The organism is Streptomyces sp. NPDC026092 (assembly GCF_040638605.1).
In the GTDB taxonomy this organism is placed as follows: Bacteria; Actinomycetota; Actinomycetes; order Streptomycetales; family Streptomycetaceae; genus Streptomyces.
This window is the reverse complement of the sequence record NZ_JBEZYN010000023.1, coordinates 1-57,671: the sequence shown is the minus strand read 5'-3', so window position 1 is coordinate 57,671 and position 57,671 is coordinate 1. Positions and strand designations below refer to the sequence as shown.

Below are 57,671 nucleotides of genomic sequence, written 5' to 3'. Positions count from 1 at the left end.
GTGGGGCGGTCCGTGGAGGAGACCCGGAGGGGGCCGTACTCGGCGTAGACCCGCCAGGGCCGCGGTTTGCCCTGCTTGGCCATCAGGAGGAGCGAATCGCGCAGCGCGTCCCGGTCGACGGGCAGCTCGGTGCTGTACTGCCCGACCATCTCGCGGAAGGCGGCGACGGCGTTGTCCTGGGCCTGTTCGAGGATCGCGGTGCGCGCGGCCTGGTAGGTGAGCGCGGCGGTGGTGCCGCAGCCGACGGCGGCGACCAGGAGGAAGGCGAGGACGAGCCGGGTACGGAGACCGAAGGGGCGCAGGCGGCGCTTCACAGCGGCCCGAAGCGGTAGCCGAAGCCGCGCAGGGTCTGGATGTAGCGGGGGGTGCCGGGGGCGTCCTCGATCTTGTTGCGGAGCCGCCGGACGCAGGCGTCCACGAGGCGGGCGTCGCTGTGGTAGCTGTGCTCCCAGACGTGTTCGAGGAGTTGCTGGCGGCTGAAGACCTGCTCGGGGTGGGCGGTCAGATGCAGCAGCAGTTTGAGCTCGGAGGGGGCGAGGGCGAGGCGTTCGCCGGACTTGGCGACGGTCAGCCCGGCGCGGTCGATGGCGAGTTCGCCGTGGAACTCGACGGCGGGACGGCCCGCCCCGGGTATCTCGATGCGGCGCAGGACCGCGCGTATGCGGGCCTCGATGACCTCGGTGCGGGCGGGTTTGACGATGTAGTCGTCGGCGCCCGCCTCCAGGCCGACGACGACGTCGAAGTCGTCGCCGCGCGCGGTGAGCATGATGATCGGCAGCTGACTGGTCTCCCGGACCCGGTGGCAGACCTGGACGCCGTTCATGCCCGGCAGCATCAGGTCGAGCAGGACGAGGTCGGGACGGAACTCGGTGAGCAGCGCGAGCCCCGCCTCACCGGTCGCGGCGGCCCGCACCTCGTGGCCGCGCCTGCGCAGCCCGAGTTCGACCCCTTCGCGGACGGAGGGGTCGTCTTCTATCAGGAGCACGCGAGGCATTCGTGGAGTATCCCAAGGTGAGGAGGGCGAGCGGCGGGGTGGCCCCTGGTCAGCCGCTGCGCGGCCGCGGGATCACGCGCAGGCGCCGCCCTGTGGTCGTCAGGAGGGCGCTCACCTCGGTGAGCCCGAGCGGCCGGGCGAGCAGCCCGAAGACCGCGAGGACGGCGAGGCCGCCCGCGAGGGCGGCGGGCAGCGCGCCGGCCGGGGCGGTGGAGTCGGTGGCGAGCAGGCCCCAGCCGGTGGCGGGGAGGGCGACCACGACAAGACGTACGAGCGAACCGGCCGCACCGGCTCCTCGTGCGGAGGCGGGCGCGGCGGCCCCGAGGCGGCGCCGCAACGCGTACGCGGTCAGGGCCCAGCCCGCCCACAGCGCCAGCGAGTAGCCCGCCGCGATGCCCGCGACCGCCCAGGTCGGGGGCAGGAGCCGGTACGCGGTCAGGGAGAGGCCCGCGTTCAGGGCGGCGATCACCAGGTTCAGGAAGAACGGGGTCTTCGTGTCGCGCAGCGCGTAGAAGGCGCGGGTGCAGACGTACTGGCCCGAGAAGGCGACCAGGCCCGGCGCGAAGGCCATCAGGATCCACGCCATCGCCCGGACGTCGGCCGCGTCGGTCCTGCCGTACTGGAAGACCAGGCTCATCAGCGGCACCGCCAGCGCGAACAGCGCGCAGGCCGCCGGAACGACCGCCGCCGCCGAGGCGCGCAGCCCGTACGAGACGTCCCGCCGCACCCCCGCGAGGTCGCCGTCGGCGGCGGCGCCGCTCATCCTCGGCAGCAGCGCGGTCACCAGCGAGACGGTGACGATGCCGTGCGGGACGGCCCACAGCAGGTAGGCGTTGTTGTACGCGGCGAACCCGAAGCCGCCCCCGCCGCCTTCCAGTCTCTCCGCCTGCGCGCCCGCCGCCGTGGCGAGCTTCGTCGTCACCCAGTACGCGGCCTGGTTGGTGAGGACGAGCAGCACCAGCCAGCCCGCCGAGCGCAGCGGCGCGGTGAGCCCGCTGCCGCGCCAGTCGAACCGCGGCCGCCAGCGGAACCCGGCCGCCCGCAGCGACGGCACGAGCGCGAGGGCCTGGAGCGCGATGCCGGCCGTCGTGCCCCAGCCGAGCAGCGCGGTCTCCCCCGCCGTCAGTCCGCCGGAGCCCGTCACCGCCGTCGCCACGTACAGCCCGAAGACGGCGATGACGACGACGTTGTTGAGGACCGGCGTCCACATCATCGCGCCGAACCGGCCCCGCGCGTTCAGGACCTGACCGAGGAGGGTGAACAGGCCGAGGAAGAAGATCTGCGGCAGGCAGTAGCGGGCGAACGCGACCGTCATCGACTCCCGCGCACCGCTGTAGTCGGTGTACGCGTCGATGATCGCGGGCGCCGCGAGCACCGCGCCCGCCGTCATCACGAGCAGGGCGCAGACGCAGATCGTGAGGAGCCGGTCGGTGTAGGCGACCCCGCCGTCCTCGTGCTCCTTGGCGGCCTTGACCAGCTCGGGCACGAAGACCGCGTTGAGCGCGCCGCCGAGAAGCAGTATGTAGACGATGGTGGGGATGGAGTTGGCGACCGCGTACCCGTCGGCGATCCCCCCGACGCCGAGCGCCGCCGCGACGATCGCCGAGCGGACGAAGCCGGTGGCGCGCGAGACCAGCGAGCCGGCGGCCATGAGCGCGCCGCTGCGCAGCACGGACGGGGTGGCGCGGTGCCTCGGCCCCGCTCCCCCGCCCTGCCCTGGTCCCGGTGCCGGCTCCTCCGGCTTCGCGACGGTGGTCGTCATCGGCGGGCCAGGTATGCCTGGAACGCCCGGTACATCGCGTGGTTGGTCGTGCCGGCCAACGGTGTCTCCCACTCCCCCAGCGTCTCGACGGCCTGCCCGCCCGTGCCGAGCTTCCAGCGCAGCAGACCGTGGGCGCGGTCGTCCGGATCAAGGGTGGAGGGTATCCCGCGCATGTCGTAGACGTCGGCGCCGAGCGCGTGGGCATCGAGCATCATCCGCCACTGCAGGGCGTTGGACGGGCGGACCTCGCGGCGGTGGTCGGCGGAGGCGCCGGTCTGGTACCAGACCCGCTTCCCCACGGTGATCATGGTGTGGGCGGCGAGGGTCTCGCCCTCGTGACGGGCGAGGTAGAGCTTCATCCGTCCGGGTTGCTCGGCGTTGAGGACCGCGTACTGGCGTTCGTAGTAGGAGAGGGAGCGTCCGAGGCGGAATCCGTCACGCTCCTCGGTGATGCGCAGGAGCCGGAAGAAGTCCGGCAGGTCGGCCGCCGAGCCGACGACGACCTCGACACCGGACTTGCGGGCCTTGCGGACGTTGCGCCGCCACTCCTGGTTGAGGCCGTCCCACAGGTCGTCGGAGCTGCGACCGGCGAGCGGGACCTGGTAGACGTGGCGGGGCTGGGCGTCGGCGCCGTCGGAGTCGCTCGTCGAGTCGCCGCCGCAGCGGCGCCAGCCGCGGGAGCGGAGCCGTTCGGCGACGGCGGTGCCGAGCGGGTCGACCTCGTCGGCGAGGACGTCGGAGAGCCGCCGCCCGGGGCCGGTGCGCGCCTTGAGGGTGGCGGCGTTCCAGCGGCGGAAGGCGGGCGTGGGCCCGATGCGTACGGCGAAGGCGCCGGCGGCGCGCAGGTGCTGGAGGAGCGGGGTGAGCCAGCCGTCGATGTCCGGGTCGGACCAGTCGGCGACGGGCCCCTCGGGGAGGTAGGCGAAGAACTTCCGGGTGCCGGGGAAGGGCCGCAGCAGGACGAGGGCGACACCGGTCGGCCCGGTCCCCGACTCCGGTCCCCAGCCGATGAGTTGGTGCCGCCAACCGTCCTTCACATCGGCCCAGGAGGGGCACTGGAGGAAGCTGGGGCGCGCCTCGCCTCGGGCGAGGAAGGCACGGTACGTCTCGACGGTGACGGGCTCGAGCCGAGTGGCCTGCGGCGGTGCGGCCGTCACGAGCAGAGCTGACACAACGTGAGCCTCCTTGTTCCGCCCCTCGGTCGGGGGTCGCACAGGATGCTCACAGCCGGTCTTGACCGGTCCGCGCGTCGTGTGTGACCGGACGATGACCGTTCCTCACCACCCCTTGTCACAGAGCTCTGGAGGCCGATTTCGCGGCTTACAGTCCGGGCATCCCACACTTTTTTCCGGAGGTTTCCGTGGTTTCCGTGCCGTCCTTGGTTCCCGCACGCACCCGAATACGCCGGTCGCTCGCGGCCGTCGCCCTCTGCGGCTCGCTCGCCGCCTGCTCGGCGGGGGCGGTGGGCGCGCCCCGTACGACACAGAGCCCCGGGGGCGCGGAGCAGGCGGAGACCCCGGCGAAGGTGACGGTGGTGAGCCCGGCGGCGGGGCGGACCGTGACGGTCACGGCGACCGGCGGGACGCTGCGGACGGTACGGGTCGTGGACGCGGAGGGCGCCGAGCTGAAGGGCCGTACCGGAGCCGGCGGGACGTCGTGGATCTCGGACCGGAAGGCGGTGCCGGGCACGTCGTACCGGGTCGAGGCGACGACCCGTACGGCGGGCGGGAAGGAGACGACGAGCAGCTCGACGTTCAGGACGGCGCCGGCCGCGCGGGTCAACAAGCTGACGCTGGCGCCGGGGAAGAACACGACGGTCGGGGTCGGTCAGCCGCTGTCGATCGTGTTCGACCGGCCGGTGACGAACCGGGCCGAGGTGGAGAAGCAGCTCAAGGTGACGACCTCGAACGGGACGGTCGGCTCGTGGGGCTGGCTGAAGGACTGGTCGGGCAAGGACCGGGTGGACTGGCGGCCGAAGGAGTACTGGAAGCCGGGGACCCGGGTGGACCTGGACGCGACGCTCGACGGGACGGACTCGGGCGGCGGCTGGTTCGTCCGGGACTACCGGACCGGGTTCACGGTCGCGGGGACGGCGCAGGTGGTGAAAGTGGACCTGGACCGCAAGCGGCTGGTCCTGGAGCGGGACGGGCGGGCCGTGCGCACGATCCCCGTATCGGGCGGGACGCCCGGGGGCGACAAGCGGTCGTGGCGGGGGACGGCGGTGCTGATGGCGAAGGAGGGCACGATCAACATGAACTCGGAGACGGTCGGGCTCGGCGACGCGTACGACAAGATGGTCGACTTCTCGATGCGGCTGACGTGGTCGGGGATGTACGCGCACGCGGCGCCGTGGAACGCGGCGTACTTCGGCCGCGCGAACCGCAGCTCGGGCTGCATCGGCATGAGCGACGCGGACGCGACGTGGTTCTACGGCCAGGTGCGGCCGGGCGACCCCTTCGAGATCAAGGGCGCGGACACGAAGGGCACGGTGGCGGAGGGCAACGGGTACGGGGCGTGGAACGTGAGCTGGGAGGGGTGGCGCGCGAAGAGCGCGGAGGCTCGCTGACGCGAGCGGGGGGGCGGGGGGGCGTCCGCACCGGGGCCGCCCCGCCAGGGCGCGGGTGACGTCAGGGCCACGGGAGCCCGGTCGGGGGCGCCGGAGCGGGTCGGCTCAGGGCGCCGCGCGCATCTCCCACAGCAGGATCTCCGCGTCCGAGGTCGCCAGGACGGCGAGGTCTCGGGCAGCGGTGACGCGGGCCGCGTCGCCGGGGGTGAGTTCCTCGCCGTCGAGGCGGACGGTGCCGCGCACCACGTGTGCGTAGACGAGGTCCGCGTCCGGGACGGCCGTGCGTTCGCCCTGTTCCAGGCGCCGGACGTGGAGCATCGCGGCGGCCTCCGGGAGGGCGTACGGGGTGGAGTCGGCGATGCCCCGGACGATCTCGTACGCGGGGTCGCCGCCCGGCTCCAGCGGGGCGAGCCACATCTGGACGAAGACCAGGGGCACGTCCCCGTCGTTGCGCTCCTCGTGCCGGACGCCCCCGGCGGAGCTGAGCCGCTGGACGTCCCCGGGGCGGACGACGGTGGTGTGTCCTGCGGCCGTGTCGTGGTGGGTCAGCTCGCCCTCGACGACCCAGGTGACGATCTCGGTGTGCCGGTGCGGGTGCTCGGCGAAGCCGGCGCCGGGCGCGAGCCGCTCCTCGTTGCAGGCGAGCACGGCGCCGAAGCGGAGGTTGTCGGGGTCGTAGTGCGGCCCGAACGAGAACGCGTGCCGCGTCTCGATCCCGGCCACCTCGTCGCCCCCGGGGTACCGCTCACCGGCCCGCTGAATCCGCATCACGCCCCCACGGTAGCCGCCACGCTCCCCGCCGGATCCGCGCCCACGGCGGGCGTACGGCAGGGCCGCCCGCAGAGGCCCGCCCGCTCAAGGCCGCCCCTCACAGACCGCCCCGCACCACGCCCCCGACGGGCCCGGCGCAAGGAAACGGCCCCGACCCCGCACCCGGGCGTCCCGATAAGGCAGTCTTGTCCCCGTGTCTGAACCCACGAACGCCGCTCATCCGCATTCCGCGACCCTGAAGCGCCTCGAACAGTCCTCCGGGCGGCTCGCCGCCAACGCCATTGCCCGTATGGACGAGACGCTGCCGTGGTACCGGGCCATGCCGCCCGAGAACCGGTCGTGGATCGGGCTGGTGGCCCAGGCGGGCATCGCCGCGTTCACCGAGTGGTTCCGGCACCCGGAGACCCCGCAGGCCATCTCCACCGACGTCTTCGGCACCGCGCCCCGCGAGCTGACCCGCGCGATCACGTTGCGGCAGACCGTCGAGATGGTCCGCACCACCATCGAGGTCATGGAGACCGCGATCGAGGAGGTCGCCGCCCCCGGCGACGAGTCCATCCTCCGCGAGGCCCTCCTCGTCTACGCCCGCGAGATCGCCTTCGCGACCGCCCAGGTCTACGCCCAGGCCGCCGAGGCCCGCGGTGCCTGGGACGCGCGGCTCGAGTCCCTCGTCGTCAACGCGGTCCTCTCCGGCGAGGCCGACGAGGGCGCCGTCTCCCGGGCCGCCGCCCTCGGCTGGAACTCGCCCGACCACGTGTGCGTCGTCCTCGGCACCGCCCCCGACGGCGACAGCGAGCTGACCGTCGAGGCGATCCGCCGCGCCGCCCGGCACGCCAAGCTCCAGGTCCTCACCGGCGTCCTCGGCGACCGGCTCGTCGTCATCGCCGGCGGCAACGACAATCCGCTCGCCGTGGCCAAGGCGCTGATCGGGCCGTATGCCGCCGGGCCCGTCGTCGCGGGGCCCGTCGTTCCCGACCTGCTCGCCGCCACCCGGTCCGCGCAGGCCGCCGCCGCCGGGCTCAAGGCCTGCTCGGCCTGGCAGGACGCCCCGCGGCCGGTCCTCGCGGACGATCTCCTGCCGGAGCGCGCCATCGCCTCCGACCCTTCTGCGCGGGAGCAGTTGGTGGAGGAGATCTACAGACCACTGGAGGAAGCGGGCTCGGCGCTGCTGGAAACTCTGAGTGTCTACTTGGAGCAGGCGAGCAGCCTGGAAGGCGCGGCGAGGATGCTCTTCGTGCACCCGAACACCGTGCGCTACCGGCTTCGACGTGTGACAGACGTCACCGGTTGGTCACCCTCCGATGTTCGGTCGGCCTTCACGCTGCGGATCGCCCTCATTCTGGGGCGCTTGGCCGACGGAGATTCGCAGTCCTAGACTTTTGTCGAACACCAACAATTCCCCCGACGGTTCTTCGTCCTAGTCCCCACGGGCGCTTGGAGCCGTCCCCAAGAGAGAGTGTGAGGGTGCTCGTACTCGTCGCTCCCGGCCAAGGCGCTCAGACGCCCGGCTTCCTGACTCCCTGGCTCGAACTCCCCGGTGCCGTCGACCGTGTGGCGGCCTGGTCCGAGGCCATCGGACTGGACCTCGTCCACTACGGCACGAACGCCGACGCGGACGAGATCCGTGACACCGCCGTGGCCCAGCCGCTGCTCGTCGCGGCCGGTCTGCTGTCCGCCGGCGCGCTCCGCGAGGCCGCTCCCGACCTCGCCCCCGGCGCCGTCGCGGGCCACAGCGTCGGCGAGATCACCGCCGCCGCGTTCGCCGGCGTCCTCGACGAGGTCTCCGCGCTGCGGCTCGTACGGGCCCGTGGTCTCGCGATGGCCGAGGCCGCCGCGATCACCGAGACCGGCATGGCCGCGCTGCTCGGCGGCGAGCCCGACATCGTCTTCCCGCACCTGGAGAAGCTCGGCCTGACCCCGGCCAACGTCAACGGCGCCGGCCAGGTCGTCGCCGCGGGCACGCTGGAGCAGCTGGCCGCGCTGGCCGAGGACAAGCCCGAGGGCGTCCGCCGCGTCGTCCCGCTGAAGGTCGCCGGCGCGTTCCACACCGAGCACATGGCCCCGGCCGTGACGAAGCTGGAGGCCGCCGCCAAGGAGCTGAACGTTTCCGCTCCGACCGTGCGCTACGTCTCCAACCGGGACGGCGCCGTCGTCACCGAGGGCAGCGACGTCATCCGCCGGCTCGTCGGCCAGATCGCCAACCCGGTCCGCTGGGACCTGTGCATGGACACCTTCAAGGCGCTGGGCGTGACCGGGCTGATCGAGGTGTGCCCCGGCGGCACCCTGACCGGTCTCGCCAAGCGCGCGCTCCCGGGTGTGCCGACCGTCGCCCTGAAGACCCCCGACGACCTCGACGCGGCCCGCACGCTCGTCGCCGAGCACACTGCAGCCTGAGAAGGAGCCGTAGAGCATGTCGAAGATCAAGCCCAGCAAGGGCGCCCCGTACGCACGGATCATGGGTGTCGGCGGCTACCGCCCCACCCGGGTCGTGCCGAACGAGGTGATCCTCGAGAAGATCGACTCGTCCGACGAGTGGATCCGCTCGCGCTCCGGCATCGCCACCCGGCACTGGGCCTCCCCCGAGGAGACCGTGACCGCGATGTCCGTGGAGGCCTCCGGCAAGGCCATCGCCGACGCCGGGATCGCCCCGGAGCAGATCGGCGCCGTCATCGTCTCGACGGTCTCGCACTTCAAGCAGACCCCGGCCGTCGCCACCGAGATCGCCGACAAGATCGGCGCGGGCAAGCCGGCCGCGTTCGACATCTCCGCCGGCTGCGCGGGCTTCGGCTACGGCCTGACCCTCGCCAAGGGCATGATCGTCGAGGGTTCGGCAGAGTACGTACTTGTCATCGGCGTCGAGCGGCTGAGCGACCTGACCGACCTGGAGGACCGCGCGACGGCCTTCCTCTTCGGCGACGGCGCCGGCGCGGTCGTGGTCGGCCCCTCCGACGAGCCGCACATCGGCCCCACGGTCTGGGGTTCGGAGGGCGACAAGTCCGAGACCATCAAGCAGACGGTCCCGTGGAACGAATTCCACGGTGGCGACGTTTCGACGCTCCCGCTCAACGAGCAGGGCGAGATCAAGTTCCCCGCCATCACGCAGGAGGGTCAGGCGGTCTTCCGCTGGGCCGTCTTCGAGATGGCGAAGGTCGCCCAGCAGGCGCTGGACGCCGCCGGAATCTCGGCGGACGACCTGGATGTCTTCATTCCGCACCAGGCGAACATGCGGATCATCGACTCGATGGTGAAGACCCTCAAGCTGCCGGAGCACGTCACGGTCGCGCGTGACGTCGAGACCACCGGCAACACCTCGGCCGCCTCGATTCCGCTCGCGATGGAGCGGCTGCTGGCGACCGGCAAGGCGAAGAGCGGCGACACGGCTCTCATCATCGGCTTCGGGGCGGGTCTCGTCTTCGCCGCGTCGGTCGTTACTCTCCCCTAGGCACCTCCGGATCTTCCGGAAGCCGTTTATCAAAGCAATCACAGAAGGAGCGCCACAATGGCCGCCACCCAGGAAGAGATCGTCAAGGGTCTCGCCGAGATCGTGAACGAGATCGCCGGCATCCCGACCGAGGACGTCCAGCTGGACAAGTCCTTCACGGACGACCTTGACGTCGACTCCCTGTCCATGGTCGAGGTCGTCGTCGCCGCCGAAGAGCGCTTCGACGTCAAGATCCCGGACGAGGACGTCAAGAACCTGAAGACGGTCGGCGACGCGACCGACTACATCCTGAAGAACCAGGGCTGATTCGGCCCTTGCTGACTCGGTCAGCCACCCGGCGGTGGCGCCGTATTTCGACCATCACACACGTGGAGAAAGAATTCCTGTGAGCTCGACCAATCGCACCGTGGTCGTCACCGGTATCGGCGCAACCACACCGCTGGGTGGCGACTCCGCATCGACCTGGGAAGGTCTGATCGCGGGGCGCTCCGGCGTCAAGCCCCTCGAGGGCGAACGATTCGCCGAACTGCCCGTACAGATCGCGGCGCTCGCCGCGGTCGACCCGGGTGACGTTCTGCCCCGCCCGCTCGCCCGCAAGCTGGACCGCTCGGCGCAGTTCGCGCTGATCGCGGCCCGTGAGGCGTGGGCCGACGCGGGCTACACCGCCCCCGCCGGCGAGGACGGCAGCATCGAGCCCGAGCGGCTCGGCTCCGTCATCGCGTCCGGCATCGGCGGTGTCACGACTCTGCTCGACCAGTACGACGTGCTGAAGGACAAGGGCGTTCGCCGCGTGTCCCCGCACACCGTGCCGATGCTGATGCCGAACAGCCCCTCCGCCAACGTCGGCCTGGAGGTGAACGCCCGGGCGGGCGTCCACACCCCGGTCTCGGCGTGCGCGTCGGGTGCCGAGGCGATCGGCTACGCCGTCGAGATGATCCGTACCGGCCGGGCCGACGTGGTCGTGGCCGGCGGTACCGAGGCGGCGATCCACCCGCTGCCGATCGCGGCCTTCGCCAACATGATGGCGATGTCCAAGAACAACGACGAGCCGACGAAGGCCTCGCGTCCGTACGACACGGCCCGTGACGGCTTCGTGCTCGGCGAGGGCGCGGGCGTGGTGATCCTCGAGTCCGAGGAGCACGCGAAGGCCCGTGGCGCGCGGATCTACTGCGAGGTGCTCGGCCAGGGCCTGTCGGCCGACAGCCACCACATCGCGCAGCCCGAGCCGACCGGCCGGGGCATCGCGGCCGCGATGCAGAACCTGCTGGACGCGACCGACCTCAAGCCCTCCGAGGTCGTCCACCTCAACGCGCACGCGACGTCGACGCCGCAGGGTGACGTCGCCGAGATCAAGGCGCTGCGCAAGGTGCTCGGCGACGACCTGGACCACGTCGCGATCTCCGCGACGAAGTCGATGACGGGTCACCTGCTGGGCGGCGCGGGCGGCATCGAGACCGTCGCGACGGTCCTGGCGCTCCACCACCGCCTGGCCCCGCCGACGATCAACGTCGACGAGCTGGACCCGGCGGTCGAGGCGGACATCGTCCGCGACGAACCCCGCGAACTCCCGCAGGGCACGATCGCCGCGATCAACAACTCGTTCGGCTTCGGCGGCCACAACGTGGTGCTCGCGTTCCGCACCGTGTGACCGAATGCCACGTGTGAGGCCCACTCCGTGTACGGGGTGGGCCTCTCGCACGGCGAAGGCCCACCCCCGCTCGGGGTGGGCCTTCGGCGTGTCGGGGGGGCTGGCGGCGGGTCAGACGACCTGGTGGAGCCAGCGGACCGGGGCGCCTTCGCCTGCGTAGCGGAAGGGCTCCAGTTCGTCGTCCCAGGGCTTGCCGAGGAGCTTGGCGATCTCCGCCTCCAGCTCCGTCTCGCCGCGCACGGAGCGGGCCAGGGCGGCCCGCAGGCGGTCCTCCGGGATCAGGATGTCGCCGTGCATGCCGGTGACCGCGTGGAAGATGCCCAGTTCGGGGGTGGCGCTGTAGCGCTCGCCCTCGGCGGTCGGGCAGGGTTCCGCGGTGACCTCGAAACGGAGCATCTGCCAGCCGCGCAGCGCGGAGGCCAGTTTGGAGGCCGTGCCGGTCTCGCCCTGCCAGGAGAACTCGGCTCTCCACGTGCCGGGCGACGCCGGCTGGCGGATCCAGTCGAGCTGGACCCTCGCACCGAGGACACCCGCGACCGCCCATTCGACGTGCGGGCACAGCGCGCGCGGTGCGGAGTGTACGTACAGGACTCCACGTGTCGTCACCGGGACCTCCAGTGTGGGACGAGGTTCGCCTTTCCCAGCGGCCTCAGTAAACAGCATCGGGAGTAAACTCCGTAAACCCCCGAAAAGGGGACAGCATGTGACGTGATGTAATTTACCGGAGCCGACTGGCAAAGGTGCCTCTGGTTCGACGGGGGAAAAGCTACCGTGCCGCACCACCCTTGGGGTGACGTACGGTCGGTCCGGGGGCCGGTGGACACGAAGCTTTCACTCGCCAGGACGCCGACCGGGTGGGAAATGGGGGCCAAGGGGATGCGCCGAAGGATGCGCGGCACACGACGATTCCGTACCGGCCTCGCCGCCGCGGGGGCCGTGGCGCTGCTGTGCGCGGGCACCCTGACGGGGTGTGAGGTCGCACGGCCCGACGCCGCCGCCTCCCCGAAGCCGACCCCGACACCGCGGCCGACCCCGGTCTGGGACCGCACCCCCGCTTCCGTCGCCGCCGTCGGCGACTCCATCACCCGCGCCTTCGACGCCTGTACGGTCCTGGCGGACTGCCCCGAGGCGTCCTGGGCGACCGGCACGGACACCGTGGTCAACAGCCTGGCCCTGCGCCTCCTCGGCCCCGAGCGCGTCGCCGAGCGCAGCTGGAACCTGGCGAAGACGGGTGCGCGAATGGCAGAGCTGCCCGAGCAGATGGCCCGGGCGGGGGCCCGCAAGCCGGAGCTGGTGACGGTGATGATGGGCTCCAACGACGCCTGCCGGGCCCGGGCCGAACTGATGACGCCGGTCGCGGAGTTCCGCGCGGACTTCGAGGCGTCCCTCGCGAGTCTGCGCAGGGCCGCGCCGAAGGCGCAGGTGTACGTGTCGAGCGTGCCGGACCTGAAGCGGCTCTGGGCGTCCGGCAAGGACAGCGCCCTGAGCCGGCAGATATGGAGGCTGGGGATCTGCGGCTCGATGCTGGCCGACGCGGAGGACCTGAGCGCTTCGGCCGAGAAGCGGCGCACGGCCGTGCGGGACCGGGTGGTGGCGTACAACACGGCCCTGAAGGAGGTCTGCGCGAAGGACCGCCGCTGCCGGTACGACGGCGGCGCGGTGTTCGGCTTCCCCTTCGACGGCGAACAGCTGAGCCGCTGGGACTGGTTCCACCCCAGCAAGAACGGGCAGGCGCGGCTCGCGGAGCTGGCGCATCGGCAGGTGACGGCGCCGGAGCCGCCCGCGTAGGGTTCCGGATCATGAGGATCACGGGTGAACCCTTCGGTTCGGTCGACGGTACGGACGTCACGCGCTGGACCCTCCAGCGGGACTCCGTGCGCGTGCGGGTGCTGACGTACGGCGGCATCGTCCAGTCGGTCGTGGTGCCGGACCGGGACGGCGTGCCGGACGAGGTGGTGCTCGGGCACCCGGATCTGACGGGCTATCTGAAACACCCCGAGCCGTACTACGGCGCCCTGGTGGGGCGGTACGCCAACCGGATCGCGGGCGGGTCCTTCACCCTGGACGGCACGACGTACCGGCTCGCCCGCAACGGGGGGCCGAACTCCCTGCACGGCGGGGAGCGCGGCTTCGACAAGCGGGTGTGGGACGCGCAGGAGGTCGAGGGCGGGGTACGGCTCTCCCGGGTCTCCCCCGACGGCGAGGAGGGTTTCCCCGGCCGGCTCGCGGTCGCGGTGACGTACACCCTCGACGCCGACGGCGCGCTGCGGATCGGCTACCGGGCGGAGACCGACGCGCCGACCGTGGTGGCGCTGACGAACCACACGTACTGGAGGCCGGGCGGCGGGGCGCACGAGCTGCGGGTCGCCGCCGGGCGGTACACGCCGATGGACCCGACGGGCATCCCGACCGGGGCGTTCGCCGAGGTCACGGGCACGGAGCTGGACTTCCGCGCCGGCGGGCCGCTGTCGGTCCCGCTGGACCACAACTTCGTCCTCGACGGGGACGGTTCGCCGGAGGCGGCCGAGCTGTACGCGCCCGACACCGGGCGGACGGTGACCGTGGAGACCACCGAGCCCGGGCTGCAGGTGTACGCGAACCCGGAGCTCGGCGGGGTGGCCCTGGAGACGCAGGCCTTCCCCGACTCGCCGAACCGGCCGGAGTTCCCGTCGACGGTGCTGCGGCCGGGCGAGGTGTACGCCTCGGAGACCGTCTTCCGCTTCGGTACGCGCTGACGAGGAAGCCCCGGGGCGGTTGTCAGGTTCCGCCCCGGGGCCGGTCATGGGAGGACGGGGCCTCAGATGTCCAGCGTCGCGGTGAGGCGCGTGTCGGCGAGCGAGTGCGCGGCCCGGACCTCGTACGTACCGGAGATGTGCGCCCAGCCGTTCCGCTCCTCGTCCCAGATCTCGAAGGCGCGGGCGGGCAGCGGGATCTCGGTCTCGACGCTCTCGCCGGCGCCGGCCTCGACGCTCGCGAAGGCGGCCAGCCAGCGGGCCGGGCGCTCCACCTCGTCGGCGGCGGGCGCCAGGTAGATCTGGACGACCTCGCGGCCGGTGCGGGTGCCGGTGTTGGTGATCCGGACCTTCGCCGCGGTCGGGGTGACTTCGAGGGAGTCGTACGACCAGGTGGCGTAGCCGAGGCCGTGGCCGAAGGCGTACGCCGGGGTGGCGCCGGCCTTGTCCCAGGCGCGGTAGCCGATGAACACGCCCTCGTCATAGGCGAGTTGACCGTCGGTGGGGGTGGTCTCGGTGACCGGCACGTCGGCGAGGGCGACGGGCCAGGTGGTGGGGAGCCGGCCGCCGGGCTCCTCGGCGCCGGTGAGGACGTCGGCGAGCGCGGCGCCGCCCTCCTGGCCGGGGAACCAGCTGAGCAGGATCGCGGCGACCTCGTCGCGCCAGGGCATCTCGACCGGGGAGCCGGCGTTGACGACGACGACGGTGTTCGGGTTGGCGGCGGCGACGGCCCGGACCAGCTCGTCCTGACGGCCCGGCAGGGCGAGGTCCTTGCGGTCGAAGCCCTCGGACTCGACGCGCTCGGTGGTGGCGACGACCACGACGGCGGTGTCGGCGGCGCGGGCGGCCTCGACGGCTTCGGCGATCAGTTCGTCGGGGTCGCGGCGCGGCCCGAGGTGGACGAAGGAGAACATCACGGCGGGCAGCGGGGCCGCGAACTCCTTGTCCAGCGGGTGGAGCAGGGAGACCTCGACGCTCTTCCCCGCCGTGAGGGCGACCTTGGCGCGCTCGACGGGAGAGCCGAAGAACGCCTCGAAGGGGTCGCTCTCGGGGCCCATCGCCTGGAGCCCGTCGAAGACGGTCTCCCCCGCGATGCTGAGGGTGAAGGCGCCGAGGCCGCGGGTGCCGAAGGAGTGCTCGCCGGACTCGCGCGGGGTGAACGTACCGGTGACCTCGATGGAGGCGAGGGCCTCGTGGGTGACGCCGGCCGGGAGGTCGTCGCCGATCCACTGGACCTGGCCGTTGGGCAGGGAGCCCTCACCGAGGACGGTGCCGTCGGCGTCGCGGCAGACGGCGCGGAGGGTGAACCCGGACGAGACCGAGCCGGCGGGGGTGAGTTCGTCGCTCGGGTCGGCGCCGATGGTGAAGGTGAGGGCGCCCTCGGGGAGCGCGGCGGTGAGGCCGTCGAGCGGGGAGACCGTGTGGTCGGGGAAGACCTGGGCGGAGCCGCCGCCGAGGATCCGGGCGTCGCGGGCGGCGGCGCCGGAGAGGGCGACGGTGCCGTTCTTGAGGGGCAGCGCGTCGTTCTCGTTGCGGACGAGGACGACGCCTCGGTGGGCGACCTCGCGGGCGAACGCGTCGCCGTCGATCGTGGCCGGGGGCTCGGTGACGACCGCCGGGGCGCCTTCGAGGGCGCCGACGCGGGCGGCGAGCCGCAGCACGTTCCGTACGGCCGCGTCGACCAGCGACTCCTCGACCTCACCGGCCCGGACGGCGGCGGCGAGCGCCTCGCCGTAGACGGTCTGCGGGCCGGGCATGGCGACGTCGAGGCCGCCTTCGATGTCACCCTTGGTGGAGCGGGCGGCCATCCAGTCGGAGACGTTGGCGCCGTCGAAGCCCCACTCGCCGCGCAGGACCTCGTTGACGAGCTCGTGGTGCTCGCTCATGGTCACGCCGTTGACCTGGTTGTAGGCGGTCATGATGCCCCAGGGGTGGGCGTTCTTGACGATGGCCTCGAAGGGCGCGAGGTAGAGCTCGCGCAGCGGGCGCGGGGCGATGACGCTGTCGACGGTGAAGCGGTCGGTCTCGGCGTCGTTGCCGACGTAGTGCTTGACCGTGGTGCCGACGCCGCCGTCCTGGACGCCCTGGACGTAGCCGGTGCCTATGGCGCCGGTGAGGTACGGGTCCTCGCTGTAGGCCTCGAAGTGGCGGCCGCCGAGCGGGGTGCGGTGCAGGTTGACGGTGGGCGCGAGGAGGACGTGGACGCCCTTGCGGCGGGCCTCTTGGGCGAGCAGGCGGCCGGCGCGGCGGGCGAGGGCCGGGTCCCAGGAGGCGGCGAGGGCGGTCGGGGAGGGCAGGGCGACGGACGGGTCGTCGGCGGTCCAGCGGACGCCCCGTACGCCGATCGGGCCGTCCGACATCACGATCGACCGCAGGCCGATCTCGGGAACGGCGGGCAGGGACCACATGTCCTGGCCGCCGAGCAGCCGGGTCTTGGTGTCCAGGTCGAGCTTGCCGAGCGCCGTCTCGACGGCCTGCTCACGAACGGTCTCCGCGCTGTGCTCCGCCATGGCCATGTCTCCTCGCTGAAGTCGTGTGCGGCCCATGGTGGACCCGATACCTGTAGATCGGTAGGTTACGTTACTGTTTCGTAATCATGTCATGCCGTACGGTCCTGGGGACGAGGGTCCTTCGACGGCGGACAGACCGTCGAAGGACGGACCTTCAGTGGACGGACGGCAGGGAAAGGGGGCCACGGCGATGGTGCGGGCCAGGAGCGAGGAGCGGCGCTCGGACATCGTGCGCGCGGCCCTCGAGGTGATCGCCGAGCGCGGTTACCGGGGCGCGTCGCTCGGCGCGGTCGCGGAGCGGGTCGGCCTGACGCAGCAGGGGCTGCTGCACTACTTCCCCACGAAGGAGGCCCTGCTCGTCGCGGTGCTCGCGGAGCGCGACAAGTGGGACACGAGCGGCGCGGGCTCGCGCGAGGGCTGGCGGCTCGACCTGATCGACTCGCTCGTCGAGTACAACGCGATGCGGCCGGGGATCGTGCAGACCTTCTCTGCGCTGCTCGGCGAGTCCGTGACCGAGGACCACCCGGCCCGCCGGTTCTTCACCGAGCGCTACACCCAGGTCCGTACGGAGATGGCGACCGTGCTGCGCCTGGAGTTCGGCGAGCGCCTGCCGAGCGGGCTTACGCCGGAGCGGGCGGCGCCGATCCTGACGGCCGTGATGGACGGCCTTCAGTACCAGTGGCTGCTCGACCCGACGGCCGTGGACATGCCGGCGGCGTTCCGGGACTTCCTGCGGCTGCTGCACGGCGGAGAGGCCGCGGAGGACGCGGAGGGCTCGGGCGGCAAGTGAGGGCACCGTAGCGGGAGTTGCGGGTGAGCCGGGATACTGCGCGGGCCGGTTTCCGACGCGACGGAGGTCCCGCCCGTGCTGTCCCGTTTACGTCCCGCAGCGCTCGGTCTCGCGCTGATCACCGCCACCTTGACGCTCGGCGCACCGCCCGCCACGGCTGTTTCCACGACGGGGGCCGCGCCCGCGGTGACCGTGGAGGAGGCGCGGCTGGACCGGGCCGTGCCCCAGGAGATCCTGCGGCGCGGCGGATTCGCCTCCGTGGCACCGGAGTTCGCCCGCGCCCTTGCCGGGGCGGAGTCGTACGGCGAGGCCGAGCGGGCGGTCGTACGGCACGGGGAACGGCTCTGGCGGGACGCCGTGGACCGGGCGCAGGGGCGCCGGGTGCGCGGGGATCTGAGCAAGGACGACGACCGCCCGCTGTACTGGGCGCGGCTTGCGCTGACCCGTGAACTGCGGGGCTGGCAGCCGGGGTTCGCGCTCGGGGAGGAGCGCAGGGCCCGTCTTCTCGACCGGCTGGAGCGCTCCTCGCGCGGCCAGGACTCGATCCGGTTTCCGGGCGACGGGCCTCGCGGCACGTGCGTGAAGCGGATCCTGCTGACCGGCTTCGACCCGTTCACACTCGACCGGGACGTCCGCATCAGCAACCCCTCGGGGGCCACCGCGCTGGCCCTGGACGGGGCGCTGATCCGGACCGCCGACGGTGACCTCGCCCGGATCGAGACGGCCGTCTTCCCCGTCCGCTGGCAGGACTTCGCCGACGGCAGCGTCGAGCGGTCGCTGCGCGGGCACCTGTCGGAGGTGGACCTCTTCACCACCGTCAGCCAGGGCCGGATCGGCCGCTTCGACATCGAGCGGTTCAACGGCGCCTGGCGGGGCGGCTTCCCCGACAACGAGAACCTCTCGCGCACGGAGACCGTCCCGGTGGCCGACCCGGCCACGCAGCCGCAGTGGACGGCGACGACCCTGCCGTACGCCTCGATCGTCGCGGCGGACACCGGGCGGTTCCCGGTACGGGACAACACGACGGTGACCGAGATCCCGGCGGGCGCGACCGGTCCCGTGGACCGCCCGGACGGTCCGACGGCGGGCTCCGCGGCCCGCGCGGGCGGCGGCGGGAACTACCTCTCCAACGAGATCGCCTACCGCGCGACCCTGCTGCGCGACCGGCTGGGCCTGCCGCAGCTGCCCGGCGGCCATGTCCACACCCCGGTCCTGCAGTTCGGCACGGGCAACACCGACCCGGCGACGGGCACGGTCACCGACCCGGAGTTCGTCGCCAACCGGCTCGCCATCATCGCCCAGGTCCGGGCGATCCTCGCGGTGGCCGCCGCGAACTCCTAGCCTCGTCGACGGATGGGCGGGATGATGGCGGTCATGATCGTCGCAGCAGCGCAGTTCGCCCCGGTCGCCGGGGACGTCGAGGCCAATGTCCGTACCGTGGCCGGGCTGATCCGCGAGGCCGCCGCCGAGGGTGCCCGCGTGGTCGTCCTGCCCGAGCTGGCCCTCACCGGCTACGAGCCGACCCTCATCGGCGCCACCCCGGCCCTCCACCTCGCCGAGGACGACCCGCGCCTCGATCCGGTACGGGAGGCCTGCCGCGCGGCCGGCGTGGCGGCGGTCGTCAACGGGCCGGTGCGCACGGCGGGCGGCCGGCCGGGCATCACGTCCCTGGTGTTCGGCCCGGACGGCGAGCTGCTCGCCCGCTACGACAAGGCGCATCTGCACGGCATCGAGAACGAGGTCTTCGCACCGGGCACGGCCGACGGGCGCTTCACCCTCGACGGGGTCCGTTTCGCGCTCGCCACCTGCTACGACAACCGCTTCCCCGACATCGCGGAGCGGGCCGTCGCCGACGGCTGCACGGTCTATCTGGCGAGCTCCGCGCTCGACCCCGACAACGACTCGTTCGAGAAGGTGTACCCGGTACGGGCCCGGGACTTCGGCCTCTACGTGGTCCTGGCGAACGTCGTCGGCACGTGCGAGGCGGGCCCGTGCGTCGGTCTCAGCGGCGGCTGGGGCCCCGACGGCGAGCGCATCGCCGACGCGGGTCCCGAGCGCGCGGGCTTCGCCCTCGCCGAGGTGGGCTGAGGCCGGCCGGCGTCAGGCGTACGGGTTCCGCTGCGGCTGCGGGGTGCCCGTCTGGACGGGCGGCGCGGGGGTCTTGCCCCCGCCCTCGCCCGTCTCGGCCGTCTCGCCGTTCAGCTCGCGGGCCATCAGGGTCGCGCCCGCGACGGCGCCCGGCATCAGGAAGACGGCGACCAACGGGACCAGGAACGAGAGGACCAGCGGGACGCCGAAGCCCAGGGTGAGCATCCGGCGGCCCCGGAGCATCCCGAGGCGGCTCTTCAGCTCGACGCCCCGGCGCTGGAGGGCGACGGAGGTCAGTTCGTGGGCGAGGAAGAAGCCCGAGACGCAGAAGCCGATCACCGGGACGACGGTCTGGCCGACGACCGGGATGAAGCCGCAGGCGAAGAGCAGGATGCCGTAGAGGGCGACCCGGGCGAGCACGCGCAGGCTGTCGCGTGCGGAGATCCACAGTTCGCGCCAGAGCGGCAGGCCCGACTCGGGGACGTCGCCGCCCTCGGTGCGGTCGACCTGCTCGGAGAGCGACTCGTAGAACGGCTGGCCGACCAGCAGGGTCACGGCGGTGAAGGTGATGACCGCGAGGAAGAGCCCGAAGGCGAAGACCAGGCCGGTGAAGAAGCCCCGGACGAGCCCCTGCCAGGGGGAGGTCCAGTCGTCGGCGAACGGGGTCGCCCAGGTGGTCAGGTCGTCGGCTCCGTAGCCGAGGCCGATGAGCGCGCCCACGTAGAGGACGAGGGTCACGAGCCCCGGGAGCAGCCCGAAGCCGAACCACCGGCCGTGCCGGGCCACCCACTTCTGCCCCTGTACCAGATATCCGAACCCGGCCCCGAAATCGCGCATGTGGATCACCCTATCGGGCGTGCCGCACGCGCCCGTACGAAGCGGGCCGCACCCCGGTCGGTCGGGGTGCGGCCCACTTCAGACTACGCGTAACTCAGACGGCCAGCTCGACCGTGATGTTCCCGCGGGTCGCCTTGGAGTACGGGCAGACCTGGTGGGCCTTCTCGATCAGGCTCTTCGCGGTCTCGGCGTCCACGTTCGGAATGGTCGCCGAGATCTTGACGATGATGCCGAAGCCGTCGTCGTTCTTGCCGATGCCGACCTCGGCGGTGACCGTCGAGCCCGAGATGTCGGCGTTCTCGTTGCGCGCCACGACGCCCAGCGCGCCCTGGAAGCAGGCGCTGTAACCGGCGGCGAAGAGCTGCTCGGGGTTGGTGCCCGCGCCCGAGCCGCCCATGGCCTTCGGCGGGTTCACGACGACGTCGAGCTGGCCGTCGTCGGTCGCGACCCGGCCGTCACGCCCGTTCTCGGCGGTGGCGATGGCGGTGTACAGGACGTCGGACTGCTGGATGGACATCTGATGCTTCCTTCTGCTGGTTCGCCGCGACTCGCGCCCACGATCGCGACGGCTGAGGGAAGACTAGCGGGTCGCGGAAACGATCATCTTTCCGGTGTTCTCCCCGCGGAGCAGGCCGAGGAAGGCCTCCACGCCGTTCTCGATGCCCTCGACGACGGTCTCGTCGTACTTCAGCTCGCCGGTGCGCAGCCAGCCGCCGACCTCCTGGACGAACTGCGGCTGCAGGCCGTAGTGGTCGCCGACGAGGACGCCCTGGAGGCGCAGCCGCTTGCCGATGATCATGGCCATGTTCCGCGGGCCGGGGACCGGCTCGGTCTCGTTGTACTGCGCGATCATGCCGCAGATGGTCGCGCGGCCGTGCACGTTGAGCGAGGAGATCGCGGCTTCGAGGTGGTCGCCACCGACGTTGTCGAAGTAGACGTCGATGCCGTCCGGGGCGGCCTCGCGGAGCTGGTCCTTGACCGGGCCGTTCTTGTAGTTGAAGGCGGCGTCGAAGCCGTACTCCTCGACGAGCTTCTTGACCTTCTCGTCGGAGCCGGCCGAGCCGATGACCCGGGAGGCGCCCTTGAGCTTCGCCATCTGGCCGACCTGGCCGCCGACGGCGCCGGCCGCGCCCGAGACGAAGACCACGTCGCCCTCCTTGAAGGAGGCGACCTCGAAGAGGCCGGCGTAGGCCGTCAGGCCCGTCATGCCGAGGACACCGAGGTACGTGGAGAGGGGGGCCAGGTCGGGGTCGACCTTGGTGGCGTGCTGGGCGGGCACGTCGGCGTACTCGCGCCAGCCGAGGCCGTGCAGGACGTGGTCGCCGACGGCGAAGCCCTCCGCGTTCGACGCGATGACCTCACCGACGGCGCCGCCGTCCATGGGGTGGTCGAGCTTGAACGGGGGGACGTACGACTTCACGTCGTTCATCCGGCCCCGCATGTACGGGTCGACCGAGAAGTGCAGGTTCTTGACCAGGATCCGACCCTCGGCGGGCGCGGTGACGGGGGTCTCACGGAGCGCGAAGTCCGCGGGGGTCGGCCAGCCGTGCGGACGGGCGACGAGGTGCCACTCACGGCTGGACGCGGGAAGTACGGACATCGGCTCTGCCTCCTGGAACGAGAAATTACTTCACCAACTGAAACAACCATGCGCCTGGATATTTCATGTTGTCAAGTATCTGGGTACGATGGTGCCCATGGGCACCCCACGCACAGACCCCCTGACCGTCGAAGTCGTCGACCTGATCGGCACGGTCGTGGCGCGGTACCACCAGGAGTACGAGCACGCGGCCTCGGAGCACGCGCTCACCGGCGCGCAGGCCCGGGTCCTCGGACTCCTGTCGCTCGAACCGGTGGCGATGCGGAAGATCGCCGAGAAGCTGAAGTGCGAGCCGTCGAACGTGACGGGGATCGTCGACCGCCTCGAAGCGCGCGGCCTGGCGGAGCGCCGCCCCGACCCGGCCGACCGCCGCGTCAAGCTGGCCGCGCCCACGCCGGAGGGCCTGGACACCGCCCGTCGGCTGCGGGAGTCGCTCGACTTCGCGCGCGAGCCGCTCGGGCAGCTCACGGAGGTCGAGCGGACGCTGCTGCGGGACCTGCTGAAGCGGATGCTGGGTGAGGACGGGGGCTGACGCACGCACCGGCGGGCCCCTAGGTCGTGTCCGGAAAGTCTGGCCTGGCTCGCGACGCCCTTCGGGCGGACGACCATACTTTCCGGACACTCCCTAGAAGCAGAAGATGAACCAGCAGCTCTTGGTCGGGCTGGGCGTGGGCGCCGGAGTCGTGGGCGGCGAACCGGGCGGTGTCGCCGTCGGGCTGCCGCTGCCCGACGGTGTCGCCGTGGCCCCCGGCTGCGACGCGGACGGCGAACCCGTCGGCGGGGCGCTCGTCGGGTTGCCCTGACCGCCGTCCGAGCCCTGCCCGGTCCCACCCACGTCCCCCGAGCCGTTCCCGCCGCCCGAGCCGGATCCGCCGGCGGAGCCCCCGCCGGGTATGCCCGTGTGCCCCTGGGCGGGCGTGTGCGCGTCCACCGGGGAGGCCGAGGTCGAGACCCGTACAGGGCCCCGGGTCTCCGTGGGCCGGACGCTCTCCGAAGGCACCGGAGGCAGCGAGGTCTCCACGACCTCCTCCTCCTGGACCGCGGTGGCGGCGCCGCCCTCGTCCGGAGGGTCCAGGGCCACCTTCGTCAGGCTCAGCGCCCCGGCCGCCAGGAGCAACCCGAGGGAGCCCACCAGAACGTTTCGCCCCTTGCGGCTGCGGGCCCGGCGCCCCTTGCGCGAGGCCGCCCTCCCGGACGCGACCGGTCCCGCCGGGGCACGCCTGGCGGCGCGCCTGCCTCCCGAGGCGGGGCGCGGAGGCTCGACGACGTCCAGTTCGTAGACGTGCTCGGTCTCGGCCGCGTACTCGGTCGCGCGGGGGGTCTCGTACCGCAGCTCCTCCACGGGCGTACCGCACCCCGCACAGGCGAGGGCGCCGTTGAGATGCCGTCGGCACTGATGGCAGTAGTCCATGGCTGCCGCAGAGTATGTGTCGGCGGGTCCCCACAGGTAGGCGGGAACGTGAGGATCCTGTGAGGAAACCCCAGGTCGGCGGCGTGTCGTCGCGATTCTCCCGCTTCGGGCAGGATGGTCGCATGACCTCGTCCGAGCCTTTCGGGCCCACCGAGTTCCAGCTCGTCCTGCTCCGCCGGATGGCCGACCACCAGCCGGATCTCGTCGAGGAAGCCGTCCGCGCGCTCGGCGCGACGCGGACCGCGATGCGCGAGGCCAACCGGCGCTGGCAGGCCTGGGCGCACGGCCGCCGGGGGCCAGGCGAGCTCGCCCGCTACCGGTCGGCGCTCGGGGAGCCCGTGGCGCGCCGCCGGGTGGAGCGGTACGACTCCGAGATCCTCCAGTGGGAGCTGCCGCTCTGGCCCGAGCTGCGCTGGGAGGTCCTGGTGGGCCCGCTCGGCCGCAGGACCGCGCCGGACGTCTGGGGCAGCGGCCTGGTCCGCTCGCCCGGCGCCCCCGTCCCCGAGCTGCGCACCACGGCGGATCTACGGCCCTGGGGCTGCACCGTCGCCGAGGTCGGCAACGCCTTCCCGCCGGCCCGGGCGCGCGAGGGCAGCGCGCCGACCCGGCTGCGCCTGGACTTCACCCTCCCCGACGGCGGCACGGGTGCGGCCGAGTTCACCTGGGGGCTGTTCCAGCGTCTGCTCTGACCGGACGCCAGGCCCCCTCCAGGACACCCCCCCGAGACACCCCACCAGGACACCCCCAAGACACCCCTCCAGGACGCCCCTCCGAGACACCCCCTCCACCCCCGGGCGGCGCATCCCAGCGCGCGCCGCGCCGGAGGCGGTCGCACGATGCGAACAGGACGCCGAAACGCACCACGCCTCGCCCCGTGCCAGCACCGCACTCCGGAGGATCCGCCGTGACCGTCAGCCTTGAGCAGCTGCGCCGTTGCCATGTCGCCGTCGACCTGGGCGCCGCCCGGACCCGGGTCTTCGTCAAGGGCGCCGGGCTCGTCGTCGACGAGCCCAGTGTCGCCGCCGTGAACACCCGTACCGGCGCACTGATCGCCGTCGGCGCGCTGGCCGAGAAGATGACCGGCCGCACCCCCGACTACATCCGGGTCGTCCGGCCCGTCTCCGGCGGCACCGTCGTCGACATCGACATGGCCCAGCGGATGCTCCGTCATCTGCTCGGCGAGAAGCTCCGCCGCCAGCTGCGCCGCAAGCCCCGGCTGCGCGCCGCCGCCTGCACCCCGCACGACAGCGACCCGCTCGCACAGCGCGCGGCGGTGGAGACCCTCGTCGGGCTCGGCGCCCGCCGGGTCGAGCTGGTCGACACCCTGATCGCGGCGGCCGTGGGCTGCGGACTCCCCGTCGAGCAGCCCACCGCCACCATGATCATGGTCTGCGGGGCGGCCACCACCCAGGTCGCCGTGCTGTCCCTGGGGTCGATCGTGACCGCCGAGCGGATCCCGGTGGGCGGTGACGCGATCGACCACGCGGTCATCCAGCACCTGCGCCACCAGCACGAGCTGATGCTCCCCAGCCAGTCCGTCCGGCCGCTGCAACTCGCCCTCAGCGGCAACGGCCTGACGCTCCAGGGCCCGAGCTACACCGAGATCCACGGCCGGGACGTCGCCACCGGCCTCGCCCGCTCGGTGACCGTCGACACCGCAGCCGTGCGCGAGGCCATCCACACCCCGCTGACCGCCGTCCTCGACGGCATCGGCAAGATCCTGCGCGACTGCCCGCCCGACCTGGTGGCCGACCTCGCCGAGCGCGGCATCATGATGGTCGGCGGCAGCGCGCTGCTCCCCGGGCTCGACCAGATGCTGCGCGAGGCGACCGGGATGCCGGTGACCATCGCCGAACGGCCCGACGTCTGCGCGATCCTGGGGCTCGGATCGATGCTGGAGGGCAAGATCCAGCCGATGGTCCTCGACCCGCTGGCCGAGGCGGAATGATCGTCCCGATCGCCCGTTTCGCCTGACAATGCTCCCATGGCACTGACGGACCACCACGACGAACCGGACGCGGCACCGCACCTGCCGATGCTGCTCCAGGCGGTCCTGAGCGTCGGCACCGATCTCGAACTGCGGGCCACGCTCCAGCACATCGTGGAGTCCGCGACCGACCTGATCGGGGCGCGCTACGGGGCGCTCGGGGTCGTGGACCCCGAGCGCGGCCGGCTCACGGAGCTGTTCACCTCCGGCATGACGGACGCCGAACGGGAGCGGATCCCCCGCCTCCCCGACGGGCACAGCGGGCTCCTCGGGGTCCTCATCGAGGACCCGCAGCCGCTGCGCCTCGACGACCTGACCGCCGATCCGCGCTCCGGCGGGGTGCCCGAGGGCCACCCCGTCATGCACTCGTTCCTCGGGGTCCCGATCCGCGTCCACACCGAGGTGTTCGGCAACCTCTACCTCACCGAGAAGCGGGGCGGCCCGTTCACCGAGCGGGACCTGTCGATGCTGCGGGTCCTCGCCTCGCAGGCCGGCATCGCGATCGGCAACGCCCGCCTCTACGAGACAGTCCGGCAGCGCGAGCGCTGGATCGAGGGCGCGGCGGCGGTGACGACGGCGCTGCTCGCCGGGGAGCCCGCGGCGGACGCGCTGATGACCGTCGCCGAACGGGCCCGGCTGCTCGCCGACGCTTCGGCCGGAGTCGTCCTGCAGCCCACCGAGGAGGGCGGGATGGAGATCGTGGCGGCCTCGACCGTGGACGACCCGGGCGACCTGGTGGGGACGACGATCGCGCCGGGCTCGCCGGTCCTCGAGCAACTGCTCGGCGGGGAGCCGGTGTTCGTCGAGGACTCGGCGACCGACCCGCGGATGACCACGCACGTACGGTCGCGGTTCGGGCCCTCGATGATGCTGCCGCTGCAGAGCGGCGGCCGGCTCATCGGCACGCTCGCGCTCCCCCGGCGGCTCGGCGGACGCCCGTACACGGCGGTGGAGCGGCTGCTCGCCTCGCAGTTCGCCTCCCAGGCGGCCCTCGCGCTCGTCCTCGCGGACGCGCAGCACAACCGGGAGCAGCTCGCGGTGTACGAGGACCGCGACCGGATCGCCCGTGACCTGCACGATCTCGTCGTCCAGCGGCTGTTCGCGACGGAGATGATGCTGGAGTCGACGCGCCGCCGCGCGACGGACTCCCCGACCGAAGAGGACGCGGAGGCCGCAGCGGGCGACCTCTCCGCCGACCCCGACTCCCTCGGAGACACCGCGCTGCTCGGCCGGGCCGTGGACGAGCTGGACTCCACCATCCAGGAGGTACGGACGGCCATCTTCGCCCTCCAGCAGCCGCCCGCCGACGCGCCGACGACCTTCCGGGGCCGGGTGCTGCGCGAGACGGGCGGCGCGGCGGCCCTCCTCGGCTTCCAGCCCTCCGTGCACTTCACCGGCGCCGTCGACACGCTCGTCGACCCGGCCGACGCCGACGCGCTGCTCGCCGCACTGCGCAAGGCCCTCGCGGCGGCGCACCGCCGGTCGGGCGTCTCGGCCATCCGGGTCGAGGTGGCGGCGACACCGGACGGCCCGCGCCTGACGGTGACGGACGACGGCCGCCCGGCCACCACGGTGCACTGGCCGTAGCCCCGGCCAAGCCACGCCCCCGTGCACCGGCCGTAGCCCCCGCGAAACCACGCCCCCGTACGGCCCAATCCGGCGCGCCCCGGTCCGCCGCGCGCACTTGACTGATCGCGTGGACACCCTCGCGAAGCCCTCCGGCACCGCCTACCGGAACCTGGTCATGGCCACGATCGGATTCGCGCTCACCTTCTGGGCGTGGGACCTGATCGCGCCGCTGGCCAGCTGGTACGGGGACCGGCTGAACCTCAGCTCCTTCCAGCAGTCGCTGCTCGTCGCCGTCCCCGTCCTGGTCGGCTCGCTGGGCCGGATCCCGGTCGGTGCGCTCACCGACCGCTACGGCGCCAAGCTGATGTTCCCGCTCGTGTCGGCGCTGACGATCGTGCCCGTCCTCCTCCTGATCCCGGCGAAGAACTCGTACGGCGCGATGCTCGCCGTCGGCTTCCTCCTCGGCCTCGGCGGCACGACCTTCGCGATCGGCATCCCCCTGGTCAACTCCTGGTTCCCGCCCGCCAAGCGGGGCCTGGCGCTCGGCGTCTTCGGCATGGGCATGGGCGGTGTGGCGCTCTCCGGCTACTTCACCCCGCGCATCGCCAAGCACGGCGAGAACCTGCCGTTCGTCGTGGTCGCCGTCGCCCTCGCCGCGTACGCCGTCCTCGCGCTGCTCCTCATCAAGGACCGCCCCGACCGGCCGGTCCCCACGGCGTCCCTCGCGACGCGACTCGGGAAGGCGGGGCGGCTGCGGGTGACCTGGGAGCTGTCGGCGCTGTACGCGATCGGCTTCGGCGGCATCGTCGCGTTCGGGGTGTACCTGCCGACGTACCTGAAGACCTGGTACGAACTGGACCCGACCGACGCCGGTACGAAGGCCGCCGGATTCGCCCTGGTCACCGTCGTCTTCCGGCCCATCGGCGGCTGGCTCTCCGACCGGATCCACCCCGCGCTCGTCACGGCCGGCGCGCTCGGCTTCGTCGCGCTGTTCGCGATCGTCCAGGCCTTCGACCCGCCGCTGAACCCGGGCGGCACGATCGCCCTGCTCTGCATGGCGGCCGGGCTCGGCACGGCGAGCGGCTCGGTCTTCGCGCTGGTCTCGCAGGTCACCCCGCAGCCGCAGGTCGGCAGCGTCACCGGCATCGTCGGGGCGATGGGCGGGCTCGGCGGCTTCGTGCCGCCGCTGGTGATGGGCGCGATCTACAGCGCCAAGGACTCCTACTCGATCGGTTTCATGCTCCTCTCCGACCTCGCGCTCGCGGGCTGTGTGTACGCGTACGGGCGGATGCGGACGATCAGGCCGACCGCGGACGTCGGCGGGGCGCCGGAGGTGAGCAAGGTCGCAGCACCTCGCCCCTGAGACGCGGGCAGAATGCCTCTCGGCATCCCGCTACGCGAGGAGGACGACCCGTGACCGCGCTGTTCCCGGCCCTGAGGGCCCGTTCGGACCGGCCCGCACTGCGCTTCGGCGCCGATTCGCTCACGTACGAGGAACTGGGCCGCGCGGCAGGCGCCTTGGCGGCGCGGATCGAGGGCGCGGGGCGGGTCGCCGTCTGGGCGACGCCGACCGCACCGACGGCGGTCGCCGTGGTGGCGGCGCTGCTGGCCGGCGTACCGGCGATCCCGCTCAACCCGCGCACGGGCGAGCGGGAGTTGGCGCACATCCTCGGCGACAGCATCCCGGGGCTCGTCCTCGCGGGCGCGGGCGACGTGCTCCCGGCGGGGCTCGCGGAGCTGCCCCGGATCGACGTCGACGGACGCGGGGAGGGTCCGGCGGTCGGGGAACCCGACCTGCCCGAGGAGTCCCCCGCCCTGATCGTCTACACCTCCGGCACCACGGGGCCGCCCAAGGGTGTCGTCCTCTCCCACCGGGCGATCGCCGCCTCGCTGGACGCCCTCGAGGAGGCCTGGGCCTGGACGGCGGACGACGTGCTCGTGCACGCGCTGCCGCTCTTCCACGTGCACGGACTGATACTGGGCGTCCTCGGCCCGCTGCGGCGCGGCGGCTCGGTGCGCCACCTCGGGGCGTTCTCCGTCGAGGGCGTGGCCCGGGAGCTGGGCGCGGGCGGCGGCACGATGCTGTTCGGCGTACCGACGATGTACCACCGGCTCGCGGACGCCCTCGACGGCGATCCTGCGCTGGTCCGGGCGCTGTCGGAGGCGCGGCTGCTGGTCTCGGGCTCGGCGGCGCTGCCGGTCCACGACCACGAGCGGATCTCGGCGGCGACGGGCCGGACGGTGGTCGAGCGGTACGGCATGACCGAGACCCTGATGAACACGGCCGTCCCCGTGGGCACCCCGCCGCGCCCCGGGTCCGTGGGGCTGCCGCTGCGGGGCGTGGGGCTGCGGCTCGTGGAGGAGGACGGCACGGAGATCGCGGCGTACGACGGGGAGAGCGTCGGCGAGATCCAGGTGAAGGGCCCGAACCTGTTCAGCGCGTATCTGAACCGGCCGGACGCGACCGCCGCCGCCTTCGACGGGGAGTGGTTCCGCACCGGGGACATGGCGGTCCGTGAACCCGACGGGTACGTACGGATCGTGGGCCGCAAGGCGACGGACCTGATCAAGAGCGGCGGGTACAAGATCGGCGCGGGCGAGATTGAGAACGCCCTCCTGGACCACCCGGCGGTGCGGGAGGCCGCCGTGACCGGGGAGCCGGACGCCGATCTCGGGGAGCGGATCGTGGCCTGGGTGGTGGCCGCGGACGCGGAGAAGCCGCCGACGGCCGAGGAGCTCGCGGACCATGTCGCCGGTCTTCTCGCCCCGCACAAGCGCCCGCGCACCGTGCACTTCCTCGGCGCGCTGCCCCGCAACGACATGGGCAAGCTCCTGAAGAAGGCGCTGCCGGCCGCCCTCGCGGAGTCCGGCCGTGACTGAGCGGCCCACGGCCCGCGAGGTCGTCGCGCTGGTGACGGACGACTTCGCGGCGCTGCCCGCCCCGGCCCCGGACGGGCCGGCGGACGGGCCGGCGCGCCCGGACGGGCCGATCGGCTGGGCCGGGTACGACGCGGCACACGCGCGTGCGGCGTCGAAGACCGGCGAGGAGGAGTCCGTCCTGTACGGCAGGGCGACGGTCGGCGGTCGTCCGGTGGTCCTGGTCGCCTTCGAGTTCGGCTTCCTCGGCGGCTCGCTCGGGCGGGCGGCCGGTGACCGGCTCGTCGCCGCGTACGACACCGCCGTCGCCGACCGGGTCCCGCTGGTGTCGCTCGTGGCGACGGGCGGCAGCCGGATGCAGGAGGGCATGATCGCCCTGACCCAGCTCCAGCGGGTGGCCGAGGCGACGGTACGGCTCCGGGGCGCGGGCGTCCCCCATGTCACGGTGCTGCGCGACCCGTCGACCGGCGGCGGCTGGGCGACGGTCGGCGCGGGCGCGGACGTGGTCCTCGCCCTCCGCTCGGCCCAGGTGGCCTTCGCGGGCTCCCGGGTCCGGCCGCCGGACGCCGACCCGGCCGCGTACACGGCGGAGGGGCAGTACGCGCACGGGCACGTGGACGCGCTCGTCGACCCGGCGGCCCTGCGGGCGACGCTCGGCCGGTGGCTGCGGCTCCTGACGGGCGCCGGCGAGCGGCCGCCCGTGGCCGCTCCGCCGCCCCGCGCCCTCACCGAGGCCGCCCCGCCCGGCACCGGGTGGGAGGCCGTCGTCCGGGCGCGGGCCGCCGGGCGGCCGCGCGCCGGGGCCTATCTGGACGCCTACTTCAGCGTCCGGGAGGCCGTGTGGGGCGACCGGGCCGGTGGCGTGGACGCCGGTGTGGAGTGCGGGTTCGGCCTGCACGAGGGCCGGACGGTCGCGTACGCGGCGCAGGGCGGGACCGCGACCCGCCCGGCCGGTTTCCGGACGGCCGCCCGGCTGATCCGGCTCGCGGACCGGCTCGGGATCCCGGTCCTCACCCTGATCGACACCCCGGGCGCCGCCAACGACGCGGAGGCGGAGCGGGCCGGGGCGGGCCCGGCCATCGCGGAGGCGTTCACCGCGGTCGCCGAGGCGCGGGTCCCGGTGACCTCGCTCCTCGTCGGCGAGGGCGGTTCGGGCGGGGCCCTGGCGCTGGCCGCGCGCGGCAACACCTGGACCACGCCCGACGGTTACTTCTCCGTCATCGCGCCCGAACCAGCCTCGGCCATCCTCAAGCGCTCCCCCGACCAGGCCCCGCTCACCGCCGACCAGCTCCGGCTGCGGCCGCAGGACCTGGTGGAGCTCGGCGTGGTGCGCGGGATCGTGGAGAGGTAGGGACAGGCCGGACCACGGCCCCGCGCCGGAGCCGCCCTACCGGCTCTACCGACGCGTCGCGCGACCCCGGAGACGTCGCGGGCGCCGCGCGGATCGGTGACGTACAGCCGGACCGTGATGCGGAACTGCCCGGCACGGCAGGGAAGCCGTGCCGGGCACCATGTCCCGCATTCCGGACGGAGGGACTACTTCATGGCTACTTCACGCCGAGCGCCCGGATGATCTCCTGCTTCACCGCGCCGCCCCGGTCGTCGGAGGCGCCCGCCCGGAGCGAGACGTACGCGGCGCCGCGCGGCACCCGCAGCTCACCCGTCCAGGCCGTGCCGTGCGAGGACTTCTTGAGCGTGACCTTCTGCCAGGTCTTGCCGTCGTCGTACGAGACGTCCAGCGTGCCGCCGCCGATCCGGCCGGTGCCGGTCGCGCCGACGACGTACTCCGCCGAGATCCCGACGTCCACCCGGCCGCCGCCCCTGACATCGCCCTTGAGGTCGGTGTCGACGTCGAAGCCGAGGTTGATCAGCGGGAGGAAGGTCTCACGGTCGGTGGGGGTCTCCTTGGAGCGGAAGGTCCACTCGGCGTGGCCCTTGGTCGACAGGCGCCAGCGCGCCGGGTCGAGCGTGGTGTCGGTGACGACCTTGTAGGTCGCCTCCTCCGCCGGGGAGTCCCAGGCGTAGGCGCCGGAGCTCATCCTGCGGTCGACCCGGGTCCCGTTGACGTACACCTCGGTGAACTGGGTCATCGAGTCGTCGCTCCACACGTTGCCGAAGCCGGTGTGGTCCGGGCCCGAGTCGCCCCAGCCGGGGGTGTTGAACTTCAGGTCGTTGCCGACCCGCTGCTGGCCCCAGCCGAGCCCGGTGCCGAGCCAGGGGTGCCAGACCGGCTTGAACCACTCGCGGTGCGTGGTGCTGTCGCCCCGGTAGGAGAGGATCCCGCCGCGCTGTTCGAGCGAGTCCTCCAGGTCGACCGACTCGTGCCAGCCCTGGCCGCGCCCGGTGGAGACGTACTCGGTCCGCTCGGCCGGGAACGCGATGTACTCCTTGAAACCGAAGCCGATCGGGAACGTGTCGGTGATCGAGTAGCGGAACTCGCCGCCGAGCTCCTTGCGGCCCGTGGGCATGTGGAACGTGGAGCGCACGGTGGCGAGTTCGTCCTCGTCGGGCCGGAAGACCAGGTCGGACGGGATCGCGCCGGGGTGCCCCTCGGAGAGGTCGTAGACGTACGGGGTGAAGCGCGTGCCGGTCAGGTCGACCGTCTTCTTGCGCGCGGCGGTCTGCGCGAGCCGGGCTCCGTCGGCCGCGTTGACGGTCGCGACGGCCAGCGGCCGGGTCTCGTAGGCGTCCGTGCCGAACCAGGTGTTGAGGCGGCCGGGTGCGTCGTCCGTGACGAAGAGGAGGGCGACGCCCGCGTCCTGGGCGATCTGCGCGATCTCGACGGGCGTCAGCGCTCCGGCGCGGACCAGGACGGCCTTGCCCTTCACGTCCTTGCCGGCGTACTCGGCGGCCGTGCCGGTGCCGACGTCGACCAGCCCGAGGCGCTTGGTGCCTTCGAGCATGGTCGTGCCGGGCTGGACGGTGGCGCCGGAGAGCCGGTCGCCGCCCGCGCTCGCCTCCAGGAGCGGCTTGCCCAGGCGCCAGACGGTCCGGTACTCGAAGGTGCCGGTGGCGGGCTTGCGGGTGGGCGCGGCGAAGATCGAGTCGTACTTCACCGGGAGCTGGACGGCGCCGCCGTAGGAGGCCCCGTTCGCGTCCCGGTCGAACTCCATCAGGAGCTGACGGGTCTCGGTCCGCTGCTCGACCTCGGCGCGGATCTCCTTGAGCTGCCGTCCGTCGAGGGTGATCTCGCGGTCGCGGTCGAGGACGATCTCGGGGTCGGTGAGGAAGCCGAGGCCGAGCGAGTCCTTGCCCTTGGAGCCGCGGACGTCGAGGAAGGAGGAGACGGTGTACGTGCCCGGCTTCAGGCGCAGTTCGAGCGTGCCGGACTCGCCGACGGCCGCCGGGAACGGGTCGTGGCCGGGGGCGAGCCGCTTGACGCCCAGGTTGGCCGAGGTCGGGGCGCCGTCACGGTCCTTGACGTGGACGGTGAGGTTGTAGCGCTCCTCCTCCTTCACCAGGCCGAGCGCGGTGTGCGCGACGGGGACGCCGGCGGCGGAGGCGACGACCCGGCCGGAGGCGTTGCCGACCGGGGCCTTGGCGCCGTCGCCGGTGACCGTGGTCTCCGCGGTGCCGTGGGCGGGGACGGTGAGCGTGCTCGCGGCGAGGGTCGCGACGCCCGCGGGCATGCCCTCGACGGCCAGGTTCAACTCGACGGCCGCGTCGGAGTGGTTGGTGTACGTGACCGTCTTGGTGACCGGCTTGTTCGCCTCGTACGGCCAGGAGAAGAAGCCCAGGTCGGCGGAGCCGGTGGCGGTGACGTTCGCGGTGATCGCGGCGGCCACGTCGACCCGTCCGGCGCCGAGCGCGTACGCGGAGTCGGTGAGCGTCTTCGACGAGGACATCAGGGCGTTCTTGAGCTGCGCGCCGGTCCAGTCGGGGTGCTGCTCGGCGAGGAGCGCGGCGACACCGGCGACGTGCGGGGTCGCCATCGACGTACCGCTCATCGAGGTGTACAGGCCGGTGCCGGTGACCAGTTGGGAGCGGGCGGCGAGGATGGAGACGCCGGGCGCGGACAGGTCCGGCTTGAGGGCCTGGTCGCCGAAGCGCGGTCCCTGGCTGGTGAAGTACGCGGGCTGGTCGGCGGAGTCGACGGCGCCGATGGTCAGCGCGGAGTCGGCGGCGCCGGGCGAGCCGATGGAGCCGGGGGCGCCGCTGTTGCCCGCGGCGATGACGAAGAGCGCGCCGGTCTCGGCCGAGAGGGTGTTGACGGCCTGGGCCATCGGGTCGGTGCCGTCGCTCGGCTCGCTCGAACCGAGGCTCATCGAGACGATCTTCGCGTCGATGTCCTTGGCGGCCCACTCCATGCCGGCGATGATCTCGGACTCGCTGCCGAAGCCCTCGTCGCTGAGGACCTTGCCGACGGCGAGGGTCGCGCCGGGCGCGACGCCCTTCTCCGCGTTGCCCTCGGAACCGGCGCCGCTGCCGCCGACGGTGGAGGCGACGTGCGTGCCGTGGCCGTTGCGGTCGGCGACCTCCTCGCCCGCGATGAACGACTTCGACTCGCCCACCCGGTCCTTGAGGTCGGGGTGGCCGAGGTCGGCGCCGGTGTCGAGGACGGCGACCTTCACGCCCTTGCCGGTGAGCCCGGCCTCCCAGGCCTTCGGGGTGCCGATCTGCGCGTTGGACTCGGCCATCGCGGCCTCGACCCGGCCGTCCAGCCACACCTTGCCGCCCGCCGAGCGGGTCGCGGGCGAGGTGAAGGAGCGCCAGAACGCGGCCGGGTCGGTCGCCTCCACGGCCGCGCCGCCGATGCTGGGCAGCGCACGGACGGTCTCGGTGCCGCGCGGCGCGGCGGCGCGGACGCCCTTGCCGTGCGTGACGATCAGCGGCAGTTCCTCGGTGATGCCCTGCTCGATGAGGCCGCTGACGTCGAAGAGCCGCTCGTCCAGGGCGCCCGAGTCCAGGTAGGGGCGGGCCTCGTCCGGCACGACGGTGACGCGGCCGTCCGATATCTCGCTGCGTACGGCTCCGGTGGCGCCGGCCGCCCTGTCGACAGTGACGGTCTTCTTCCCGCCGCCGAGTTCGGTGACGGTGACCCGGTCGCCGGTGACGAGCGTGACGGTGGCGCTCTGCGCGGCGGCGTTCTTGAACGTATCGGGTACGGCGGGGGCGGTGGCTCCTCCGGCGGCGGCGGTCTGCCCCGCGGTGAGCAGCACCAGGGAGATGCCGGCGGCGAGCAGCCCGGCCCTTCCTCCTGCGGAAGGTCTGATCATCGACGCACTCCTCGGCACCCGGGGGAAGGGGTGGTTCCGGGCGCCGCGAGGAGTCTGTTCCGGTGGACGGCCGTTGAATACGGCGTGGACTGGCGGCTATGTGCCGTGGCGGCCAACCGCCACGTCAGGCGGTCGGGTTGAGCGCGTCGTATCGGCGGAAACCGCGCCCGTACAGGGCAAGCACCCCGATCGCGAGCACACAGGCGATTCCGCCCCCGGTGATGGCGACGGCCGGGGAGGTCAGACCGGCGACGGAACCGGCGAGGAAGTCGCCGAGCCTTGGCCCGCCCGCGACGACCACGATGAAGACGCCCTGGAGCCGGCCGCGCATCTCGTCGGGGGCCGCGACCTGCATCATCGTGTTGCGGAAGATCATGGAGACGGTGTCGGAGTATCCGGCGAGCGCGAGCAGGAGCAGCCCGAGCCAGAGCTCGCGGGTGAGCCCGAAGACGGCGATGGCGGTGCCCCAGCAGGCGACGGCGAGCAGGATCGCCTGCCCGTGGTGCCGGATGCGCCCCTGCCAGCCGCTGAGGACCCCGCCGAGGAGCGCCCCGGCGGCGGGCGCGGCGGCGAGCAGGCCGGTGGTGGAGGCGTCGCCGTCGTACCAGAGGACGGCGACGACGGGGAACAGGGCGCGGGGGTGGGCGAGGATCATCGCGCAGAAGTCGGAGAAGAACGTCATGCGCAGGTTGGGCCGGGTGGCGAGGAAGCGCAGCCCGTCGAGGACGGAGGCGCGCTTCGTGCCGGTCCGCTCGGGGAGCATGGACGGCAGCCGCCACATCGCGTAGAGCGCGGCGGAGAAGGCGATGGCGTCGATGAGGTACGCGGTCTGGAAGCCGCCGACGCCGACGAGGAGACCGCCGAGGCTCGGCCCGACGAGCGTGCCGAAGGTCATCGTCATCGAGTTGAGCGCGTTGGCGGCGCGCAGCTGCTCGGCGGGGAGCAGGCGCGGGATCATCGAGGTCCTGGCGGGCGAGTTGAGCGCCGCGCAGACCGACTGCAGGGCCACGATCGCGTACAGGAACCAGACGTGGTGGAAGCCGGCGAAGGCGGCCGTGGCGAGGGCGGCGGAGAGCACGGCGGAGCCGGTGGCGCTGGCGAGGCCGAGCTTGCGGCGGTCGACGGTGTCGGCGATCGCGCCGCCGTACAGACCGAAGACGACCAGCGGCACGAGCGAGAAGAGCCCGACGAGGCCGACGGAGAACGGCGAGCGGGTGATCTCGTACACCTGGAGCGAGACCGCGAGCGCGGTCATGCCCTGGCCGACCCAGGAGACGGTGTTGCCGAACCAGAGGCGGCGGTAGTGCGCGGAGGTACGGAGCGGTGTGAGGTCGGCGAAGACCCGGCGGCGGTCGGCCTGTTCGGCGTTCGCCTCGGTCTTCTGGGGCTCCTGGTCCTCCGGGGCCTTCTCGGTGGCGCTCACGCGACGTCGTACCGGAGCTCGGGGCGGGCCCAGTGGATCCGCCCGGCGGGCTCGACGGTGCCGGTGCGGCGGGCGCCGGTGCGGAGGTAGAACTCCTCGGCGGGCGGATGCGCGACGACCCGTATGGACCCGAGCCCGGCGGCCCTGGCCTGCTCCCGCATGTGGTCCATGAGCAGCCGCCCGACGCCCTGCCCCTGCGCCGCGTCGGCGACGAAGGCGAGGTCGAGCTCGGCCTCGTCCAGGAGGAGGGCGTAGAACCCGAGGACCCTGTCCTGCGCGTCGACGGCGACGAAGACCGGGTGGTGCTCGATGTAGGTCCCTCCGACGGTGTAGCCGTCGACCATGCCGGCGTAGTCGCCGCGGTAGGCGGCGGATTTCCGCACGAGCTGGGTGAGACGACGCGCGTCGTCGGCGGTGGCCCGCCGGATGGAGAGGGACATGGGGCGAGTATAGGGGCGGGTGGTGCATCAGGTCCTTACAGTCCACATGGCGGCCGAACCTGCGGCCCCGCCCCCGGAGGTCGCTCGCGGAAGGCCCGGTTCGGGTCCTTCCGCGCGTGGGCACGACCCACGACGAGCGGTGCGCCTACAGGGCCGGCCCCGACGGCTCGCGTACGGCGGCCGAACCCGACTCCCCGCGTGCCTCGCGCACGGCGACCGACTGGGGCCGGTAGGGCCGGGTTCGTTCGTGGGTGGGATCCCGGCCGCCGCCAGGCTGTCGCGCCAGTCGCGTGAGCGGTAGCAGGAGCCGTTGTCGGACAGAACCTGTTCGACGGTGATCCCAGCGCCGTGAAGAAGGCGTCGACCCTTGACGGCCTCGGTCTCCTGTCCCAGACCCGGGTGCAAAGCAGGCGTCTCAGCTCTCGGCGGGGGCGGCGGGCTGCTCTGCTTGCCGGGAATCGAATCGCCATCAACGGGGTTGGTGGGGGACGAACCGATATTGGAGGGCCATGCGAGCGATTCAGGTGTACGAAGTGGGCGGTCCCGAGGTGCTGCAGGAGGCCGAGGTGGACCAGCCGCGGCCGGGTCCGGGCGAGGCGATCGTGGCGGTCGCCGCATCCGGGGTCAACTTCCTCGACGTCTACCACCGCGAAGGCCGGTACAGCCTCCCGCTGCCCTTCACCCCGGGCGCTGAGGGCGCCGGCACGGTCGTCGAAGTCGGACCCGGCGTCGCTGACGTCGCAGTCGGGGACCGGGTCGGTTGGGTGGAGATTCCCGGCACGTATGCCGAGCGGGCCGTCGTGGACTCCTCGCGGCTGGTGCCGCTGCCCGACGATATCGGCTTCGAGACAGCCGCCGCCGTGCTCCTCCAAGGCATGACCGCGCACTATCTCGTCAAGGACGCCTACCCGGTTCAGGGGGGCGACACGGTGCTCGTGCATGCGGCTGCCGGTGGCATGGGGTTGCTTCTGACCCAGCTCATCACCCATCTCGGTGGCAGGGTGATCGGCACGACGTCGACCCCGGCGAAGGCCGAGCTGGCGAAGCGTGCCGGGGCCGCCGAGGTGATCCTTTCCTCCGCGGTCGACGATCTCGCAGCCGAGGTGAGGCGGCTCAACGGCGGTCAGGGACTTCCGGTTGTCTTCGACGGCGTCGGCGCGCACACCTTCGATGCGAGCCTCGCCAGCCTGCGAACCCGCGGCCATCTCGTGCTCTTCGGCGCGGCAAGTGGTGCCGTGCCTCCGTTTGATCCGATTCGGCTCGCCCACGGCGGTTCGCTGACCCTGATCCGGCCCAGCCTCGGGGACTTCATCGCCGATCGGTCCGAACTGCTCCGACGGGCCGCCGATGTGTTCGAGTGGGTGCGCTCCAAGGCGCTTGAGGTCACCGTAACGGGCCGCTACGCATTGTCCGAGGCCGCCCAGGCCCACAGCGATCTGGAGGCTCGGCGTACCACCGGCAAGCTGCTCGTCGTACCCGATGCGGCCGCTATTGGACGCCGCGAGGACACGCAGAGCTGATCGCGGGTGACGAGGTCGGGCACTCAGTCCACCCGGACCGTGCCGAGGCGGGCCACGGCGGCCGGGTCGCGGTGGTCGAAGAAGACGGAGTGGTCGGTGTCGAGGCCGGCGAGGGCCGCCATCTGGTCGTCGGCGAGCTCGAAGTCGAAGACGGCGAAGTTCTCCGCCATGCGTTCGGCACGGACCGACTTGGGGATCGTGACGACCCCGCGCTGGATCAGCCAGCGGAGGACCACCTGGGCCACGGACTTGCCGTGCTCGGCGCCGATCCGGCTGAGCAGGGGGTGGCTGAACAGGTCGTTCCGTCCCTCGGCGAACCCGCCCCAGGACTGGATCTGGACCCCGTGCTCGCGCATGAGCGCCTGGTCGGCGGCGCGCTGGAAGAAGGGATGGGTCTCGATCTGATTCACGGCGGGGGTGATCTCGTTGTTGAGGAGGAGGTCGAGGAGCCGGTCGGGGTAGAAGTTGGCCACGCCGATCGCCCGGGCCCGGTCCTCGCGGTTCGCCTTCTCCATGGCCCGCCACTGGCCGTACACGTCGCCGTAGGGCTGGTGCATCAGGTAGAGGTCGACCTGGTCGAGGCCGAGCCGGGACAGGGAGGCCTCGAAGGCGCGCTCGGCGTTCTCCTGCGCGGGCGCGTCCTGGATCCAGAGCTTGGTGGTGACGAACAGCTCCTCGCGCGGGATGCCGCCGGCGCGGATGGCGCGGCCGACGGCCTCCTCGTTGCCGTAGGCGGCGGCGGTGTCGAGCAGCCGGTAGCCGACGGCGAGGGCGTCGGTCACGGCCCGCTCGGTCTGCTCGGGCGGGATCTGGTAGACGCCGAAGCCGAGGATCGGCATCCGGACGCCGTTGTTCAGGGTGACGTACTCCATCGGGCTTCCGTTCGGTGGTCCGGGCGGTGGTCCGGGCGGTCGGGCTCCCCAGCCACGTTCCCGCACCCCCACCGCCCCCGCACCCCGGCGGCCTCCGCCCTCCGCGCTACGCCGGCCCGCCCAGGGCCTCCGGGTCGGCGGCGTCGAGGCGGGCAGCGAGGGCGTTGAGCTGGGTGCGCAGGGCGCCGATCTCCGCCAGGTCGAGGCCGGTCGCGGCGGCGATCCGCTTCGGTACGCCGAGGGCCTTCTCCCGCAGCGCGGTCCCGGCCTCCGTGGGGCGCGCGGTCACCGAGCGCTCGTCCTCCGGGCTGCGCCTGCGCTCGACGTAGCCGGCCGCCTCCAGCCGCTTGAGCAGCGGCGACAGCGTCCCGGAGTCGAGGCGCAGGTGCTCGCCGATGCGCTTGACCGGCAGCTCGTCGTGCTCCCAGAGCACCAGCATGACCAGGTACTGGGGGTAGGTGAGCCCGAGCTCCCTGAGCGCGGCGCGGTAGACGCCGTTGAAGGCGCGGGTCGCGGCGTGCAGCGAGAAGCAGATCTGGTGGTCGAGCCGCAGGAAGTCCTCGTGGCCCGTGTCGGGGGTGGTGTCGAGCGTCGCCATGGCTCCAGGGTACGGGACCGCACATCGCGAGCCATTGAGTTGTGCACAACTGAATTGCACGCTACGGTTTACCCCAGACGCCGACCGAGACCCCGGAACGGAAAACGAGGACCCCCATGAACGCGATCTACACCGCCGTCGCCACCGCCAACGGCCGCGAAGGCCGCGCCGTCAGCTCCGACGGCCACATCGACCTCCCCCTCGCCCACCCGCAGGCGCTCGGCGGCAACGGTCAGGGCACCAACCCCGAGCAGCTCTTCGCCGCCGGGTACGCTGCCTGCTTCGCCAGCGCGATGGCCCTCGTGGCCCGCCAGGAGAAGATCGACATCGCGGACGCCTCGATCACCGCCGAGGTCTCCATCGGCAAGGACGAGTCGGACGGCGGCTTCGGCCTCGCGGTCGTCATGCGCGCCGAGTTCCCCGACCACCTGCAGGGCGAGCCGGGCCACGCGCTCCTGGAGAAGACCCACGCGTTCTGCCCGTACTCCAAGGCCACCCGCGGCAACATCCAGGTCGAGCTCGTCGTCGAGTAGTCACGACCGCTCCCCCTGTACGGCCGAGGGCCCGTACGCGTCCCCCGACGCGTACGGGCCCTCGGCACGTTTTCCCTGATCCGGCCGGTGATCCGGTCGGCCGGTGCTCGGTCAGCCGAAGCGGCCCTCCACGTAGTCCGCCGTGCGCGGGTCGCGGGGGCTGCCGAACATGGCCTCCGTCGGTCCGTGCTCGACGATCATGCCGGGTGTGGCCTGCTCGGCCAGGAAGAAGGCGCACTGGTCGGAGACGCGGGCCGCCTGCTGCATGTTGTGCGTGACGATGACGATCGTTACCTCGTCCGCGAGATCGCGGATGGTCTCCTCGACGCGGCGCGTCGAGGTCGGGTCGAGCGCCGAGCACGGCTCGTCCATCAGCAGGATGCGCGGCCGGACCGCCAGCGAGCGGGCGATGCACAGGCGCTGCTGCTGGCCGCCGGAGAGCGCGCCACCGGGCTGCCGCAGCCGGTCGCGGACCTCCTTCCACAGCCCTGCCTTGGTCAGGCACTCCTCGACCAGGCCGTCCCGGTCGGCCGCCGCGATCCGGGTGCCGGTCAGCTTCAGACCGGCGGTGACGTTGTCGTACACCGACATCGCGGGGAACGGGTTCGGCTTCTGGAAGACCATGCCGATCCGGTGCCTGGCCTCGGTGAGCCGGCGGCCGCGGGCGTAGATGTCGTCGCCGTCCAGGAGCACCTCGCCGGCCAGTTCGGCGCCGGGGATCAGCTCGTGCATCCGGTTCAGGATGCGCAGGAACGTCGACTTGCCGCAGCCCGAGGGGCCGATGAGCGCGGTGACCCGGCCCGCGGGCATGGTCAGGGAGACGCGGTTGAGGACCTTGTGGGTACCGAACCAGGCGGAGATGGAACGTGCGTCCAGGTGGGAGGCCACGACTGTCCTTACAGGAGGTTGGGAAGGAGGAGCGCCGCCTGGTCGCCCGCCGCGAGGGCGAGCGCGACCAGGACCGGGAAGCCGACCAGCCAGACGTGCGCGCGCGGCACGCGGGAGCGCGCCCAGACCAGGGCGGCGGCGGCGAGCAGGAGGGCCTGCGACCAGAGGATGAGCGGGAGCCACGACGAAGGCTGCCCGGCGAGCGGGAGTTCGTCGGCGGGGACCCGGCCGAACCGGAAGGCGGGGGCCACGCCCGGCTGGGGCGCGGAGATCAGGTCGGCGTCGACCTGGACGACCCCGGTCGGCCGGTACGCGTCGCCGGTGGCGGTCATCAGCGTGAGCCGGCCCGTCCCGGGCTGCAGGGCGGGCGGCTGCGGGTCGCCCTCGCGCCGGACACCGCTCACCCGGTAGGTGTGGTCGCCCTGACCGGTGGTGACCTTGAAGGTCTCGCCCGGCTGGAGCCCGGCGAGGTACCGGAAGGGACCCCCGTACCCCGCCTTGCGGCCCATGAGGATGCTGTTGCCGGCCTGTCCTGGCAGCACGGTGTCGCGGCGGTGCCCGGGGCCGGAGGCAAGGACCTCGGACGAGGTGCCCTCGCGGACGACCTCCTTCAGGCCGAGCTGCGGGATCGTCAGCAGGGCCATGGGCGTGCCCGGTTCGGTGGTCGCGCCGATGGGCGTGGTGGCGTTGGCGAGCGAGCCGCGGACCTCGGCGTAGCCGACGCGGCGGTCCCGCTCGTGCCGGAGGTGGCCGAGCGGGCCGACCTCGGCGACGAAGCCGAGGAGCAGCGCGCCGAGGATGGCCAGGGCGCCGCCGACGGCCCACAGCGGGCTGGTGCGGGGTGCGTGCCCGGCCCGGGCCGGGGAAGCGCTCGGCTTCTCCGGCCCGGCGGGGGCGGGACGCACGTCCACCACGGTGGAGGTGGCTGTCATGGCGTGTGCTCCGTACGTCGGTTGTCTCGTCGGTCGTTACGTCGGTCGTCGCGCCGGTCGTCGCGTCAGTTGCTGCCGAAGGTGATCAGTCCGCGCTTGCGGGCCCACCGGACGGCCAGGGCGCCGGTGACCACGAGGAGGGCGCTGAGCAGACCGAGTACGACGGGGTCGGTGCCGGTGTCGGCGAGACCGCCGCCGCCGTCGCCGCCGCCCGAGCCACTGGCACCACCGGCTCCCGAGGACGCCGGCTCGGTCGTCGTCGGCGCCGCCGTGCTCGGCGGGATGCTCGTGGAGACGCCGACCGTGTCACCGCCGGTCTCCGTGGTCGTCGGCGAGCCGGTGTCGGTCGGGGTGGGCGTTCCCGTGGTCGACGGAGTGCCGGACGGGGTCCCGGAGGGCGTGCCCGACGGCGTACCGGACGGGGTGCCCGTGGGGTTCGTGCCGCCCGGGTCGGTGTCCTGGTAGACGGTGTTGGAGGTGAACCAGATGGACCCGGTGAACTCGCCGAAGGTCTCGGACCCGAACGCCTTGCGGCACACGATCGTCAGGTCGTACCGCCCCTCCAGGGTGGTGAACCCGGCCTCGTTGGCGTAGTCCCGCATGGTCATGGTCAGCGGCACGATGAAGCCGGCGCCGTTCGGGTCCTTCGGGTAGGTCGTGAGCGGCGAGTTGCCGACCAGGTTCTTGCCCTCGGCCGGGAAGCCCTTGCCGACCGCCTTCACCAGGACGTTGGTGGCGGGCGCCGGGCAGGCGCCCGAGGTGGTCAGGTCGATGTTGGTGTCGTCGGCGCCCGTGGCCGGGTTGACCTTCGCCGTGCCCAGCGGGGCGGCCGAGGCCGTCGGCACCGTGAGGACGCCGACACCGGCGAGGACCACCGCCGCGGCGGCGGCCGCACCGGCCGCGGTACGCCGGGTGAGGAGGCGGGTGAACTGCACGATGAGCTCCTTGTCGGGAGTGTCGGGGGTCTCGGGGGTGTTCTTCCGGGGCGGGTCCGCCCCGTCAGCCGCCCCGCCCGCCGCGCCGCCCCCGCCGGAGCGCCGGTCCGCACCCCGGTCCGTACGCCGACGGCGGCGCCGCCACAGGAAGCCCGCGACGAGAAGCAGCAGCAGGGCGAGGAACGTCCAGGGCACCGCCCAGACCGAGACGGTGTGCGTCAGCGAGGGCAGCCGGGGGTCGACGCCCTCGCGGGTCGCGACGGGCTGCACGGAGACGACGGCCGAGGCGTGCACGAGCGGCGCCACCCCGTCGGCCTCGGCGGTGACCGTCAGGGCGTTGCCGGGGAGCAGCTCGCCGAGGTCGCGGACGCCCTTGGCGGTGACCGAGGAGCCGAAGACGCCGTTGACGCGGACGGCCTGGCGGGCGCCGAGGCGGACGTTGCCGCTGTTGCGGACGGTGTACGTGACCGTGGCCGAGCCGGACCCGAAGGGGTTGAGGGTGCCGTGGTACTCGGCGCGGACGTTCTCCACGGTCAGCTCGGGCTTGATGGCCCCGGCAACCCGGAGGTAGACGCGGGCGCCGACGCGCTGGTCGAGCCGGACCTGGTTGCCCTTGGCGTCCTTGCCGGTGCCCGAGAGCGAGGCGACGATGCCTCCGGTGTGGTCGCCGGGGGTGACCTTGGCCGGCACGGTGAGGGTGAACGGGACGATGACGTGGCTCTTGGGCTTCACCGTCACCTTGTTCGTCGCCAGCTTGATCCAACTGCCGGCGTCCGTCGGCTTCTTGTCGGCGGCGAGCAGGTCGAAGCCGCCGTCGACGGTGTTGACGGCGTCGCTCGCGTAGACGGCGAGGGTCAGCGGCTCGGAGCCGTAGTTCCAGAGCGCGATCTGGTCGCGGACGGCGGCGCCGCCGGTGACCCCGTACGAGAAGTGGGGCCGCTGGTCGGGCTTCTTGGGCCCGGCGGGCTGGACGCCGAAGACGGCCTTCTTGTCCTTGGGGCCTTCGGCGGCCGCGGCCGGACCGGCCGGCAGCAGCGCCAGGAGCAGGGCGAGGAACAGGAACACCCACAGGCCGAGGGCACCGGCCGGTCGGAGGTGACGGTGAGCGGTCATGACGGTTCTCCAGAGGTCAGGGGCGGGGCGGAACCCCGGTCGCGCGGCGGGTGGTTCGGGTTGTGCGGCCGTGCGGCGCGGCTCCGCCCCGGAACTCACGCCTGGATCAGATGGCGGTGAGGGTGAGCGTGGCGGTGTACGTGCCGGCCGTCGTGGACGTCGGGACGTTCAGGGCCAGGTCGGCGCCGATGTGCGCGGTGCCGAGACCGGTGCCGTTGGCGAGGGTGCGGGCGGCCTTCAGGCCGGCCGTGCCCGTGTCGCCGGGGGCCGCGCCGGACGCGGCCGGGACGGACGAACCGGGGGTGACGGTCTGCGCGGGCGCCTTGTCGACGACCTTCGGGGACCAGCCGAGGTTCTGGCCGTTGATGGTGTGCGTGGCGCCGTCGGAGAAGTCGGCGACCTGACCGCTGACGGTCCAGCCCGGGTTGCCGGCGCGGGTGTCGGTCAGCGTCACCGGGCTGAGGGCACCGGCGGTGGTGAGCAGGTCACCGTCGTTGTTCAGGACCGGCGAGGGAAGCGTGACCTGCGGGTTGTCGACGCTGATGACGAGCGCGCCGGCGTTGACGGTGGTGGTGATGGTCTCCGAGGCGGTCACACCGGCGAACGCGCCGATCGTGTACGGGATCGCGGCGGAGTCCGAGCCGGTGTACCGGGCCGGGTCGGCCGGGACGAAGACGGCGGTGAAGGAGTGCGGACCGGCCGGCAGGCTGGAGGTGGTCAGGACGGCGGTGCCGCCCACGACCGGGACCGTGCCGAGCGGGGTGGTGGTGCCACCGACGGTGTCGGTGAACTTGATCGAGCCCGCCGCGCCGGCCGGGGAGACCGTGCCGGTGAGGGTGACCGGGCTGTACTGCGGGGTGCTCGCCGCCGGGGAGACCGCGAGGGCCGTGGTGGTCTGCGTGGCCGCGGCCGGCGTCACCTGGTAGGAGACGGCCGTCGAGGTGGAGCCGTTGTACGAGGCGTTGGACGGCGTGAACACGGCGGTCAGCGCGTGCGTGCCGGCGGTGAGGTTGCTCGTGGTCAGCGCCGCGACGCCGCCGGTCACGGTGACCGGGGTGCCGAGGTCGGCGGAGCCGTCCTTGAACTGCACGGTGCCGGGGGCGCCGGACGGGGTGACCGTGGCGGTCAGCGTGACGGCGGTGCCGACCTGCGCCGGGCCGCCCGGGGTGACCGCGAGCGAGGTGCTGGTGTCCGTCTTCACGGCCGGGTCGTTGGCCTGGTACGTCGTGTTGGACGTGAACCAGATGGCGCCGGTGAAGTCACCGAGGCTGGTGCCGTTGAACGCGGTCCGGCAGATGACGGTGAAGTCGTACTTGCCCTGGAGGGTGGTGAAGCCCGCCTGGGAGGCGTAGTCGCGCATGGTGGACGTCAGCGGGATGACCATGCCGCCGTTGCCCGCCGTGGGGTAGGTGGCGATCGGCGAGTTGCCGACCACGTTCAGGCCGCCGGCCGGGAAGCCGGAACCCTCCACCTTCACCAGGACGTTGGTGGCATTGGCCGGGCAGGCGCCCGAGGTGGTGAACGCGATGCCGCTGGTGTCCGCGCCGGTGGCGGGGGCGATGTCGAGGGTGCCGATCGGGGCAGCGTACGCCGCGCCCGCCGTCGCCAGGCCCGCCGCGAAGGCGGTGGTGACGGCGGCGACACCGAGGGCCAGGGCCCGGGAGAATCTGTTCTTCAGCACGTCAGGCTCCTGATCAGGGGGTCTGCTTGGTGGTGTCGCCACAGTTCGGGTTGGTCGCGAAGCCGTACGTGTTGATCACGGCGGACTGCTTGCAGATGCCGGAGTTGGGGCCGACGAAGACGTCGCTCCACGGCGAGGTGCCGACCTTGCTGGTCGGGATGACGTTGTAGACGTCGCGCTTCACGCCGAAGCCGCTGTTCAGGACCGTCGGCGACAGGCCGTCGACGGTGCCGAGGATGGCCCGGCCGCGCAGGTCCGCGATGGTCTGCGAGGACTGCGACTGGTACTGCGCGATGGAGAACGGCACGATCGCCTTGTCGTCGAGGACGCGGCCGTCGTGCTCCTGGACCGGGGCGGTGCCCTTCTTGTCCTTGATGCAGGGGTAGACGCCCGCGACCACGTCGGCCTCGGTGATGCCCATCTGCGACTGCCAGAAGGAACGCGTGCCGGAACCGGCCTGCGGCAGGTAGACCGTCATGTCGTAGTTCGGCCCGGAGCCCACGTAGTCGGGGTCGCAGTGGTAGATGGCCTTGAGGTCCGTCAGCGTCAGCTTGCGCGGGATCGACGAGCCGGGCGTGATGGCGTAGGAGACGCCGTCGATCGCGAACGGCACGTACGTCAGACCCGGGTTGGCCGCGCCCAGGCTCAGCGAGGAGGAGCGGGCGAAGTCGAGGCAGCCGTTGCCGGCCTGGAGCGAGGTCAGCAGCGCGGCACGGCCGGCGCTGGAGCCGTTGGGGCGCGCGAGGGTGCAGTTGGGCGTGGTCGCCGGGTTCTTCGTCGTGATGTTCGCGGAACCCGTGGCGTCGTACGAGCCGATGACCTTCTGCCCGTTGACCGTGACCACGTCGGCCAGGCCGTTCATGACGTCCTGGGTGGTGTCGGAGCCGACACCGGAGAGCGCGCGGTGCTGCGGGGGGCCGGCCGGGTCGGCGGAGGCGAGGCCACTGCCGACGGTGACCGCCGCGAGCGCCGCCGCGGCGAGCGCGAGGCCGGTCTTCTTCTTGTTCACTGGGGGTTCTCCTCAGCTAGGCTGCGCTCCGGGTGGTGCCCGGGGCGCGTGTGCAGGACTTCCGTTGGCGCGGACGAATCAGACGCTTTCGGGCATCACCTCCTCCCTTGCGTGCGTGCGGCCGCCAGGAGACGCGGCAGGTATCTCGGCAGCAGCGGGCCCGTGAAGGCCGCGAGGGCGCCGACGATCAGGCAGATGAGCAGCGCGTTCCGGACGAAGCCGACGGCCCGGCCGGGGGTCGGCTCGCCGAGCGCGGCGGGCGTTGCCGGGGCGGGCTTCCCGGTGGTCGGCGGTACGGCGGCCTGGCTGGGGCCCGTGCTCGGGCCCGCCGTGGACTGCGTACCGCCCGCGGTCGCGCCGCCGGACCCGGTACCGTCCCCGCCGCCCGAACCGCCGCTCGTGCCGGTGGAGCCACCGGCTCCGCCGTCGCCGGACGCGCCGCCGTCGGCCGTGCCCGGCGGGGGCGTGGTCGTGGAGGCGTTCTTGCCCGCCTGCGTGGTGACCTGGTGGGCGGCCTTGCGGGTCTGCGCGCGCAGCGCCTCGGGCAGCGGCGCGTAGCCGTGCGGCAGGGTGCCGGAGGCGACGCCCGGGTTCTGGCCCGCGCCGGCCGCGTACGTCAGCAGGGTGCCGTAGTCGCGGCCCTCGGCCGCCGTCAGGTCGGCGGGCACGGTGGCGGCGTAGGTGACGACGGTGAGCGGGTAGGCGGCCGGGTTCCTGGAGCCCGGGTCCGGCAGGGTCACTCCGTCGGTGCCGGCCTTGCGGGCGCCCACGGCGGCGGTCATGGACGCCGTGTCGGGTGCGGTGAACTTCCCTGCCGCATTGAGGAGTTCGGCGCGCATCAGGCCGTAGCGGTCGGCGGTCGCGGTGTCGGTCACCGCGAGCACGGCGCGCTGACCGGCCGGCTGCGGCGGGTCCTTCTTGTAGGCGGGCGGGGTGGCGGTCGGGTCCCAGGAGGTACGGGCCAGGGTGTCGCCGCGCCCGGCCGCGCGCGCGGCGGCGTGCATGTCGGTGGCGTACGGCTTCTTGTCCTGGATGCAGAGCGGGAAGTCGGGCCGGTCGTCGAAGGGCTGGCAGTACGGGTCGCTCTTGGGGAAGGTGTCGAGCGGCGTCGCCAGGTTCTTGTAGTGCGGGTTGACCGTCGCGCCGGCGTTCCCCGGGTTCCCGTGGGTGCCCTGGTTGTCGGGGGTCCCCTTCAGGAACTCGGCGGCGGCCGGGTCCTGGACCACCCACGCCCACAGCTGCCGGGTGGTGTCGGCGAGCGGCTGCGGGACGAGGGCGTCGCCGAGCTTGCCGCCGAAGTCCAGGTCGGCGTACTCCGGGTTGAGGCGGATGAACTCCGGGTCGCGGCCGAGGTTCTCGGGGTTCTTCGCGACGCTCTCGGCGAAGCGGGAGACGCCGTCGCGGTAGGACTCGGTGAGGAGCTTGGCGACCAGGCGCGGGGTCAGCCGCAGGGTGCCCATCCGGGCGCCGTTGCGCTGCTTGACCGCGTCGGGGGCCCGGAAGGAGGCCTGGCTCTCGATGAAGTAGCCGATGGTGATGCCGGAGACGGCGACCGGGGCGTAGACGGGCGCGCGGTGGTCCTTGCGCGGGGTGGTGATCTCGGCGTTGCGGCCGACGAAGACCAGGCCGGGCCTGCCCGAGAGCAGCTTGACGCGGGCGGTCTCGTCGGGGACCTGGGCGTAGCCGTAGATGGCCTTGGCGCCGGTCCGGCAGAGCGCGGGCTGCCAGCGGGTGACGGCCTCGGCGGCCATCTCGCTGCCGAGCGTGCCGCGTTCCTCTGCGCCGATCGGGCAGTGGCTGCCGATCGGCTCGAAGCCGAGCGGGACGGTGATGCGGTGCTTCCAGTTGGCCGGGGAGAGCGGCGAGGACTGCAGCTGGCCGCTGGACTGGGCGGTGTACGCGCTGCCGTCGACCTCCTTCGTCCCGCGCGGCACGATCACCAGCCAGCAGCCGCGGCCGGTGACGGTGCCCGCCTTCTCCGTCGCGTCGCCGCAGCCGAGGCCGGGGGCCTCGACGCCGGTCTGCGCCTCGAAGTAGACCTCGCCCTCGCCGCGCGGGTTGGTGCGGGCGTACGGGACCTCGTTGGTGCTGTTGACGTCGAAGAACTCGTTCCAGTTGCCCGGGCTGACCTCGTCGCCGGTGACCGAGCGGAACGGCGCGTAGGAGATGCCGCTGGGGCTCGGCGGGGGCAGCGGCTGGTTCTCGGAGTCCTTCAGGTTCGCGCCGTAGTTCAGCTGCCGGCTGTTGGTGTACGCGCCGGCGGCCTGGTTGCCCGCGCCCGCGCCGAGCGCGGAGGAGCCGCCGAACTGGCACTGGTCGGTGCCGGGTCCGCGCTCGTCGCCCCAGCACTGCATGATCTGGAGGTAGTTGGCGGCGTACGCGGTGTCGGAGACGGTGGGCGCGCCACCGGTCCAGGTGATCTTGACGACCTGGTTGACGAGGTTGCGGGTCTGGCTGACGGTGATCTTCAGGTCGGCGAAGTCGCCCGTGCCGGAGACGGTCGTCCGTGAGTCGTCGCCGGTGGCGGCGTACGCGGGCGGCGCGGCCGGGTCGAGGCCGGTGCCGACGGTGGCGACGACGGGGACCAGGGCGAGGCAGAGCGTGCCCAGGAGGTGCCGCAGCCGGGACCGGGAGCCGGTCCGTACAGAAGTACGGGTACGGGTACGGGTCATCGGGACCCCTCCCCCGCGCGGCGGGCGGCCAGGCGCCGGTGCAGCAGCGGCGGGCCCACGGTGATGCCGAAGAAGAGCACGGCGCCCAGGACCATCAGCGCGGTCTGGAGCCCGCCGCCGAGGCCGGCGGCCGTGGTCACCGGCACGCCGTACAGATCGCCGCCTCCGCCGGAGCCGCCCGCGTCGCCCGCGGCGATCGGCTGGCCGGTGTCGGGGTCGAGCGCGCCCCCCGTGGCCGCGCCCGTACCGCCGCCGGTGGCGGCTCCGCCCGCGGCCGCCGTACCGGCCGTCGCGCCGCCGGTCGCACCGCCGGCGGCTCCCCCGGTCGCGGCTCCGCCGCCGGAGGCCGTACCACCCGAACCGCCGCCGTTCGTACCGCCGTTGGCGCCGCCGGAACCGCCCGAGCCGCCCGAGGAACCCCCGGTCTTGGTGGGGGTCTTGTTGCCGCCGGTGCCGGTGTCGCACTGCTTGGCGCCCTTGAGGTCACAGGCGGGCGGGTACGGCGCGGACTTGGCGAGGGTGTTGGTGCCGTCGCTGGAGAACGTGGGGTTCTTGCACTTCTTGATGTCGATGCTCTCGGCGGCCACGCCGGGGATCCGGCGGACCTGCGTCAGGCCCGCCTGGACCAGGTTGATGGGCAGCGGCGAGTAACCGAGCCGGTCCACCGACTGCTGTCCCTGGCAGAGGAAGTAGTACGCGAACGCGCCGAGGGACTTGCCCTTCTGCGGGTTGAAGTTCGACTCCAGGGCCGTCGGGACGATCATGTAGCTGTAGCTGGAGAGCGGGTACGTGCGCGGGTCGGTGCTGTTGTAGACCCCGTCGAGGCGCTGGGTGAGGTCGGCGTTGATGCCCGCCTTGGTGAGCGAGACCGCCACGTTCTGGGCGGTGGGCTCGGTGTAGTAGCCCTTCTCGTTGAGGATCTTGGCCACCGGGAAGCCGGTGGTGGAGACCGCGTACGAGTACTCGACGTAGGTGATCGTGCCCTGGTTGCCGTCCTGGGCGACGTAGCCGGAGACGCCGTTGGAGCCGGACTGGCCGACGAAGCCCTTGCCGCCGATCACGGGGAAGTTGGAGGTCGGGCCGCAGGGGGTGCGGCGGCCCGCCTTGCCGCAGTACGCGTCCCACAGCCCTGCGTGCTTCTTGCTCAGCCAGGTGGTCAGCTGGGCCGTCGTGCCCGAGCCGTCGGAGCGGACCACGGGGACGATCCGGCGGGCCGGCAGGGCGGCGGCGAGGCCCGGGTTGTCGGCCTTGATCGCCGGGTCGTTCCACATCGTGACGGTACCGGTGAAGATCTTGGCGACGTTCTCGCCGGAGAGCCGGAGGTTGGTCACCCGGCGGTTGCCGATCTTCAGGTTGTACATGAAGGCCGTGCCGCCCGCGACGATCGGCATGTAGCTGAACTTCCGCGAGGGCGGCGGGTCGGCGACGCCCGAGTCGTTGATGCCGTACGGGATCTCGGAGACGGCGAAGTCGACGGTGCCGTTGCGGAACTGGTTGCGCCCGTCGGAGGAGCCGGTGCCGTTGTAGTTGACCGTCATGCCGTACTGCTTGACGTTGGCCCGCCACTGGTCGAGGGCGTTCTGGCTCCAGGTGGAGCCCGCGCCGGAGACCGGTACGTAGCTCTCGGCGGCGGCGGGCGGCGCAACGGGCACCACGAGCGCGAGGGCGGTGACGAGCACGGCCAGGCTGCGTCGCAGCACGCGCGCGGGGAATGCCGGTGGGCGTCCGGACATCGAGGGTCTCCTGATCGGGGGTGGCGGGTCGTACGAGAGGGCGGCGAGCGGTCAGCCGGCCGGTGGCGGCGGGGAGTTCGGGGGCGGTGACTGCGCGGGCAGCGCCACGGCGGCGGGCGCCGCCGGGCGGGTGCCCATGCGTTCCACGTCCTTCTGCGAGGCGGCCGCCCGGCGGCGCTGCTGACGGCGGCTGAGCTGGCCGGGGCCGCGGCCGCCGATCACGCGGGCGAGCAGGAAGAGCAGCAGGACCAGGGCCATCAGGAGCGCCGCGCAGCCGAAGCCTCGGATGATCATGGTCTTCTCGGGCGAGGCGACCAGGGTGAACGTGGCCAGCGGCAGCGAGGTCTGCGGCCCGTCGAAGGGGTTGAGGTTGAGGCCGGTCGCGGCGCCCGAGGTGAGCAGGACCGGGGAGGTCTCGCCGATGCCGCGCGCCGTGCCGAGGATGACGGCGGTGGTCAGACCCGAGCGGGCGGTGGGCAGGACCACCGTCCACACGGTGCGCCACTGCCCGGCGCCGAGCGCGTACGAGGCCTCCCGCAGCGAACCGGGCACCAGGCGGATGACCACGTCGGCGGCCCGGATGATGATCGGCAGCATCATCACCGAGAGCGCGAGCGAGGCGGCGAAGCCGGACTTGTCCAGGCCCAGGGCGAGGATCGCGGTGGCGTAGATGAAGAGACCCGCCACGATCGACGGCAGGGCCGTCATCGCCTCGACGATGGTGCGGACGAACCGGGCGTACCGGCCGGGCACTTCGTTGAGGAAGACCGCGCAGGCGAGCCCCAGCGGCACGGTGATCAGCAGCGAGATGCCGATCTGCTGGAGCGTGCCGACGATGGCGTGCACCATGCCGCCGTCGGTGATCGGCTGGAGCGGTCCGGTGCCGGACATGTCCTCGGTGAAGAAGTTCAGGTGGCCGAGCGCCTCGTACCCGCGCCAGAGCGCGTAGCCGACGATGAAGAGCAGCGCCGCGAGCAGCAGCCCCGCGAGGGCGTGCACGAGGGTCTGGGCGAGCCGGGCGCGGACCGTCGCGCCGTTCTCGTCGAGGGAGACGAGGACGGCGTACAGCGCCATGAAGGCGAGGTACGTGACGACGGTGAAACCGAGCGGGGCGTTCCAGGGCAGCACCCGGTCGAAGACCACGGCGGTCAGGGCGACGGCGGCGGCGCCCGAGCCGATCAGGGCGAAGACGTCCCGGGCGTGCAGCGCGGAGGTGACCCGGCGGTTCTCGGTGGGCGCGCCGGGGCCGTGCGGGACGACGTCGGGCGTGACCGTGCCGGTCGCCTCGGGTTCGGCGGGGGGCGCGGGCGTGGTCAGGGTCATGCGTCGGCTCCCGTTCCGGACCGGCTGCGCGCGACCACGGAGGACGCGATGAAGTTGACGACGAGGGTCATCAGGAAGAGCGAGAGGCCGGCCGCCATGAGCGCGGACATCCCGAGCGGGCTGGCCGCTCCGTAGCGCAGGGCGATCAGCGCGGAGACGGAGTTGGCGCCGTTCTCCAGGATGTGCGGCTGGAAGAAGAAGACCGGCGAGATGATCATGACGACGGCGATGGTCTCGCCGAGCGCCCGGCCGAGCCCGAGCATGGTCCCGCCGATGATGCCGCCCTTGCCGAAGGGGAGGACGACGGTACGGATGACCCCCCACTGGCTCGCGCCGAGCGCGAAGGCGCCCTCGCGCTCGCCGGGCGGGGCCTGTGCGAACGCCTCCCGCATGACCGAGCAGGCGATGGGGGTGACCATCAGGGCCACGACGATCCCGGCGATGAAGGTGGAGGAGGTGTAGACGGTGGCGGGCGCGAGCGGGTCGCGCGGGTCGGCGCCGTCCACGGCGAAGATCGGGATCCAGCCGAAGTACGTGGAGATCCACCGGGCGAGCCCGGTGATGTGGGGCTGCAGGAAGAAGAAGCCCCACAGGCCGTAGACCACGCTGGGCACGGCGGCCATCAGGTCGACGAGGCTGACCAGGGTCCGGCGCAGCCGGCGGGGCGCGTACTCGGTGATGTAGAGCGCGGTGCCGAGCGCGAGCGGCAGGGCGAAGGTGATCGCGGTGGTGCCGATGAGCACGGTGCCGGGCAGGACGGCCGCGATGCCGAAGCGGTGGGAGTCGGGCTCCCAGGCCGAGGTGGTCACGAACGACCAGCCGGCGTCGCCGAGGGCCTGGGCGGCGCGGACGCTCAGGAAGACGCCGACCAGGGTCATGGTGACCAGGACGACGGCTCCGGCGCCGCGCGCGCCGCCGCGGAAGACCCGGTCGGCGGGGTCGCCGGCCTTGGACCGGGGGCGCGGGGCGTCCGTGTCCGGGGCGACGGCGGGGGTGACGGTGCTCACGAGGCGGTCCCCCGGACGGCGTCGGGCAGCCGGAGGCCGCGCAGTCGACGGGTGTACGTGACGCCGGCGGCGAGCTGGCCCTCGGCGGCGGCGGCGAGGAAGAGCTGCAGGCTGTGGCGGCACTCGCGCTGGCGCCTGAAGGTGCGGGCGGCGACGGCGACGCACCGGTCGTCCAGGGCAAGTTGCCAGCTCCAGACGCCGGTGGTGGCGCCCATGGAGACGAGGGGGACCGCGCGGTCGAGTCCGTCGCGCAGCCGCCGGACGGCCGCGCTGCAGGCGGTGTGCCCGCCGTGGAGGTCGGGGCCGCGCCCGAGTTCGTGGTTGTTGGCCCCGACGAGCCGCCAGCTCACGGCCTCCGCGCCGACATCGCCGGGCGTCCACTCGTGCGGTGCCTGACGTCTCTCGACGTCCACCCATGAGACAAACAGAAACCGTGGCCGAGACACCGCACCCGCCCCCTTCGCCCTGACCCCACGCGTGGCCGACAATCGACTACGCGTTCATAGCTGCGCGCATGACAATCACGGCGCTGGGCGCTGGTGGCTACACGGACCGGTGAAGCAGAGACGGAGAAAACATGAACGAGGGGTAGAAGTCCTCGGGAGGTGTCGACCGGTTCCGGAGCCACTCGGTCCGCTCTTGTACGACGCTGGGGGAGTTGCGGCATTCGACGGCGCGCACGGAACCCGACCGGCCAAGGGGCGACTTCAGGCCATGGCGCCGATTAGCGGTATCGCGGGGGCGCGCGCCCTTTTTCCTGCACGAGATGCGGCCGCGCGTCAAGAGGCGTGATCCACCCGGGCTTCGGCGCGAAGATCGCCCGATCCGGCCGCATGGGGTGGTTTGTCGGAAACTTCGGCCCCCTCCGGACGGCCACGTTAAAGTCTGATTTCCGGCCGAAAAAATGCGGTGGGCGCGGCGCCATGCAGCGGGATCGTAGAGCCATGAACAAAATCACCGGCACCTCGTGGCCGATCTCCGCACCTCGACCTGGCGCAACCACCCCGGTGGACGCCTCAACAGGCCGCCACGGGCGAATGTGACGCGTCTCACGGAATCCTCCCCGCCGCTCGATATTCCGGCCCCGTGGCCGTGATCCGCCAGGCACGATGGACTCCCTTGTATTCAGCGGCTAATCGGAGCCTGAACCTCCGCCGTGGGCGTTGGTTGCCGTGCTGGGGAGACCGGGTTTTACTGGGCAGAGCTCGCCAGCGGAAGATCCGTACGACTCGTCTGGCGCACCCCTTCTCCGATACAGCTGAATACGAAGCGGAGTCGAAAGAATGCCTCCAAGAACAGCGTCGGTCGTTCTGGACGAGCTCACTCCCCCGCCCCATCCCCACCTCATATGCGAGCGTGAGGAACAGTTATCGGTCATGCGGCGCCTCCTCGGGGAAGCCATGGGAGGGAACAGCCGGATCGCCGTCGTGAGCGGCGCGGCCGGGCACGGGAAGACCGAACTCCTCGCCGCCCTCGCCGAGGAGGCCCGGCGCGCGGGTGCGGTGCACCTCTCCGCGACCGCCTCCCGCATGGAGCGGTACGTGCCCTTCGGCGTCCTCGCCCAGCTGTTCCGTGGCGTGGAACTGCCGCCCGCCGCCGCCGGTCACGTGGCCCATCTGCTCGACCGGGCCCTGAGCGCCGACGCCGCCACCGTGCAGGACTCCGTCGCCATCCCGCCGCGCCTCTTCCACCAGATGGGCACGGCCCTGCACGACCTCGTCAAGTTCGTCGAGCGGCCGCTGCTCATCAGCGTCGACGACGTCGAGTACGCGGACACCCCGTCCCTGCTGTGCCTGTCCTCCCTCACCCGCCGGCTGCGCGCGACGCCGCTCCTGCTCGTCCTCAACGAACTCCCCTCACCCCGCCGTTCCAGCACCCTGCTACGCGCGGAGCTTCCCCCGGAGCCGGTCTGCCACCGCGTGCGGCTGCCGCCCCTCTCCCTCGGCGGGGTGCGCGAGCTGCTCGCGGCGCGCCTCGGGCCGAGCGCGGCCCAGGCCCTCGACACGGAGTGCCTCGCCGCCACCGGCGGCAACCCGTTCCTCGTCCGCGGCCTGGTCGAGGACACCATCGCGGCGGCGACCGAGTGGCCCGCCGCACCGGTGCTGTCCGCCGGCACCCTCTTCGAACAGGCCGTCCTCGGCTGCCTCTACCGCTGCGCCACCTCCGTACGGACGATCGCGCGGATCATGGCCGTCCTGCACGATCCGCGGTACGTCCCGCTCCTCGTCCAGCTCCCGGGCACCCACCCGCAGTCCCTGAACCTGGCGCTCAGCACGCTGGAGGAGACCGGTCTGCTCGCGGACGGCGCCTGGCGCCACCCCGACGCGCGCACCGCCGTGCTGCACGACATGACCCCCGAGGCGCGGGCCGAGCTGCACACCCGGATCGGGACGCTGCTCTTCAAGAACGGCGCTCCGGTGACCGCCGTCGCCCACCACCTCGTCGCCGCGAGCCAGATCGACAACGACTGCGCCGCGGCCGTGCTGCTCGAGGCCGCGCAGGAGGGCCTGTCGACGGGCGACACCACGCTCGCGACCGACTGCCTCTCCGTCGCCTACCGGTACGACCGCAGCAAGGAACACTTCACGGCCACGACGGCGATGCTCTTCCGCACCGAGTGGCGGTCCGACCCGCGGACCGCCGCCCGCCGGCTGCCGTCCCTCCTGGAGGCCGCCCGCTGCGGCCTGTTGACGGGGCGCCATGTGTCGGCGCCGGTGGACGCGCTGCTCTGGTTCGGCCGCCCGAACACGGCCGTGGAGATCCTGGAGCAGATGGAGCGGCACGCCCGGCTGCGCCAGGACGCCGAGGCCTCGGCCACCCTGCGGCGGTGCCGGACCACCCTCGCCCTGATGTATCCGGCCACGGCGGAGGAGGGCGACACGGCGGCGGCCGGCGAGTCGTACGTCCCCCTGGCCGCCACCCGGGGCCAGACGCTGGTCGAGCTGGAGCGGGTGCTGCGGGACGGCCCCGGGCCGCTCTCCGCCCTGTGCGCGGAACAGGCCCTGGTCAGCCACCAGTTGGACGACGACACGCTGATCCCCCTCGTGCTCGCGGTCAGCACGCTGATCGTCAACGGGTCCTACGACGCGGCCGAGCAGTGGATCGACTCGCTCGCCGCCGCGGCCCGGAGCCAGTCCGCGCCGGTCTGGCGGGTGCTCTTCGAGAGCCTGCGGGCGAAGCTGGCCCTGCACCGGGGCGAACCGGCCGAGGCCGCGCGGCTGGCCGAGCGGGCCCTCGCCGAGACCCCGGCCGCCAGTTGGGGCGTCCACATCGGACTGCCGCTGACGGTCACCCTCGAGGCGTACACCGTCCTGGGCTCGCCCGAACGGGCCCTGGCCCAGCTCCAGGTGGTGCCGCCCGAGGGCATCTTCCAGACCCTGCTCGGGGTCTGCTACCTCCGCGCCCGCGGCAACGCGCTGCTCGCGAGCGGCCAGTCGCAGGCGGCCCTGGACGACTTCGCCGCCGTGGGCGAACTGGCCACGCGCTGGCAGATGGACGTCCCGGCCCTGCTGCCCTGGCGCACCGACGCGGCCCGGGCCCACCTGGCCCGCGGCGAGATCACGCGCGCCCGGGAACTGGCCACCGAGCAGTCGGTCCTGGTGGGCCCCGGGCACCACGAGGCACGCTCCCTGACCCTGCGGACGCTCGCGGCGACCGCGCCCCCGCAGGAGCGGATGAACCTCCTGGGGCAGGCCCTGGAGGCCGCGCAGAAGTGCGGCAACCCGCTGGAACTCGCGTACACGTTCAACGCGCTGAGCCGGTGCCACCTCGACACCGGGCAGTACAGCAAGGGCCGGATGGCGCTGCGCAGGGCCCGCCAGCTCGCCGAGCAGTCCGGCGTGCCGCTACCGGCCAGGACACCGCCGGAAGCGGCCCGAAGACCTCAGGAGCTCGCCGCCTCGGGAACGGGCGGCGAGACGCTGGTCGGTGTGCTGAGCGACGCGGAGATGCGGGTGGTGGCCCTGGCCGTCCGCGGCCACAGCAACCGCCAGATCGCGGCCAAGCTCTTCGTCACCGTCAGCACCGTCGAGCAGCACCTCACCCGGGTGTACCGGAAGCTCGGGATCAAGCGGCGCAGCGACCTCGCCCTCGCCGTCAACGGCGAGGGCGGACCGGGGATCACCACCCGCCGCGCTTCCTGAGCGGCGGGACTCGGCCCCCGGGCGGGACGCGACGCGCGTCCCGCCCGGGG

The 57,671-nt window shown here is 72.8% G+C and carries 47 protein-coding genes and 1 pseudogene (1 of these 48 running past the window's edge); 21 read left to right on the top strand and 27 right to left on the bottom strand.

Annotated features, from left to right (window positions below; all coding sequences use genetic code 11):
• The 4 genes in view from AB0F56_RS30065 to AB0F56_RS30050 are tightly spaced (at most 49 nt apart) and all read right to left on the bottom strand, a layout consistent with a single transcriptional unit that may run on beyond the window.
• Positions 1–314, bottom strand: partial view of a HAMP domain-containing sensor histidine kinase gene (locus tag AB0F56_RS30065; RefSeq protein WP_362015179.1) — the 5' portion only. The gene continues 1,114 nt to the left of window position 1, outside the view; 314 of the gene's 1,428 nt are visible here — the first part of the coding sequence; the start codon lies at positions 312–314; its stop codon lies off the left edge, out of view.
• Entirely contained in the window at positions 311–994 is a 684-nt protein-coding gene (locus AB0F56_RS30060) for a response regulator transcription factor (RefSeq protein ID WP_362015177.1), read from the bottom strand. The genes AB0F56_RS30065 and AB0F56_RS30060 overlap by 4 nt, the downstream gene beginning before the upstream one ends.
• 49 nt (positions 995–1,043) lie before the next feature.
• Positions 1,044–2,756, bottom strand: coding sequence for a murein biosynthesis integral membrane protein MurJ (gene murJ / locus AB0F56_RS30055; protein ID WP_362015174.1), 1,713 nt, complete (start codon positions 2,754–2,756; stop codon positions 1,044–1,046).
• Entirely contained in the window at positions 2,753–3,928 is a 1,176-nt protein-coding gene (locus tag AB0F56_RS30050) for a peptidoglycan bridge formation glycyltransferase FemA/FemB family protein (RefSeq protein ID WP_362015172.1), read from the bottom strand. Before AB0F56_RS30050 ends, murJ begins: the two co-directional genes overlap by 4 nt.
• A gap of 206 nt (positions 3,929–4,134) precedes the next feature.
• Here AB0F56_RS30050 and AB0F56_RS30045 point away from each other — a divergent pair, with 206 nt between their 5' ends.
• Complete coding sequence (locus tag AB0F56_RS30045; protein ID WP_362015169.1) at positions 4,135–5,322, top strand: Ig-like domain-containing protein; 1,188 nt, start codon at positions 4,135–4,137, stop codon at positions 5,320–5,322.
• Positions 5,323–5,427: 105 nt separating this feature from the next.
• Here the strand turns inward: AB0F56_RS30045 and AB0F56_RS30040 are convergent, their stop codons facing one another.
• A complete protein-coding gene (locus tag AB0F56_RS30040) occupies positions 5,428–6,093 on the bottom strand; it encodes a pirin family protein (protein ID WP_362015166.1) in 666 nt (221 codons plus the stop codon).
• A 193-nt stretch (positions 6,094–6,286) separates the two neighbouring features.
• On the opposite strand from AB0F56_RS30040, the gene fasR reads away from it, so the two are divergent.
• The 5 genes from fasR to fabF all read left to right on the top strand — a co-directional run bounded on the left by fasR (position 6,287) and on the right by fabF (position 11,183).
• Entirely contained in the window at positions 6,287–7,468 is a 1,182-nt protein-coding gene (gene fasR, locus AB0F56_RS30035) for a fatty acid biosynthesis transcriptional regulator FasR (protein WP_362015164.1), read from the top strand.
• Positions 7,469–7,557: 89 nt separating this feature from the next.
• Positions 7,558–8,487, top strand: coding sequence for an ACP S-malonyltransferase (locus AB0F56_RS30030; RefSeq protein ID WP_362015161.1), 930 nt, complete (start codon positions 7,558–7,560; stop codon positions 8,485–8,487).
• Positions 8,488–8,503: 16 nt separating this feature from the next.
• Entirely contained in the window at positions 8,504–9,535 is a 1,032-nt protein-coding gene (locus AB0F56_RS30025) for a ketoacyl-ACP synthase III (RefSeq protein ID WP_362015158.1), read from the top strand.
• A 57-nt stretch (positions 9,536–9,592) separates the two neighbouring features.
• Positions 9,593–9,841 carry an acyl carrier protein gene (locus AB0F56_RS30020; protein WP_362015156.1) on the top strand — a complete coding sequence of 83 codons (249 nt, stop codon included), beginning with the start codon at positions 9,593–9,595 and terminating at the stop codon, positions 9,839–9,841.
• A gap of 79 nt (positions 9,842–9,920) precedes the next feature.
• A complete protein-coding gene (fabF, locus tag AB0F56_RS30015; RefSeq protein ID WP_362015154.1) occupies positions 9,921–11,183 on the top strand; it encodes a beta-ketoacyl-ACP synthase II in 1,263 nt (420 codons plus the stop codon).
• A gap of 111 nt (positions 11,184–11,294) precedes the next feature.
• Here fabF and AB0F56_RS30010 read toward each other — a convergent pair whose 3' ends face one another.
• Entirely contained in the window at positions 11,295–11,789 is a 495-nt protein-coding gene (locus AB0F56_RS30010; protein WP_137989482.1) for a DUF3145 domain-containing protein, read from the bottom strand.
• A gap of 282 nt (positions 11,790–12,071) precedes the next feature.
• On the opposite strand from AB0F56_RS30010, the gene AB0F56_RS30005 reads away from it, so the two are divergent.
• The gene (locus AB0F56_RS30005) at positions 12,072–12,971 is read left to right on the top strand and encodes an SGNH/GDSL hydrolase family protein (RefSeq protein ID WP_362015151.1); all 900 of its coding nucleotides are present in this window, start codon (positions 12,072–12,074) and stop codon (positions 12,969–12,971) included.
• An 11-nt stretch (positions 12,972–12,982) separates the two neighbouring features.
• A complete protein-coding gene (locus tag AB0F56_RS30000; protein ID WP_362015149.1) occupies positions 12,983–13,918 on the top strand; it encodes an aldose epimerase family protein in 936 nt (311 codons plus the stop codon).
• A gap of 62 nt (positions 13,919–13,980) precedes the next feature.
• Here AB0F56_RS30000 and AB0F56_RS29995 read toward each other — a convergent pair whose 3' ends face one another.
• The gene (locus AB0F56_RS29995) at positions 13,981–16,425 is read right to left on the bottom strand and encodes a glycoside hydrolase family 3 C-terminal domain-containing protein (RefSeq protein WP_362015147.1); all 2,445 of its coding nucleotides are present in this window, start codon (positions 16,423–16,425) and stop codon (positions 13,981–13,983) included.
• Between the two features lie 190 nt (positions 16,426–16,615).
• Between AB0F56_RS29995 and AB0F56_RS29990 the strand changes: the two genes are divergently transcribed.
• The 3 genes from AB0F56_RS29990 (at position 16,616) to AB0F56_RS29980 (ending at position 19,303) form a co-directional block, all read left to right on the top strand.
• Positions 16,616–17,215, top strand: coding sequence for a TetR/AcrR family transcriptional regulator (locus AB0F56_RS29990; RefSeq protein ID WP_362015357.1), 600 nt, complete (start codon positions 16,616–16,618; stop codon positions 17,213–17,215).
• Positions 17,216–17,293: 78 nt separating this feature from the next.
• Positions 17,294–18,556, top strand: a complete 1,263-nt coding sequence (locus tag AB0F56_RS29985; RefSeq protein ID WP_362015354.1) for a pyroglutamyl peptidase — start codon at positions 17,294–17,296, stop codon at positions 18,554–18,556.
• A gap of 33 nt (positions 18,557–18,589) precedes the next feature.
• Complete coding sequence (locus tag AB0F56_RS29980) at positions 18,590–19,303, top strand: carbon-nitrogen hydrolase family protein (protein ID WP_362015145.1); 714 nt, start codon at positions 18,590–18,592, stop codon at positions 19,301–19,303.
• A 12-nt stretch (positions 19,304–19,315) separates the two neighbouring features.
• Here the strand turns inward: AB0F56_RS29980 and AB0F56_RS29975 are convergent, their stop codons facing one another.
• The 3 genes from AB0F56_RS29975 to AB0F56_RS29965 form a co-directional block, all read right to left on the bottom strand.
• Positions 19,316–20,140, bottom strand: a complete 825-nt coding sequence (locus tag AB0F56_RS29975) for an EI24 domain-containing protein (RefSeq protein ID WP_362015142.1) — start codon at positions 20,138–20,140, stop codon at positions 19,316–19,318.
• Positions 20,141–20,234: 94 nt separating this feature from the next.
• Complete coding sequence (locus AB0F56_RS29970; protein WP_362015140.1) at positions 20,235–20,657, bottom strand: organic hydroperoxide resistance protein; 423 nt, start codon at positions 20,655–20,657, stop codon at positions 20,235–20,237.
• Between the two features lie 63 nt (positions 20,658–20,720).
• Positions 20,721–21,740: an NADP-dependent oxidoreductase gene (locus AB0F56_RS29965; protein ID WP_362015137.1), complete on the bottom strand. Its 1,020-nt coding sequence runs from the start codon at positions 21,738–21,740 to the stop codon at positions 20,721–20,723.
• 97 nt (positions 21,741–21,837) lie between these two features.
• Between AB0F56_RS29965 and AB0F56_RS29960 the strand changes: the two genes are divergently transcribed.
• Positions 21,838–22,272 carry a MarR family transcriptional regulator gene (locus AB0F56_RS29960; protein ID WP_362015135.1) on the top strand — a complete coding sequence of 145 codons (435 nt, stop codon included), beginning with the start codon at positions 21,838–21,840 and terminating at the stop codon, positions 22,270–22,272.
• A gap of 93 nt (positions 22,273–22,365) precedes the next feature.
• Here the strand turns inward: AB0F56_RS29960 and AB0F56_RS29955 are convergent, their stop codons facing one another.
• The gene (locus AB0F56_RS29955; RefSeq protein ID WP_362015132.1) at positions 22,366–23,151 is read right to left on the bottom strand and encodes a hypothetical protein; all 786 of its coding nucleotides are present in this window, start codon (positions 23,149–23,151) and stop codon (positions 22,366–22,368) included.
• Positions 23,152–23,273: 122 nt separating this feature from the next.
• Here AB0F56_RS29955 and AB0F56_RS29950 point away from each other — a divergent pair, with 122 nt between their 5' ends.
• The 6 genes from AB0F56_RS29950 (at position 23,274) to AB0F56_RS29925 (ending at position 30,935) form a co-directional block, all read left to right on the top strand.
• Complete coding sequence (locus tag AB0F56_RS29950; protein ID WP_362015130.1) at positions 23,274–23,840, top strand: hypothetical protein; 567 nt, start codon at positions 23,274–23,276, stop codon at positions 23,838–23,840.
• 215 nt (positions 23,841–24,055) lie between these two features.
• Entirely contained in the window at positions 24,056–25,099 is a 1,044-nt protein-coding gene (locus AB0F56_RS29945; protein ID WP_362015127.1) for a rod shape-determining protein, read from the top strand.
• A gap of 36 nt (positions 25,100–25,135) precedes the next feature.
• The gene (locus AB0F56_RS29940) at positions 25,136–26,725 is read left to right on the top strand and encodes a GAF domain-containing protein (protein ID WP_362015125.1); all 1,590 of its coding nucleotides are present in this window, start codon (positions 25,136–25,138) and stop codon (positions 26,723–26,725) included.
• A 157-nt stretch (positions 26,726–26,882) separates the two neighbouring features.
• Positions 26,883–28,070, top strand: coding sequence for a NarK/NasA family nitrate transporter (locus AB0F56_RS29935; protein WP_362015351.1), 1,188 nt, complete (start codon positions 26,883–26,885; stop codon positions 28,068–28,070).
• Between the two features lie 50 nt (positions 28,071–28,120).
• Positions 28,121–29,587, top strand: coding sequence for an acyl-CoA synthetase (locus tag AB0F56_RS29930; RefSeq protein WP_362015122.1), 1,467 nt, complete (start codon positions 28,121–28,123; stop codon positions 29,585–29,587).
• On the top strand, positions 29,580–30,935 hold the full coding sequence (locus tag AB0F56_RS29925; protein WP_362015120.1) for a carboxyl transferase domain-containing protein: 1,356 nt from the start codon (positions 29,580–29,582) through the stop codon (positions 30,933–30,935). The genes AB0F56_RS29930 and AB0F56_RS29925 overlap by 8 nt, the downstream gene beginning before the upstream one ends.
• A gap of 196 nt (positions 30,936–31,131) precedes the next feature.
• Here AB0F56_RS29925 and AB0F56_RS29920 read toward each other — a convergent pair whose 3' ends face one another.
• The 4 genes and pseudogenes from AB0F56_RS29920 to AB0F56_RS29905 form a co-directional block, all read right to left on the bottom strand.
• Positions 31,132–34,800 carry a S8 family serine peptidase gene (locus AB0F56_RS29920; RefSeq protein ID WP_362015117.1) on the bottom strand — a complete coding sequence of 1,223 codons (3,669 nt, stop codon included), beginning with the start codon at positions 34,798–34,800 and terminating at the stop codon, positions 31,132–31,134.
• Positions 34,801–34,924: 124 nt separating this feature from the next.
• Positions 34,925–36,223 (bottom strand): MFS transporter, encoded by a 1,299-nt coding sequence (locus tag AB0F56_RS29915; protein ID WP_362015115.1) that lies wholly within the window; start codon positions 36,221–36,223, stop codon positions 34,925–34,927.
• The gene (locus AB0F56_RS29910; RefSeq protein ID WP_362015112.1) at positions 36,220–36,663 is read right to left on the bottom strand and encodes a GNAT family N-acetyltransferase; all 444 of its coding nucleotides are present in this window, start codon (positions 36,661–36,663) and stop codon (positions 36,220–36,222) included. Before AB0F56_RS29910 ends, AB0F56_RS29915 begins: the two co-directional genes overlap by 4 nt.
• Positions 36,664–36,880: 217 nt before the next feature.
• Positions 36,881–37,005 (bottom strand): annotated as a pseudogene (locus tag AB0F56_RS29905) (IS481 family transposase); the annotation flags it as partial.
• Between the two features lie 167 nt (positions 37,006–37,172).
• Between AB0F56_RS29905 and AB0F56_RS29900 the strand changes: the two are divergent.
• Positions 37,173–38,183: a quinone oxidoreductase gene (locus AB0F56_RS29900; RefSeq protein ID WP_362015109.1), complete on the top strand. Its 1,011-nt coding sequence runs from the start codon at positions 37,173–37,175 to the stop codon at positions 38,181–38,183.
• 23 nt (positions 38,184–38,206) lie between these two features.
• Here the strand turns inward: AB0F56_RS29900 and AB0F56_RS29895 are convergent, their stop codons facing one another.
• Both AB0F56_RS29895 and AB0F56_RS29890 read right to left on the bottom strand, forming a co-directional pair.
• A complete protein-coding gene (locus AB0F56_RS29895) occupies positions 38,207–39,055 on the bottom strand; it encodes an aldo/keto reductase (protein ID WP_362015106.1) in 849 nt (282 codons plus the stop codon).
• A gap of 106 nt (positions 39,056–39,161) precedes the next feature.
• Positions 39,162–39,653, bottom strand: a complete 492-nt coding sequence (locus AB0F56_RS29890; protein WP_362015103.1) for a MarR family transcriptional regulator — start codon at positions 39,651–39,653, stop codon at positions 39,162–39,164.
• Positions 39,654–39,769: 116 nt separating this feature from the next.
• Between AB0F56_RS29890 and AB0F56_RS29885 the strand changes: the two genes are divergently transcribed.
• Positions 39,770–40,186, top strand: coding sequence for an organic hydroperoxide resistance protein (locus AB0F56_RS29885; RefSeq protein ID WP_362015100.1), 417 nt, complete (start codon positions 39,770–39,772; stop codon positions 40,184–40,186).
• A gap of 111 nt (positions 40,187–40,297) precedes the next feature.
• Here the strand turns inward: AB0F56_RS29885 and AB0F56_RS29880 are convergent, their stop codons facing one another.
• From AB0F56_RS29880 to AB0F56_RS29835, 10 genes are all read right to left on the bottom strand, one after another.
• Positions 40,298–41,062 carry a phosphate ABC transporter ATP-binding protein gene (locus AB0F56_RS29880; RefSeq protein WP_362015348.1) on the bottom strand — a complete coding sequence of 255 codons (765 nt, stop codon included), beginning with the start codon at positions 41,060–41,062 and terminating at the stop codon, positions 40,298–40,300.
• 20 nt (positions 41,063–41,082) lie between these two features.
• Positions 41,083–42,006: a sortase gene (locus AB0F56_RS29875; RefSeq protein WP_362015097.1), complete on the bottom strand. Its 924-nt coding sequence runs from the start codon at positions 42,004–42,006 to the stop codon at positions 41,083–41,085.
• A 65-nt stretch (positions 42,007–42,071) separates the two neighbouring features.
• A complete protein-coding gene (locus AB0F56_RS29870) occupies positions 42,072–44,054 on the bottom strand; it encodes a DUF916 domain-containing protein (protein WP_362015094.1) in 1,983 nt (660 codons plus the stop codon).
• 106 nt (positions 44,055–44,160) lie between these two features.
• Positions 44,161–45,735, bottom strand: a complete 1,575-nt coding sequence (locus AB0F56_RS29865; protein WP_362015092.1) for an Ig-like domain-containing protein — start codon at positions 45,733–45,735, stop codon at positions 44,161–44,163.
• A 13-nt stretch (positions 45,736–45,748) separates the two neighbouring features.
• On the bottom strand, positions 45,749–46,744 hold the full coding sequence (locus AB0F56_RS29860) for a substrate-binding domain-containing protein (protein WP_362015089.1): 996 nt from the start codon (positions 46,742–46,744) through the stop codon (positions 45,749–45,751).
• Between the two features lie 95 nt (positions 46,745–46,839).
• The gene (locus AB0F56_RS29855; protein WP_362015086.1) at positions 46,840–49,416 is read right to left on the bottom strand and encodes a hypothetical protein; all 2,577 of its coding nucleotides are present in this window, start codon (positions 49,414–49,416) and stop codon (positions 46,840–46,842) included.
• Positions 49,413–51,149, bottom strand: coding sequence for a phosphate ABC transporter substrate-binding protein PstS (gene pstS / locus AB0F56_RS29850; protein ID WP_362015082.1), 1,737 nt, complete (start codon positions 51,147–51,149; stop codon positions 49,413–49,415). Before pstS ends, AB0F56_RS29855 begins: the two co-directional genes overlap by 4 nt.
• 51 nt (positions 51,150–51,200) lie before the next feature.
• Positions 51,201–52,472 (bottom strand): phosphate ABC transporter permease PstA, encoded by a 1,272-nt coding sequence (gene pstA, locus AB0F56_RS29845; protein WP_362015080.1) that lies wholly within the window; start codon positions 52,470–52,472, stop codon positions 51,201–51,203.
• Positions 52,469–53,479, bottom strand: coding sequence for a phosphate ABC transporter permease subunit PstC (pstC, locus tag AB0F56_RS29840; RefSeq protein WP_362015077.1), 1,011 nt, complete (start codon positions 53,477–53,479; stop codon positions 52,469–52,471). The genes pstA and pstC overlap by 4 nt, the downstream gene beginning before the upstream one ends.
• Positions 53,476–53,892 (bottom strand): hypothetical protein, encoded by a 417-nt coding sequence (locus AB0F56_RS29835; RefSeq protein ID WP_362015075.1) that lies wholly within the window; start codon positions 53,890–53,892, stop codon positions 53,476–53,478. The genes pstC and AB0F56_RS29835 overlap by 4 nt, the downstream gene beginning before the upstream one ends.
• Before the next feature lie 870 nt (positions 53,893–54,762).
• On the opposite strand from AB0F56_RS29835, the gene AB0F56_RS29830 reads away from it, so the two are divergent.
• On the top strand, positions 54,763–57,621 hold the full coding sequence (locus AB0F56_RS29830; protein WP_362015072.1) for an AAA family ATPase: 2,859 nt from the start codon (positions 54,763–54,765) through the stop codon (positions 57,619–57,621).
• Positions 57,622–57,671: the final 50 nt, after the last annotated feature.

Excerpts from the sequence above, each read along its gene's own strand:
- AB0F56_RS29940 (WP_362015125.1), top strand. The coding sequence starts at position 25,136 with ATGGCACTGACGGACCACCACGACGAACCGGACGCGGCACCGCACCTG.
- murJ (WP_362015174.1), bottom strand. The coding sequence starts at position 2,756 with ATGACGACCACCGTCGCGAAGCCGGAGGAGCCGGCACCGGGACCAGGG.
- AB0F56_RS29910 (WP_362015112.1), bottom strand. The coding sequence starts at position 36,663 with ATGTCCCTCTCCATCCGGCGGGCCACCGCCGACGACGCGCGTCGTCTC.
- AB0F56_RS29870 (WP_362015094.1), bottom strand. The coding sequence starts at position 44,054 with ATGACCGCTCACCGTCACCTCCGACCGGCCGGTGCCCTCGGCCTGTGG.
- AB0F56_RS29955 (WP_362015132.1), bottom strand. The coding sequence starts at position 23,151 with ATGGACTACTGCCATCAGTGCCGACGGCATCTCAACGGCGCCCTCGCC.
- AB0F56_RS29970 (WP_362015140.1), bottom strand. The coding sequence starts at position 20,657 with ATGTCCATCCAGCAGTCCGACGTCCTGTACACCGCCATCGCCACCGCC.
- AB0F56_RS29975 (WP_362015142.1), bottom strand. The coding sequence starts at position 20,140 with ATGCGCGATTTCGGGGCCGGGTTCGGATATCTGGTACAGGGGCAGAAG.
- AB0F56_RS29895 (WP_362015106.1), bottom strand. The coding sequence starts at position 39,055 with ATGGAGTACGTCACCCTGAACAACGGCGTCCGGATGCCGATCCTCGGC.
- AB0F56_RS30005 (WP_362015151.1), top strand. The coding sequence starts at position 12,072 with ATGCGCGGCACACGACGATTCCGTACCGGCCTCGCCGCCGCGGGGGCC.
- AB0F56_RS29995 (WP_362015147.1), bottom strand. The coding sequence starts at position 16,425 with ATGGCGGAGCACAGCGCGGAGACCGTTCGTGAGCAGGCCGTCGAGACG.
- AB0F56_RS29875 (WP_362015097.1), bottom strand. The coding sequence starts at position 42,006 with ATGACAGCCACCTCCACCGTGGTGGACGTGCGTCCCGCCCCCGCCGGG.
- AB0F56_RS29950 (WP_362015130.1), top strand. The coding sequence starts at position 23,274 with ATGACCTCGTCCGAGCCTTTCGGGCCCACCGAGTTCCAGCTCGTCCTG.
- AB0F56_RS30025 (WP_362015158.1), top strand. The coding sequence starts at position 8,504 with ATGTCGAAGATCAAGCCCAGCAAGGGCGCCCCGTACGCACGGATCATG.
- AB0F56_RS29890 (WP_362015103.1), bottom strand. The coding sequence starts at position 39,653 with ATGGCGACGCTCGACACCACCCCCGACACGGGCCACGAGGACTTCCTG.
- AB0F56_RS29900 (WP_362015109.1), top strand. The coding sequence starts at position 37,173 with ATGCGAGCGATTCAGGTGTACGAAGTGGGCGGTCCCGAGGTGCTGCAG.
- pstS (WP_362015082.1), bottom strand. The coding sequence starts at position 51,149 with ATGTCCGGACGCCCACCGGCATTCCCCGCGCGCGTGCTGCGACGCAGC.
- AB0F56_RS30020 (WP_362015156.1), top strand. The coding sequence starts at position 9,593 with ATGGCCGCCACCCAGGAAGAGATCGTCAAGGGTCTCGCCGAGATCGTG.
- pstA (WP_362015080.1), bottom strand. The coding sequence starts at position 52,472 with ATGACCCTGACCACGCCCGCGCCCCCCGCCGAACCCGAGGCGACCGGC.
- AB0F56_RS29960 (WP_362015135.1), top strand. The coding sequence starts at position 21,838 with ATGGGCACCCCACGCACAGACCCCCTGACCGTCGAAGTCGTCGACCTG.
- AB0F56_RS30060 (WP_362015177.1), bottom strand. The coding sequence starts at position 994 with ATGCCTCGCGTGCTCCTGATAGAAGACGACCCCTCCGTCCGCGAAGGG.
- AB0F56_RS29965 (WP_362015137.1), bottom strand. The coding sequence starts at position 21,740 with ATGTCCGTACTTCCCGCGTCCAGCCGTGAGTGGCACCTCGTCGCCCGT.
- AB0F56_RS29990 (WP_362015357.1), top strand. The coding sequence starts at position 16,616 with ATGGTGCGGGCCAGGAGCGAGGAGCGGCGCTCGGACATCGTGCGCGCG.
- AB0F56_RS30000 (WP_362015149.1), top strand. The coding sequence starts at position 12,983 with ATGAGGATCACGGGTGAACCCTTCGGTTCGGTCGACGGTACGGACGTC.
- AB0F56_RS29920 (WP_362015117.1), bottom strand. The coding sequence starts at position 34,800 with ATGATCAGACCTTCCGCAGGAGGAAGGGCCGGGCTGCTCGCCGCCGGC.
- AB0F56_RS29935 (WP_362015351.1), top strand. The coding sequence starts at position 26,883 with ATGGCCACGATCGGATTCGCGCTCACCTTCTGGGCGTGGGACCTGATC.
- AB0F56_RS29855 (WP_362015086.1), bottom strand. The coding sequence starts at position 49,416 with ATGACCCGTACCCGTACCCGTACTTCTGTACGGACCGGCTCCCGGTCC.
- AB0F56_RS29885 (WP_362015100.1), top strand. The coding sequence starts at position 39,770 with ATGAACGCGATCTACACCGCCGTCGCCACCGCCAACGGCCGCGAAGGC.
- AB0F56_RS29980 (WP_362015145.1), top strand. The coding sequence starts at position 18,590 with ATGATCGTCGCAGCAGCGCAGTTCGCCCCGGTCGCCGGGGACGTCGAG.
- AB0F56_RS29830 (WP_362015072.1), top strand. The coding sequence starts at position 54,763 with ATGCCTCCAAGAACAGCGTCGGTCGTTCTGGACGAGCTCACTCCCCCG.